Annotated in this window: 52 protein-coding genes, 1 tRNA gene and 1 pseudogene (1 of these 54 running past the window's edge); 10 read left to right on the forward strand and 44 right to left on the reverse strand. The window is 45.3% G+C overall.

The genetic code is table 11. From position 1 onward, the window contains the following. From BLV66_RS04335 to BLV66_RS04415, 17 genes are all read right to left on the reverse strand, one after another. A partial coding sequence (locus tag BLV66_RS04335; protein ID WP_143033098.1) for a carbamoyl phosphate synthase preATP-grasp domain-containing protein occupies positions 1-793 on the reverse strand: 793 nt, incomplete at its 3' end. Next, on the reverse strand, positions 786-1,886 hold the full coding sequence (gene carA / locus BLV66_RS04340) for a glutamine-hydrolyzing carbamoyl-phosphate synthase small subunit (protein ID WP_086987640.1): 1,101 nt from the start codon (positions 1,884-1,886) through the stop codon (positions 786-788). The genes carA and BLV66_RS04335, both read right to left, overlap by 8 nt. 342 nt (positions 1,887-2,228) lie before the next feature. Further along, the gene (locus BLV66_RS04345) at positions 2,229-2,954 is read right to left on the reverse strand and encodes a histidine phosphatase family protein (RefSeq protein WP_342746292.1); all 726 of its coding nucleotides are present in this window, start codon (positions 2,952-2,954) and stop codon (positions 2,229-2,231) included. A 127-nt stretch (positions 2,955-3,081) separates the two neighbouring features. After that, positions 3,082-5,067 carry a fructose-1,6-bisphosphatase gene (locus BLV66_RS04350; RefSeq protein WP_086987638.1) on the reverse strand — a complete coding sequence of 662 codons (1,986 nt, stop codon included), beginning with the start codon at positions 5,065-5,067 and terminating at the stop codon, positions 3,082-3,084. 461 nt (positions 5,068-5,528) lie between these two features. Next, the gene (smpB, locus tag BLV66_RS04355) at positions 5,529-5,987 is read right to left on the reverse strand and encodes an SsrA-binding protein SmpB (RefSeq protein ID WP_068561084.1); all 459 of its coding nucleotides are present in this window, start codon (positions 5,985-5,987) and stop codon (positions 5,529-5,531) included. A 25-nt stretch (positions 5,988-6,012) separates the two neighbouring features. Continuing rightward, on the reverse strand, positions 6,013-8,379 hold the full coding sequence (gene rnr, locus BLV66_RS04360; protein ID WP_086987637.1) for a ribonuclease R: 2,367 nt from the start codon (positions 8,377-8,379) through the stop codon (positions 6,013-6,015). A 2-nt stretch (positions 8,380-8,381) separates the two neighbouring features. Next, complete coding sequence (locus BLV66_RS04365) at positions 8,382-9,140, reverse strand: alpha/beta hydrolase (protein WP_086987636.1); 759 nt, start codon at positions 9,138-9,140, stop codon at positions 8,382-8,384. Positions 9,141-9,321: 181 nt separating this feature from the next. After that, positions 9,322-9,561, reverse strand: coding sequence for a preprotein translocase subunit SecG (secG, locus tag BLV66_RS04370; protein WP_068561081.1), 240 nt, complete (start codon positions 9,559-9,561; stop codon positions 9,322-9,324). 359 nt (positions 9,562-9,920) lie between these two features. Next, on the reverse strand, positions 9,921-11,090 hold the full coding sequence (locus tag BLV66_RS04375) for a phosphoglycerate dehydrogenase (protein WP_093114548.1): 1,170 nt from the start codon (positions 11,088-11,090) through the stop codon (positions 9,921-9,923). Beyond that, entirely contained in the window at positions 11,090-12,175 is a 1,086-nt protein-coding gene (gene serC / locus BLV66_RS04380) for a 3-phosphoserine/phosphohydroxythreonine transaminase (RefSeq protein ID WP_086987634.1), read from the reverse strand. The genes BLV66_RS04375 and serC overlap by 1 nt, the downstream gene beginning before the upstream one ends. 324 nt (positions 12,176-12,499) lie before the next feature. Continuing rightward, positions 12,500-13,801 (reverse strand): phosphopyruvate hydratase, encoded by a 1,302-nt coding sequence (gene eno / locus BLV66_RS04385; RefSeq protein WP_086987633.1) that lies wholly within the window; start codon positions 13,799-13,801, stop codon positions 12,500-12,502. Positions 13,802-13,895: 94 nt separating this feature from the next. Further along, the gene (gene gpmI, locus BLV66_RS04390) at positions 13,896-15,428 is read right to left on the reverse strand and encodes a 2,3-bisphosphoglycerate-independent phosphoglycerate mutase (RefSeq protein ID WP_086987632.1); all 1,533 of its coding nucleotides are present in this window, start codon (positions 15,426-15,428) and stop codon (positions 13,896-13,898) included. Continuing rightward, positions 15,428-16,183, reverse strand: a complete 756-nt coding sequence (tpiA, locus tag BLV66_RS04395; RefSeq protein WP_086987631.1) for a triose-phosphate isomerase — start codon at positions 16,181-16,183, stop codon at positions 15,428-15,430. Before tpiA ends, gpmI begins: the two co-directional genes overlap by 1 nt. A 26-nt stretch (positions 16,184-16,209) precedes the next feature. After that, positions 16,210-17,400: a phosphoglycerate kinase gene (locus tag BLV66_RS04400; protein ID WP_086987630.1), complete on the reverse strand. Its 1,191-nt coding sequence runs from the start codon at positions 17,398-17,400 to the stop codon at positions 16,210-16,212. 110 nt (positions 17,401-17,510) lie between these two features. Beyond that, positions 17,511-18,512, reverse strand: a complete 1,002-nt coding sequence (gap, locus tag BLV66_RS04405; protein ID WP_086987629.1) for a type I glyceraldehyde-3-phosphate dehydrogenase — start codon at positions 18,510-18,512, stop codon at positions 17,511-17,513. Positions 18,513-18,551: 39 nt separating this feature from the next. Next, complete coding sequence (locus BLV66_RS04410) at positions 18,552-19,589, reverse strand: sugar-binding transcriptional regulator (protein WP_086987628.1); 1,038 nt, start codon at positions 19,587-19,589, stop codon at positions 18,552-18,554. 368 nt (positions 19,590-19,957) lie between these two features. Then, positions 19,958-21,052, reverse strand: coding sequence for an RNA polymerase factor sigma-54 (locus tag BLV66_RS04415; protein WP_143033099.1), 1,095 nt, complete (start codon positions 21,050-21,052; stop codon positions 19,958-19,960). A 224-nt stretch (positions 21,053-21,276) separates the two neighbouring features. On the opposite strand from BLV66_RS04415, the gene BLV66_RS04420 reads away from it, so the two are divergent. Together BLV66_RS04420 and clpP are read left to right on the forward strand one after the other, a co-directional pair. Then, a tRNA-Arg gene (locus BLV66_RS04420) sits at positions 21,277-21,348 on the forward strand. A 269-nt stretch (positions 21,349-21,617) separates the two neighbouring features. Beyond that, positions 21,618-22,238: an ATP-dependent Clp endopeptidase proteolytic subunit ClpP gene (gene clpP / locus BLV66_RS04425; protein ID WP_256327826.1), complete on the forward strand. Its 621-nt coding sequence runs from the start codon at positions 21,618-21,620 to the stop codon at positions 22,236-22,238. Between the two features lie 379 nt (positions 22,239-22,617). Here clpP and BLV66_RS04430 read toward each other — a convergent pair whose 3' ends face one another. From BLV66_RS04430 to BLV66_RS04515, 18 genes and pseudogenes are all read right to left on the reverse strand, one after another. Beyond that, positions 22,618-22,806: a DNA-directed RNA polymerase subunit beta gene (locus BLV66_RS04430; protein ID WP_233436832.1), complete on the reverse strand. Its 189-nt coding sequence runs from the start codon at positions 22,804-22,806 to the stop codon at positions 22,618-22,620. Positions 22,807-22,887: 81 nt separating this feature from the next. Beyond that, a pseudogene (locus BLV66_RS04435) lies at positions 22,888-23,859 on the reverse strand (rod shape-determining protein); the annotation flags it as partial. Positions 23,860-23,923: 64 nt separating this feature from the next. Continuing rightward, entirely contained in the window at positions 23,924-25,237 is a 1,314-nt protein-coding gene (murA, locus tag BLV66_RS04440) for a UDP-N-acetylglucosamine 1-carboxyvinyltransferase (protein ID WP_086987624.1), read from the reverse strand. 120 nt (positions 25,238-25,357) lie between these two features. Continuing rightward, positions 25,358-25,594 carry a DUF1146 family protein gene (locus tag BLV66_RS04445; RefSeq protein ID WP_233436831.1) on the reverse strand — a complete coding sequence of 79 codons (237 nt, stop codon included), beginning with the start codon at positions 25,592-25,594 and terminating at the stop codon, positions 25,358-25,360. Positions 25,595-25,871: 277 nt separating this feature from the next. After that, on the reverse strand, positions 25,872-26,297 hold the full coding sequence (locus tag BLV66_RS04450) for a F0F1 ATP synthase subunit epsilon (protein WP_086987623.1): 426 nt from the start codon (positions 26,295-26,297) through the stop codon (positions 25,872-25,874). A 1-nt stretch (position 26,298) separates the two neighbouring features. Further along, entirely contained in the window at positions 26,299-27,732 is a 1,434-nt protein-coding gene (atpD, locus tag BLV66_RS04455) for a F0F1 ATP synthase subunit beta (RefSeq protein ID WP_086987701.1), read from the reverse strand. Between the two features lie 18 nt (positions 27,733-27,750). Continuing rightward, positions 27,751-28,671, reverse strand: a complete 921-nt coding sequence (locus BLV66_RS04460) for a F0F1 ATP synthase subunit gamma (protein ID WP_086987622.1) — start codon at positions 28,669-28,671, stop codon at positions 27,751-27,753. 37 nt (positions 28,672-28,708) lie between these two features. After that, positions 28,709-30,220 carry a F0F1 ATP synthase subunit alpha gene (gene atpA / locus BLV66_RS04465; RefSeq protein ID WP_086987621.1) on the reverse strand — a complete coding sequence of 504 codons (1,512 nt, stop codon included), beginning with the start codon at positions 30,218-30,220 and terminating at the stop codon, positions 28,709-28,711. Between the two features lie 22 nt (positions 30,221-30,242). Continuing rightward, positions 30,243-30,770, reverse strand: a complete 528-nt coding sequence (locus BLV66_RS04470; protein WP_086987620.1) for a F0F1 ATP synthase subunit delta — start codon at positions 30,768-30,770, stop codon at positions 30,243-30,245. Further along, the gene (atpF, locus tag BLV66_RS04475) at positions 30,763-31,266 is read right to left on the reverse strand and encodes a F0F1 ATP synthase subunit B (RefSeq protein WP_176974138.1); all 504 of its coding nucleotides are present in this window, start codon (positions 31,264-31,266) and stop codon (positions 30,763-30,765) included. Before atpF ends, BLV66_RS04470 begins: the two co-directional genes overlap by 8 nt. A gap of 39 nt (positions 31,267-31,305) precedes the next feature. Next, entirely contained in the window at positions 31,306-31,518 is a 213-nt protein-coding gene (atpE, locus tag BLV66_RS04480) for a F0F1 ATP synthase subunit C (protein ID WP_086627433.1), read from the reverse strand. 61 nt (positions 31,519-31,579) lie between these two features. After that, positions 31,580-32,296 carry a F0F1 ATP synthase subunit A gene (gene atpB / locus BLV66_RS04485; protein WP_086987618.1) on the reverse strand — a complete coding sequence of 239 codons (717 nt, stop codon included), beginning with the start codon at positions 32,294-32,296 and terminating at the stop codon, positions 31,580-31,582. 602 nt (positions 32,297-32,898) lie between these two features. Then, on the reverse strand, positions 32,899-33,534 hold the full coding sequence (gene upp, locus BLV66_RS04490) for a uracil phosphoribosyltransferase (protein ID WP_086627427.1): 636 nt from the start codon (positions 33,532-33,534) through the stop codon (positions 32,899-32,901). 133 nt (positions 33,535-33,667) lie between these two features. Further along, positions 33,668-34,906 (reverse strand): serine hydroxymethyltransferase, encoded by a 1,239-nt coding sequence (glyA, locus tag BLV66_RS04495; RefSeq protein ID WP_086987617.1) that lies wholly within the window; start codon positions 34,904-34,906, stop codon positions 33,668-33,670. A gap of 149 nt (positions 34,907-35,055) precedes the next feature. Further along, positions 35,056-36,084, reverse strand: coding sequence for an L-threonylcarbamoyladenylate synthase (locus BLV66_RS04500; RefSeq protein WP_086987616.1), 1,029 nt, complete (start codon positions 36,082-36,084; stop codon positions 35,056-35,058). A 115-nt stretch (positions 36,085-36,199) separates the two neighbouring features. Next, positions 36,200-37,048 (reverse strand): peptide chain release factor N(5)-glutamine methyltransferase, encoded by an 849-nt coding sequence (gene prmC, locus BLV66_RS04505; RefSeq protein WP_086987615.1) that lies wholly within the window; start codon positions 37,046-37,048, stop codon positions 36,200-36,202. Next, the gene (gene prfA, locus BLV66_RS04510) at positions 37,035-38,114 is read right to left on the reverse strand and encodes a peptide chain release factor 1 (RefSeq protein ID WP_086987614.1); all 1,080 of its coding nucleotides are present in this window, start codon (positions 38,112-38,114) and stop codon (positions 37,035-37,037) included. The genes prmC and prfA overlap by 14 nt, the downstream gene beginning before the upstream one ends. Before the next feature lie 33 nt (positions 38,115-38,147). Next, positions 38,148-38,729 carry a thymidine kinase gene (locus BLV66_RS04515; RefSeq protein ID WP_086987613.1) on the reverse strand — a complete coding sequence of 194 codons (582 nt, stop codon included), beginning with the start codon at positions 38,727-38,729 and terminating at the stop codon, positions 38,148-38,150. 374 nt (positions 38,730-39,103) lie between these two features. Here BLV66_RS04515 and BLV66_RS04520 point away from each other — a divergent pair, with 374 nt between their 5' ends. Together BLV66_RS04520 and BLV66_RS04525 are read left to right on the forward strand one after the other, a co-directional pair. Further along, positions 39,104-40,456: a Mur ligase family protein gene (locus tag BLV66_RS04520; protein ID WP_093114549.1), complete on the forward strand. Its 1,353-nt coding sequence runs from the start codon at positions 39,104-39,106 to the stop codon at positions 40,454-40,456. Further along, a complete protein-coding gene (locus BLV66_RS04525; RefSeq protein WP_093114550.1) occupies positions 40,457-41,119 on the forward strand; it encodes a type 1 glutamine amidotransferase in 663 nt (220 codons plus the stop codon). A gap of 179 nt (positions 41,120-41,298) precedes the next feature. Here the strand turns inward: BLV66_RS04525 and BLV66_RS04530 are convergent, their stop codons facing one another. The 6 genes from BLV66_RS04530 to BLV66_RS04555 all read right to left on the reverse strand — a co-directional run bounded on the left by BLV66_RS04530 (position 41,299) and on the right by BLV66_RS04555 (position 46,344). After that, the gene (locus BLV66_RS04530) at positions 41,299-42,435 is read right to left on the reverse strand and encodes a DUF1648 domain-containing protein (RefSeq protein ID WP_086987612.1); all 1,137 of its coding nucleotides are present in this window, start codon (positions 42,433-42,435) and stop codon (positions 41,299-41,301) included. Beyond that, the gene (locus BLV66_RS04535) at positions 42,422-42,823 is read right to left on the reverse strand and encodes a GntR family transcriptional regulator (protein WP_086987611.1); all 402 of its coding nucleotides are present in this window, start codon (positions 42,821-42,823) and stop codon (positions 42,422-42,424) included. The genes BLV66_RS04530 and BLV66_RS04535 overlap by 14 nt, the downstream gene beginning before the upstream one ends. A 318-nt stretch (positions 42,824-43,141) precedes the next feature. Continuing rightward, entirely contained in the window at positions 43,142-43,708 is a 567-nt protein-coding gene (locus BLV66_RS04540) for an RDD family protein (protein WP_245826755.1), read from the reverse strand. Continuing rightward, positions 43,708-44,748, reverse strand: coding sequence for a signal peptide peptidase SppA (gene sppA / locus BLV66_RS04545; protein WP_086987610.1), 1,041 nt, complete (start codon positions 44,746-44,748; stop codon positions 43,708-43,710). The genes BLV66_RS04540 and sppA overlap by 1 nt, the downstream gene beginning before the upstream one ends. Positions 44,749-44,773: 25 nt before the next feature. Further along, on the reverse strand, positions 44,774-45,973 hold the full coding sequence (locus BLV66_RS04550) for an AI-2E family transporter (RefSeq protein WP_086987609.1): 1,200 nt from the start codon (positions 45,971-45,973) through the stop codon (positions 44,774-44,776). 11 nt (positions 45,974-45,984) lie between these two features. After that, entirely contained in the window at positions 45,985-46,344 is a 360-nt protein-coding gene (locus tag BLV66_RS04555) for a PTS glucitol/sorbitol transporter subunit IIA (protein WP_176974139.1), read from the reverse strand. Positions 46,345-46,518: 174 nt separating this feature from the next. On the opposite strand from BLV66_RS04555, the gene BLV66_RS04560 reads away from it, so the two are divergent. The 3 genes from BLV66_RS04560 (at position 46,519) to BLV66_RS04570 (ending at position 49,250) form a co-directional block, all read left to right on the forward strand. Further along, positions 46,519-47,550, forward strand: a complete 1,032-nt coding sequence (locus BLV66_RS04560; RefSeq protein WP_086987607.1) for a lactonase family protein — start codon at positions 46,519-46,521, stop codon at positions 47,548-47,550. A gap of 175 nt (positions 47,551-47,725) precedes the next feature. Further along, the gene (locus tag BLV66_RS04565) at positions 47,726-48,628 is read left to right on the forward strand and encodes a VOC family protein (RefSeq protein ID WP_086987606.1); all 903 of its coding nucleotides are present in this window, start codon (positions 47,726-47,728) and stop codon (positions 48,626-48,628) included. A 4-nt stretch (positions 48,629-48,632) separates the two neighbouring features. Then, positions 48,633-49,250, forward strand: a complete 618-nt coding sequence (locus tag BLV66_RS04570) for a flavin reductase family protein (RefSeq protein ID WP_086987605.1) — start codon at positions 48,633-48,635, stop codon at positions 49,248-49,250. A gap of 103 nt (positions 49,251-49,353) precedes the next feature. Here the strand turns inward: BLV66_RS04570 and BLV66_RS04575 are convergent, their stop codons facing one another. Beyond that, positions 49,354-49,863: a PTS sugar transporter subunit IIA gene (locus tag BLV66_RS04575; protein WP_086987604.1), complete on the reverse strand. Its 510-nt coding sequence runs from the start codon at positions 49,861-49,863 to the stop codon at positions 49,354-49,356. A 217-nt stretch (positions 49,864-50,080) separates the two neighbouring features. Here BLV66_RS04575 and BLV66_RS04580 point away from each other — a divergent pair, with 217 nt between their 5' ends. Together BLV66_RS04580 and BLV66_RS04585 are read left to right on the forward strand one after the other, a co-directional pair. After that, positions 50,081-50,902 (forward strand): undecaprenyl-diphosphate phosphatase, encoded by an 822-nt coding sequence (locus tag BLV66_RS04580; protein ID WP_086987698.1) that lies wholly within the window; start codon positions 50,081-50,083, stop codon positions 50,900-50,902. Positions 50,903-51,160: 258 nt separating this feature from the next. Continuing rightward, positions 51,161-53,110, forward strand: a complete 1,950-nt coding sequence (locus BLV66_RS04585) for a heavy metal translocating P-type ATPase (RefSeq protein ID WP_086987603.1) — start codon at positions 51,161-51,163, stop codon at positions 53,108-53,110. 151 nt (positions 53,111-53,261) lie between these two features. On the opposite strand, the gene BLV66_RS04590 is transcribed toward BLV66_RS04585, so the two are convergent. Beyond that, a complete protein-coding gene (locus tag BLV66_RS04590; protein ID WP_086987602.1) occupies positions 53,262-54,623 on the reverse strand; it encodes an aspartate kinase in 1,362 nt (453 codons plus the stop codon). 212 nt (positions 54,624-54,835) lie between these two features. Between BLV66_RS04590 and BLV66_RS04595 the strand changes: the two genes are divergently transcribed. Continuing rightward, positions 54,836-55,198, forward strand: coding sequence for a DUF4828 domain-containing protein (locus BLV66_RS04595; RefSeq protein WP_168173136.1), 363 nt, complete (start codon positions 54,836-54,838; stop codon positions 55,196-55,198). 162 nt (positions 55,199-55,360) lie between these two features. Here BLV66_RS04595 and BLV66_RS04600 read toward each other — a convergent pair whose 3' ends face one another. Next, positions 55,361-57,671: the 3' portion of a glycogen/starch/alpha-glucan phosphorylase gene (locus BLV66_RS04600; RefSeq protein ID WP_086987601.1), read on the reverse strand. Its footprint extends 104 nt past the window's final position; the window shows 2,311 of its 2,415 coding nt (coding positions 105-2,415); its start codon lies off the right edge, out of view — the gene reads right to left on this strand; the stop codon is at positions 55,361-55,363.

Consider the following 57,671-nt stretch of genomic DNA (forward strand, 5'->3'; position numbering starts at 1 on the left):
GCAGCATTTGGTACTCTTTGTCGGACAAGGTTTGGGAAGGCGCCACGACGATGGAATCGCCTGTGTGGACGCCGACCGGATCGATGTTTTCCATGTTGCAGACAACGATGGCGTTATCATTGCTGTCGCGCATCACTTCATATTCGATTTCCTTGAAGCCGGCGATTGATTTTTCCAACAGACATTGCGTCACGGGTGAGTAACGCAAACCGTTGGCCACGATTTCGCGCAAGTCAGCTTCATTGTGGCAGATACCGCCGCCTGTGCCGCCCATTGTGAAGGCCGGACGAACGATCAGGGGATACCCGATTTCTGCTGCGAAGCGAAGCGCTTCGTCTACAGTATGGACGATGTCGCTTTCCGGAACCGACTGATTCAATTCCGCCATCAATTGACGGAACAAATCACGGTCTTCGGCTTGTTGGATGGAACTCAATTTTGTTCCCAACAATTCGACATTGAATTCTTCCAATACCCCTGCTTTATCCAATTCCACGGCCATGTTCAATCCGGTTTGGCCGCCCAATGTCGGCAACAAGGCATCCGGGCGCTCTTTGCGGATGATGTTCGTGATGAATTCTACAGAAAGTGGCTCCATGTAGACTTTATCAGCGATCTCAACGTCCGTCATGATCGTGGCAGGGTTGGAGTTGACCAAAATGACTTTGTATCCTTCTTCTCTTAAAGCTAAGCATGCTTGCGTTCCGGCATAGTCAAATTCAGCGGCTTGGCCGATGATGATGGGGCCTGAGCCGATTACTAAAATGGATTGAATGTCGGTACGTTTAGGCATGTTGTTTTCCTCCTTGGACTGCTTTCATCATATCTACAAAATGGTCGAACAAGTAATTTGCATCGTGCGGTCCCGGAGCTGCTTCCGGATGATATTGAACCGAGAAGACCGGTTTGATTTTGTGTTTGACGCCTTCGTTCGTACCGTCATTCAAGGCGCGGTGGGTTGCGACCAAGTCTGTTTGGTTCAAGCTGTCCTCATCCACGGCATAGCCATGATTTTGGCTCGTCAGGCTGATTTTTCCGGTTGCAAGATCCTTCACCGGATGATTTGCTCCGCGGTGACCGAATTTCATTTTGTAGGTTGTCGCACCACCGGCTAATGAAATCAGCTGGTGGCCTAAGCAAATACCGAACATAGGCAGATTGTCCTGCGCAATCAATTGCTTGATTGTTTCGATTGCTTCTGGAACGGATGTCGGATCTCCAGGTCCGTTGCTCAACATGATACCGTCCGGATTAAAAGCTAAAATTTCGTCCGCGCTTGTGTTCCAAGGAGCCAGAATGACTTCACAGCCCCTTTTCAATAATTCTGCAAGGATATTGTCTTTGAAGCCGAAGTCAAGCAAGACAACGCGTGGGCCTTCACCCGCAAATTTTTTGATTTCTTTTGTTGAATTCAATTGGATTTCGTCAACCGGTAATACGTAGGCTTTCAACGATGCGACAATCGCATCCAAGTTGTCCGCATTGCTTACCATTGTGCCGCGCATAACGCCGGCATTGCGGATTTTTTTGGTGATGCTGCGCGTGTCCACGCCGTAGATTCCTGGTACATCAAAGTCCTTCAAAGCTTCATCCAATGTTTTGGTGGAGCGGAAATTACTTGGATGTTCAGCCACTTCATGTACAACCATCCCTTTCAAGCCCGGAAGCACGCCTTCATAGTCGTCTACGTTGATGCCGTAGTTTCCGATCAAAGGATACGTGAAAGTGATGATCTGGCCGGTGTAGGAAGGATCGGACAAAGTTTCTTGGTAACCTGTCATCCCTGTGTTGAATACGATCTCCCCGATTGCATCCTTTTCTGATCCGAAAGCATATCCTGGATAGCAGCTGCCATCTTCTAAAACTAAAAATCTACGTTGTTTCATGTTGTTCCTCCTGATTTCTGATTGACAAGGTACGTACCTCTCTTGCATGAAAAATAGGAAAATGTAAAAAAAACACACCTATTATTGGGCGTGTTTCAACGGTTGTTTACATTAATCGTTTCACATGCCTTGTTAGCCTCTCTGTGCTAATTTAAAGACGTTCTAGCCACGCTGTATCCCGTACAGTATTGTGGATTACGTTAATTTTAGACTATTTGGATAAGATTTTCAATTGATTTTTCCCAAAAAGGAAAAAAAGATGTGAATTCTTAATGTTCATTGACTTGAAAACACAGAAATACCCTTGGAAACAAAGGTTTTTCCAAGGGCACTGTTCTTAATTTATTTGACATCCTCTTCGACTTTATCGGCAGGCGTCACTTTATGGACTTCCGGTTCCTGCTCATCGCCAGGCGTAAAGTCATCCACAAAATGGTCGGTGCCGTTGTAGAGGTCCAGGTGATAGAAGCCATCCTCATAGCGGACGACCGAAATGCTGGCATTATCCAGATGGCGGTCGATCGAGAAATCAGGAATGACGGCGTGGATCATGTTGCGGATCGTCATCCCGTGGGAAACAATCAGAATGTTTCTTTCGGAATCACGGTGCTCGCTGATCAGTTTAATCAAGCCGCGTTCGACGCGCAGCCAGAAAGTCATGTAATCCTCGGCTTCGTGGTAAGGATCCATTTCTTTCAATCCGTTCAGCTCTTCGATAACCGAGCGGTGGGCATCATAGTTCGGCTCACCATCTGCGCTTCCCAGAAATTTATTCAGGTTTCCCCAGGTTTCACTCGCATCCAGTCCTTCAAAAGAGCCAAAGAATATCTCTCTGAATTCGGGCATCGCTACAACTTTCAATTGATCGGCATGCTGGTTTTCTTTCAAAATGATCTGTGCTGTTTCAAATGTCCGTCTCAAGTCGCTGCAGTAGACCGCATCGAACTTGACATCGCCCAAGCCTGCTCCGCTTCTCATGACGTCGCGTCTGCCTCTGGGCGTCAGTGGTGTGTCGGACCAGCCTTGCATCCGATTGTATTTATTAAGATAAGTTTCTCCGTGTCGCATAAAATAAAACGTTACTCCCTTTTTCAAGGTTAACCCGCCTCTCTCAAGCTACTTTCGCATTAGGATACTTGCTTTCCTTCTCTTATCTTAACAATTCCGGCGGCTGATTGCATCTATTTTCATGCAACTATTTGTCGCTGAGCAGATCTTCGATGATTTCACCGGATTTGTAGGCGCGCAGCAGCTGTTGCAGGTCGATGACTTGTTGGGTCAGCTTCTTGCCGACATCCGTCTGCCTTACCGTTTTGCGCTCTAATTCCTTATCGACAATGCGTCGTGTCGAAACGATATCTTTTTCATTTTCGATGGCATCCTGACGGGAAGTGAACGGCTGATGCGAAACCAGCTGCATTCCGAATGAGTTGTAAAGTAGCGTATAGCCTGCAAGCCCTGTCGTATTTTGGTAGGCTTTCGAGAAGCCGCCATCGATGACGATCAGTTTTCCATCCGCCTTCAATGGATTTTCGCCGATTTTTTCTTTGACAGGCGTATGGCCATTGATGATATGGCCTTTCTTTGGATCCAGCCCGAATTCCTTCAGTATTTTATAGGACAGTTCCACGTTGTCGCGCTGCTCGTAATACAGGTTTTTCTTCTCGACGTGGGTTTCTTTATCAGCGACGTAAAGGCGCTCGAAAGTCGTCATCTTATCCTTCCCGAACAAGGACGAAGCTTTTCCTTCCCACAGATACCAAATCAGGTCCAAGCTGCGGATGTTGTGTTTGGTTGACTCGCGATTCAGGTAACCTCTGCGCAACACTTCCTCGTATTTGTCCAAGAGAGCTTTACCGCTGTACTTAACGTTAGCGATTGCCATCTCCATGAAGCTGCCGTCCGGATTCAGCGGTACGCAGCCGTGGAACAGCAGATTGTCGTTGTAGCTCAAATACATGCTGCCTTTGCTGAAAAGGAACTGGACGTGCTTCTGCAGCCTTTCCGAATTCAGGAATCCGGTCCGGAGCCTTTCGACAACCAGTATCTCCTCTTCAGTCAAGCGGTACGGATCGGCTGGATCGACTGTCGGGAAATAGTCGCACAGTACCGGATATTCCTTCCCGTCCAACTGCACGGTTCCTTTTTCGTAGTCGATAAAATCCAGAACCATCCGATCGGCCATGTCGAATTCAGGGTGGCGTTTGATGATTTCACCTTCAAGCTTGAACTGGATGATTGAAATGGCTTGATTCATTTTGGCGATCTGCCGGAGCTCTTCCGGGAAGATTTTACTTTCGTCTTCGGTGTTGATTTTCGGCATGAACGGTTCGTAGCGGTCCTCTTTGTAGACCATTTCCGCGAACGTGATCAGCGGACGCAAGGAGATCCCATAAGCATCCTCGATGATCTCAAGGTTGTTGTAGCGGGCGGAAATGCGGATCACGTTGGCCATACAGGCGGCTGACCCGCTCGCGGCACCCATCCAGAGGACATCATGGTTGCCCCATTGAATATCCAGCTCGTGGCCATCCATGAAGGTATCGATGATTTCCCCCGGGAAGGGACCTCTGTCGTAGATGTCCCCGACGACATGCAGGTGGTCGACCACCAGACGTTGGATGACATGCGAGATGGCAGCTATGAGCTCGGTGGCGCGGTCCAAGGAGATTACGGTCTTGATGATTTTTTCGTAATAATCCTCTTTGTTCGTCATGATTGTGTCTTTGAAAAGCAGCTCCTCGATGATATAGGCATAGTCGGCCGGGATCGCCTTTCTGACTTTCGAGCGCGTGTATTTCGAAACAGTGAACGCGCAAAGTTCCGTGATGCGCAGCAAGGTCAACGAGTAAAACTCATTGATTTCCTCTTCGGAGTCTAGACTTTCCACGATTAGATTGATCTTGTCTTCCGGGTAGTAGACAATCGTCGCAAGCTGATTCATCTCCCGGGTGCTCAGTCTCCCTTGAAAAATTTCCCGGATTTTTTCTTTGACGTTCCCGGATCCATTCCTGAGTACATGCTGCACGGCGTCGTATTCCCCGTGCAGATCGCTGATGAAGTGCTCGGTTGCTTTCGGCAAGTTCATGATGGCTTCCAAGTTGATGATTTCGGTTACTGTTTTTGCTGCTGTCGGATATTCTTTTGCCAGCAATCGAAGATACTTGTCTTTCGTTATCATTACAATTACACCCCTACTTTTTTCATTTCACTTAGAACGGAACCCCGCAAGGCAAACGTTGCTTACAGGATTATCTTAATTTTTCGTGACAAGATGATTACTTCTATCATAGCTTGAATTAAAAAAAAATGATAGACAAGATACAAAAATTACACAATTGGTCACAATTTCGACAGTGTACCTGTCCGGGGCGGGTTATTTGGATAAAGCCAGCTCCGTTCTGGCTGCCAACTCCGGCGAGGATTGCCTCGTCGGAGTTGAGTACGGATTTCACCGCTCTCCTCCGGCGAAACCTACCTCGTCGGAGTTGGTGGCGTAATCAGCTGCCCTCCTCCGGCGAAGGGCGGCTTCGCCGTAGCTGGCGTTATCCTACCTCCTACTGCCACATAGACTCCAAAAACGCAAAAAACGCGCCTGCACTCCATCAGGAATACGGGCGCGTTCGTTCTGCAAATCTATTCTTATCTTTCCTTCATCGCTCTGTCGATTTCGCGCTTCATATCTTTTTGTTTCAGTGCGTCACGCTTGTCGTAGCTCTTCTTGCCCTTTGCGAGTCCGATGAGCACTTTCGCAACGCCATTCTTGAGATAAACCTTCAACGGCACCAACGTAACGCCGGTTGTTTTCGTCTCCTCAATCAGGTACTTGATCTGTTTCTTGTGCAGCAATAATTTCCTTGTGCGCAGCGGATCATGGTTGAAGATATTGCCCTGTTCGAAAGGGCTGATGTGCACATTCTGCAAGAATACTTCCCCGTTCCGGATGCTTGCGTAGCCGTCCTTCAGGTTGATTTTCGCTTTGCGGACGGATTTGATTTCCGTTCCTGTCAGCACCATACCGGCTTCTATCGTGTCGAGGATGATATAATCATGGCTGGCTTTTCTGTTCTGCGCTAAAACTTTTCCTTCGCCTTTTGGCATAGTCCGGCACCTTCATTTCGTTAGCTTACTTCTTTTTGCCTCTTTCTTTTTTCCCTTTGGCTTTTTTGCCTGGACGGGAATAAAACGGCTCTTTTCCTTTTTCGGTCTTTTTGCGCGGTCCGTTGTCGCGATCGGATTGACCCGGTCTCCGTTTTTTGCCTTTCGGAATCTTCGCGCGAATCTGTTTGACCAGATCTTGGTCGCTCTGGCTCTGGGTCTTTTCCTTGTCGATGACTAAGGAGAAATCGATTGCGCGTGTGACCGGATCCGAATTTTCTACTTTGATTTTGACTTTTTGTCCGATTCGGTAAATGACACCGGTGCGTTCACCCATCAAAAGCAGGTGGCTTTCGATGTAGTTGAAATAATCTTCAGACATTTTCGAGATGTGCACGAGGCCTTCCACCGTATTAGGTAACTGCACAAAGATGCCGAATTTCGTGACAGAGCTGATGACGCCTTCGAACTCTTGGCCGATTTTGTCCATCATGAACTCTGCCTTCTTGAGCGATTCGGTTTCGCGTTCTGCATCAACCGAGCGACGTTCCATCTGCGAGCTCTGAACTGCTATATCAGGCAATTGTCCTTTCCATTTTTCAACCAACTTCGGATCGACAACGCCTTTTCCGTATGCGCGGATCAAGCGGTGGACGATCAGGTCGGGGTACCTTCTGATTGGAGAAGTGAAATGGGTATAATCTTTCGCAGCCAGACCATAGTGTCCGACCGGTACAGCGTCATATTTCGCTTGTTGCATGCTGCGCAACAGTGTAGTCGAAACAACGGCTTCATATGGTTCGTCCTTGACTTTCGCCAAAACGGCCTGCAGTTGTTTCGGCTTCACGTTTTCATGCGTGCCACTCACCAAGATGCCGAATGTCGTCACGAATTCCAGGAAGCGCATCATTTTGGTCGGATCCGGCTGTTCGTGAATTCGATAGATGAACGGCAGATTCGCCTTCGTGAAATGATGGGCGATTGTTTCATTCGCGCTCAACATGAAAGATTCGATGAGGCGCTCACCGACACCGCGATCTTGCACATAGATATCCAAGGGGTGGCCATTTTCGTCCACGATGATTTTTGCTTCATCGGATTCGAAATCGATGGCGCCGCGTTTTTGACGTTTCTTCAAGAGGATCTCATGAAGGATGCCCATTTCTTCGAACATCGACACAAAATCGCTGTATTTTTCACGCAATTTCTTGTCGTGGTCCGTCAAAATCGCATTGACATCGGAATAAGTCATCCGTTGTTTGGACTCGATGATGCTCGGGAAAATATCATAGGCGACCACTTCTCCATCAGCATCCACTTCCATTTCACAAGACATTGTCAAACGGTCTTCATGCGGCAACAAAGAACAGATGCCGTTCGATAATTTCTGAGGCAACATCGGTACGACCCGGTCCGTCAAATAAACGCTGGTGCCGCGTTCATATGCTTCACGATCAATCGGGGAATTCTCTGTCACATAGAAGGAAACATCCGCAATGTGCACGCCCAACAGATAATTGCCATTTTCGAGTTTCTTCAAGGAAATCGCATCATCCAAGTCTTTGGCATCGGCGCCATCAATCGTAACAATCTGTTCCGAACGCAAGTCCCGTCTGCCTTCCAACGCCTCGGCTGGAATCTCCAATGGAATGCTTTCAGCCTGGGCCAAAACATCTTCCGGGAATTCCGAAGGGATACCGAACTTGTAAAGAATTGCCAGGATATCAACGCCTGGTGCATCCTTATGGCCGATTTCTTTCGTGACCAACCCTTCCATCTTGACCGGATTCTCCGGTGTCGGATAGCTGGTGATTTCCACCAGACAGACACTGCCTTCAACAGGATGGATGCCTTCTGGTTTGATGTAGACAACGATACTGTTGATTTTAGTATCCTGTGGAACAACAAATCCCAAAAAGCCGGTTTCTTCCCGGCGATCAGAATCGTAAGGAACAAATTCGCCTACTACCTGATTCGATTTGCGCGTCAGAACAGCCGTTACCTCAGCTTCGACTCCTTTGTCATTCCAAGGCTCCGCCTCGCGGGTGATCTTCAACTCGACCGTATCTCCGTCCATCGCGCTGCCTGTTTTGCCGCGCGGAACAAAGAGGTCACTTTCATTCGGATCGACCGTAACAAAACCGAAGCCGCGATCATTGCTACGGAAAGTACCTGTCAAAGTGGCGCCTTGCACCTTAAGACGGAATTGCCCGGTCTTGTTCAGCAACAGGATACCTCTTTCTTCCAATTGCGCAAAAACTTTGACCAAGGCTTTGAATTCTTCGGATTCCGTGTAGCCTAACGCTTCACTTACTTCCTTCAAGGTCATGCTCTTTCCGACATGCTCCTGAAAATAGGCTAGAACGTCAATTTGGATCTGATCTATCTTTCTCATACTTATCCCTCATTCCAATTTAGTCGGTTCAAAAATGCCAATACTGTTTCTTCAAATACGTTTCTGTCTTTCCCAACGGTGATGACATGCGTTGCTTCCGGGAAAAAATGATAATCCACTTCAGCACCTAAGAGGCTATCCGCCAACAATTTCCCACAATCAGCGCTAATCATTTCATCTTTGCCGGATTGCGCGATGTAATAAGGAACGACGATATCAGCCAGATTCGCTTTGATCAGTTCCGTAAACTCGTCCAATTGGGCAAGCTGGGCATTCAATTTAGGCTTCATCAATGCCAATTCATGCTCGATTTCAAGATTTGCCATGCCGAGTTTCTTTTTCGACAGCTTGGCGAAATGCACGAAACTGATCGGCACCCGTGATTCCCCAAAACTAATGATTGGTGAATTGAATGAGCCCCCGCCGATAAATCCGCCTGTTTCGATGGCCCTTGTAGCCATAATGCCGCCCATTGACAATCCGAATACGGTTAGCTGATTGTAGCCCTTTTCCAGCAGCTCTGCTTTTGCGCGCATAGCATCAGCGAACCATACAGCTGGGCCACCCAATTCAAGAATATCTTCAAAACGGCCGGTCGCATGTCCCGTAAAATTCGGTGCATATACAGTATACCCGTTCCGTTCCAAAAAGCGTCCCAACAAGCGCACATCATTTGCGCTACCGGTATAGGCATGCAGCAAAAGGACGGCGCGTGGGCCAGCTTCGAAGAAAAAGGGTTCTGGTAAATTGATTGCTTTCATAAAATTCCTCCCAACTCGTTCATCTTCATTTTACTGTATTTACAGCTTTTTTCCTAATATATCAGATATTTGCGGTCGAATTTTTTTAGCAAGACATACGCAGCCCTCATGGGTTTTGTCCAGCATACTTTTCAGGCGAAAAAAAAGCAGAACCCGGTAATGTGGTTTCTGCCTACAATAGTTAATTTGAGGATAGATAGGTTAAAGCCAGGGCAATCAAGATGAAAAGTGCTCCCAAAACGACTGTGATCTGACGCAAAACCGCTTCAAAGCCTCTTGCTTTTTGTTTGCCGAATAATTGCTCCGCTCCACCTGTAAGTGTGCTGGCTGCGTTTGTTTTTGATGGCTGCATCAGCACAACAATGATCAACAGCACAGAAACAACCAACAGGGCCGTTAATAGTACATCGTATAATGACAAAGGATGGACCTCCCAATAATAATTTTCTACTACTAACTTTAGCACAAACTATAGGGTTTTGCTAGCAATTTCAGAAAAGAAAAGCGCCCGGACACACTCACTTCAAATGAAGGGAACTGCCCGAACGCTTTTGACTTGCTTTTTATTGAGGTATCGCACTCTTTAAACGTGTTCTGGATCCCAGAAATCTGTACCTAAGCTGACTACCACACACGGACAAAAAGCGTCCGCTTTGTGTTAGTCCTCTTAGTGCTCGATTTCTGACCCGGGATCCATCACACTCTTTTAGAAACGTGTTCTGATTCGCAGACACCACTACCGTTTCGAAACCAGGTGTCTAAACGCGCATCATCACACTCTTATCTTCTGATGATGCGGACGTTTACGATGCCGTCGATTGTTTTGAAATTTTCAACGACTTCATCCAGAACTGCTTGATCTGTTTCGGCGATATCAATGACAGTGTAGGCATAGTTGCCACGGCTGCGGTTCAAGATATCTTCGATGTTGATGAAGTACTTAGCCAAGCCGGAAGAAATCTGGCCGACCATGTTTGGAATATTCTTGTTGATGATCGTCAAACGAATCGGTGATTGCATCGCGATGTCGATTGAAGGGAAGTTCACGGAATTGACGATATTCCCTGTTTCCAGGAAGTATTTCAATGTTTGAGCTGCCATGATTGCGCAGTTCACTTCAGCTTCCTCTGTAGAAGCTCCCAAGTGAGGCAATACAATGATAGCATCATTGTGAAGCAAAGTTTCATCAGCGAAATCCGTAACGTATTTGCGGATGCTCTTTTCTCTCAATGCTGCTAGCATATCAGCCGTGTTGACCAATTCGCCGCGGGCAAAGTTCAAAAGAACAGCGTTGTCCTTCATTTGAGCCAAGAAGGCAGCGTCAACCATGCCTTTTGTTTCGGCATTGACTGGTACGTGAATGGAAATGTAGTCCGCTTTAGCCAATACTTCAGCGATTGAAGCAGCTTTTTGGACACGACGGTTGATGTTCCATGCTGTTTCCACGGAAACATATGGGTCATAACCGATGACTTCCATACCTAAACGGAATCCGTCATTGGCCAACATCGCGCCGATAGCACCAAGGCCGATGACACCCAATGTTTTTCCGGAGATTTCTGTCCCCGCAAATTGGCTTTTGCCTTTTTCGACTTGCTTCTCGACATCATCACCGCTTAATGTTTGGACCCATTCCATTCCTTCTTTGATTGGACGGGCAGCCATAATCATAGCAGCTAAAACAAGTTCTTTAACCGCATTGGCATTCGCACCAGGCGTATTGAATACTACCACACCTGCTTCGGAACATTCTTCGACCGGTACATTGTTGACTCCGGCGCCGGCACGAGCGATACCTTTCAAGCTTTCAGGGAATTCCATGCCATGCAGTTTTTCGCTGCGCAGGATGATGCCGTCAGGATTTGCACCTGAGTTAAGGACAAATTGATCTGCATCAAGTAAATTTAAGCCTTCTGGGGCAATCGCATTATAAGTTTTAATCTCGAACATTATTTGAATTTCCCTTCCTTAGCTTCAAAAGCTTTCATAAATTCTGTTAATTCTTTTACGCCTTCATACGGGAACGCATTATAGATACTTGCGCGCATGCCGCCTACGGAACGGTGGCCTTTCAAGTTCAGGAAGCCTAAAGATGTTGCTTCTTTGACGAACTTCGCATCCAAGTCTTTGTTGCCGGTAACGAATGGAATATTCGTCAGTGAACGGGAATTGACTGCAACTGGAGAAGAGAACAAGTCTGATTCTTCGATTGTGCGGTACAGTAAGCCCGCTTTTTCTTCGTTCATTTTCACCATAGCTTCAACGCCGCCCAAGTCCTTCAACCATTCGAAGACTAATTTAGCTACATAGATGGAGAAGCTTGGTGGTGTATTGTATAACGAATCATTTTTGATGTGTGTACGGTAATCAAGCATGCTTGGCAATTTATTCTCGGTCTGGATCAGATCTTCTTTCACGATCACGATTGTCAATCCTGCAGGCCCGATATTTTTTTGTGCACCAGCATAGATCAAGCCGAAGTCATTGACATCGTAACGGTTGGACAAAATGTTGGAAGACATATCGGCAACAATTGGTGCATTCACGAAACGAGGGATTGTTTGGAAAGCTGTACCTTCGATTGTGTTGTTTGTTGTGATGTGGATGTAATCGTAGGCTTCGTCTGTTTCCGGAATTTCAGGAATGTAAGTGAAATTATCCTCTTCGGAACTAGCCAATACTTCCATATTCGGTACTTTTAAGATTTTAGCTTCAGAGATGGCTTTCTTAGCCCATGATCCCGAGTTGATGTAACCGACTTTGCCGCCTTTTCCAAGATTCATCGGAATCATGGAGAACTGCAGGCTAGCACCACCTTGCAAGAACAAGACTTTATAGCCTTCAGGGATATTCATTAATTCCCTTAATAATTGCTCTGCGTCTGAAATGATCTCTTCGAACAAGGAGGAGCGGTGACTCATCTCCATAACTGACATGCCACTATCTCTGTAGGATAGCATTTCACTCTGTACTTTCTCTAAGACTGATTCTGGTAGTATTGCTGGACCAGCGGAAAAATTTCTTGCTCTTTTCATCCTTTTGTCTCCCCCTTATCAATTGTCCTCATTAATTATTAATAATAATTTAATCTTATTATAGCAGATTACGCGCCGAATGAAAGCGAAAATGCCCATTTCCCAAAAATAATTACATACGGATGTTAGGAACAAACCTCCAAAATATGATTATATCGGAACTCAAAACAATATTTTTGACCAAAAGACGAACATTAGGGCTTTAAAGTGCAAAAAAAGTCCGGCGTTCCAAGCGCCGGACTTTCTCTCGCGTCTGGTTTTACCAGACGTTAATTATGTGAAGACAGTGTTCCAAGCAGCTGTCTTCCTGTTAATCAATTAAAATTATTTGTTTTTTAGGTTGTAGAAAGATTTCAAACCATCATAAACAGCCAATTCGCCTAATTGATCTTCGATGCGTAACAATTGGTTGTATTTAGCGATACGGTCAGTACGGCTTAATGAACCAGTTTTGATTTGTCCAGCGTTTGTTGCAACAGAGATGTCAGCGATTGTAGCATCTTCTGTTTCGCCTGAACGGTGAGAAATAACTGCAGTGTAACCAGCTTTTTTAGCCATTTCGATAGCTTCAAAAGTTTCAGTCAATGAACCGATTTGGTTAACTTTGATCAGGATCGAGTTACCGATTCCTTTTTCGATACCACGAGCCAAGATTTCAGTGTTGGTAACGAACAAGTCATCCCCAACTAATTGAACGCGTTCGCCCAGACGTTCTGTCAAAAGCTTCCAGCCATCCCAGTCATTTTCATCCATACCATCTTCAATTGAGATGATTGGGTATTTGTTGACTAATTCTTCCAAGAAATCTACTTGTTCTGCGGCAGTGCGTTTTGCTCCGCCTTCGCCTTCAAATTTAGCATAGTTGTAAACGCCGTTTTCGTAGAATTCAGATGCTGCACAGTCAAATCCTAAGTATACATCTTTGCCTGGTTCCAAACCGACTGATTTGATTGCTTCCAAAATAGTTTCAACGCCATCTTCAGTCCCTTTGAAGCGAGGCGCAAATCCGCCTTCATCCCCTACAGAAGTTTCCAATCCGCGTTTTTTCAGGATTGATTTCAATTCGTGGAAGATTTCAGCACCCCAACGCAATGCTTCTTTGAAAGAAGGAGCGCCGACTGGCAAGATCATGAACTCTTGGAAAGCGATAGGAGCATCTGAGTGAGATCCGCCGTTGATGATGTTCATCATTGGAGTTGGCAATGTTTTAGCGTTGAATCCGCCTAGGTATTGGTACAATGGGATATCCAAGTAATCTGCTGCAGCGTGAGCTACTGCGATAGATACTGCCAAGATTGCGTTAGCGCCCAATTTTTCTTTGTTAGGAGTGCCATCTAAGTCGATCATAGTTTTGTCGATAGCTAATTGGTCACGTACGTCGAAACCTAAGATAGCGTCAGCAATGATGTCGTTTACGTTTTCTACAGCTTTCAAAACACCTCTTCCAAGGTAACGCGCTTTGTCGCCATCACGTAATTCGATTGCTTCGTGTTCGCCAGTAGAAGCTCCTGATGGAACCATTCCGCGTCCGAAAGCGCCGCTCTCTGTGTAAACTTCAACTTCGATAGTTGGGTTTCCGCGTGAATCTAATACTTCTCTAGCTAAAATATCTGTAATGTATGGCATGGTTTTCTCTCCTTTGAGTTGGCTGAATTACTTGTCTTACCAAGTATCATTTTAGACAATTTTCTTACTTTATGCAATAGCTGAAGCGTTTTGCTTATGCTTTAACGATCAGCGATTCGCCTGTCATTTCTGCTGGTTTTTCTACGTTCAATAAATCAAGCATAGTTGGAGCAACATCGGCCAATTTGCCGTCTGTGCGCAACGTGACGCCTTTTTTCGTTACAATTACTGGAACTGGTACAGTTGTGTGCGCAGTATGCGGTTGTCCGTCTTCAGTGGACATAGTATCCGCATTACCATGGTCAGCAAAAATGATGGCATACCCATCTTTTGCAAGGATTGCGTCCACGACTGCTCCAAGGTTCTCGTCAACTGCTTCGATTGCTTTGATTGTAGGTTCCAACATACCTGAATGGCCGACCATGTCAGGGTTCGCAAAGTTAAGGATGATGGCGTCGTATTTGTCGTCATTGATCTCTTTCACTAATGCTTCGCCCACTTCATAAGCGCTCATTTCAGGTTTCAAATCATAGGTTGCAACTTTCGGTGAAGGGATCAGGATGCGTCCTTCGCCTTCGAAAGGCTCGTGACGTCCACCATTCATGAAGAAAGTTACGTGTGGATATTTTTCGGTTTCCGCGATACGCAATTGTGTAAGTTTATGTTGCGCCAGAACTTCACCCAAAACGTTTGTCATCGGAATCGGCTTGAAGGCGATATCCGCGATTACAGTATCTTGGTAAGAAGTCATCGTCACAAATTTCACATTTTTAGCACGTTCCCCGCGCTCGAAATTCGTCCACTCTTCGTTAGTGAAGGCATTCGATAACTGGATTGCACGGTCCGGACGGAAGTTGAAGAAGATGATGGCATCATTATCTTTCAAAGTTCCGATTGGTTCGCCATCTTTGACGATGACTGTCGGCAATACAAACTCATCCGTTTTGCCCTCTGCATAGCTTGCTTTAACGACATCCTGTGCAGATTCAAACTTTTCGCCTTCGCCGTGTGCGATGGCATTGTATGCCAATTCCACACGTTCCCAACGGTTGTCACGGTCCATAGCGTAGTAACGACCTGAAACAGTCGCGATTTCACCCAGTCCGATCTCTTTCATCGCTTTTTCCACTGTTTCGATGTAGCCTGGTGCAGCGTGAGGATCCACGTCGCGACCATCAAGGAAAGCATGCAGATAAAGTTTTTTGACACCTTTTTCTTTTGCGCTCTTAATCAAGGCAATGATATGGTTGATATGACTGTGCACACCACCGTCAGAAAGCAGACCGAAAAGGTGCAAAGCAGAATCGTTATTGTTGGCGTGATCGTAAGCACCAACCAGCGCTTCGTTCGTCAAAAATTCGCCATCGATGATAGCTTTGTCGATTCTGGTCAAACTTTGGTAGACAACTCGTCCGGCACCAATGTTTGTATGCCCTACTTCGGAATTGCCCATTTGACCTTCAGGCAGTCCAACAGCAAATCCGGAAGCTAGCATCGTTGCATGCGGAAAATTGTTCCAATAACGGTCAAAGTTCGGTTTCTTTGCTAGCTTAACCGCATTGCCCATCATTTCGTTTCTCCAGCCGAAACCGTCTAAAATAATTATTGCTACCGGTTTTTTACTCATTATTTAATAGCCTCCAATAATGCTAAGAATGAATCAGGAACTAAACTAGCACCACCGACCAACGCGCCATCAATATGTTCTTCAGCCATGTATTCTGCAATGTTTTCAGGTTTAACGCTGCCGCCGTATTGAATGCGGACTTTGTCAGCCACTTCTTGTCCGAAGATTGTAGCAACAGTTGCGCGCACTACACCGCAAGTGTCGTTCGCATCTTTTGCAGTAGAAGATTTGCCAGTACCGATTGCCCAGATTGGCTCATAAGCGAGAACAAGGTTAGCCACTTGGTCTGCAGTCAAATCTTTCAAAGCAGCCGTGATTTGTCCTGATACCCACTCGTTTGTTACGCCTGCTTCACGTTGCTCCAACGTTTCGCCACAGCAAACGATAGGAGTCATACCATTACGCAGAATAGCATGTGCTTTTTTATTGATATCTTCATCTGTTTCGTGGAAGTACTCACGTCTTTCAGAGTGTCCGATAATGACGTAGTCGACGCCTAAGTCCCCTAAAGCTTTCGGGCTGATTTCACCAGTAAAGGCGCCCTCTTCTTCAAAGTAACAGTTTTGCGCGGCAACTTTCAAATCAGTTCCCTCTGTAGCTTCTACCATTTTTTCTAAAAATAAAGCCGGTGATCCAATAACAGCTTCTACTTTATCAAAAGCAGGAACCTTAGTTTTTACAGCCTCGATAAATGCTTGTGCTTCCTTAGCTGTTTTGTTCATTTTCCAGTTACCGGCAATAATCGGTTTACGCAATATAATCACTCCTTAAGATAGGTTGCTTATTTGTCAGAAATTGATGCTACACCTGGTAATTCTTTGCCTTCAAGGTATTCCAAAGATGCTCCGCCACCAGTTGAGATGTGCGTGAAATCATCAGCAAAGCCTAATTGCATAGCAGCTGCAGCAGAATCTCCGCCGCCGATGATTGTTACAGCATCGTCTAATTTAGCGATTGCTTCGCAGACGCCGATTGTGCCTTGAGCAAAGTTAGATAATTCGAACACACCCATAGGTCCGTTCCATACAACAGTTTTCGCGCCTTCAAGCTCTTTAGTGAACAACTCAATGGAAGCAGGTCCGATATCCAATGCCATTTGGTCAGCAGGGAATGCTTCATTTTTAGCGATTGTGATTTCTCCATCGTTGCCGAACTCGTGAGCCATTTTAGCATCGATAGGCAAAATCAATTTGTCGCCAGCGCTCTCCAATAATTCTTTAGCTAATTCAACTTTATCAGCTTCCAGTAAGGATTTACCGATTTCCAAGCCTTGTGCTTTCATGAATGTGTAAGCCATACCGCCACCGATAAGTACTTTGTCAGCTTTGTTCAATAAGTGTTTGATAACACCGATTTTATCGCTTACTTTCGCTCCGCCTAAGATAGCTACGAATGGGCGAACAGGCTCGTCAACCGCTCCGCCGATGAACTTGATTTCTTTCTCCATCAAGAATCCAGCTGCGCTTTCAAGATTAGAAGCGATTCCGACGTTGGAAGCATGTGCACGGTGAGCCGTACCGAATGCATCGTTAACGAATAGGTCGCCTAGGCTAGCCCAGTATTTGCCCAATTCAGGATCGTTTTTGCTTTCTTTTTTGCCGTCAACATCTTCGAAACGAGTGTTTTCGAATACCAAAACATCTCCGTCTTTCAAAGCTGCAACTGCTGCTTCCAAAGCTTCGCCGCGTGTTTCAGGAACGAAAGTGACTTCTTTGCCCAACAATTCAGCCAAACGGTCAGCTACAGGCTTCAAGCTCAACTTCGCTTTGTCTTCTTCAGTTTTTACTTTTCCTAAGTGAGAGAAAAGGATGACTTTTGCGTTATTTTCGATCAAGTAGTTGATTGTAGGAAGAGCTTGTACGATACGGTTGTCGTTAGTGATTGCTCCATCTTTCATCGGAACATTGAAATCAGCACGAACCAACACTTTTTTTCCAGCTACATCTAAATCTGTTACAACTTTCTTTGTCATTACGTCGCCTCCTGATATGTGTATCTACATAAGAAAAGCGAGGAAGCGCGTTGCCTCCCCGCTTTTGTTATCTTCTACGATTCAGCTTTCATTAGATGAAAGACTTGATCTTATAAGCTAGCAAATTCTACTAAAGTACGTACTAATTGTGAAGCGTAAGACATTTCATTGTCGTACCAAGAAACAGTTTTAACTAATTGCTTGTCTCCAACTGTCATTACTTTAGTTTGTGTAGCATCGAATAAAGAACCGAAGTTGATGCCTACGATGTCGCTTGAAACGATTTCGTCTTCAGTGTAGCCGTAAGACTCGTTAGAAGCAGCTTTCATAGCAGCATTGATTTCTTCAACAGTTACAGTTTTTTCCAATACAGTAACTAATTCAGTCAATGAACCGGTAGGAACTGGAACTCGTTGAGCAGCTCCATCTAATTTGCCTTTCAATTCAGGCAATACATCGCCGATAGCTTTAGCAGCACCAGTTGTGTTAGGAACGATGTTTGCTGCAGCAGCACGTGCACGACGGAAGTCACCTTTAGGATGTGGAGCATCCAAAGTGTTTTGGTCGCCAGTGTAAGCGTGGATTGTAGTCATTAAGCCTTCAATGATTCCGTATTCGTCGTTCAATACTTTAGCCATTGGAGCCAAGCAGTTAGTTGTGCAAGATGCACCTGAAACGATAACATCTTCAGCGTTTAATTCGTTGTGGTTAACGTTATAAACGATTGTTTTAACGTCGCTGCCTGCTGGAGCAGATAAAAGAACACGTTTAGCGCCTGCATCAACGTGAGCTTGAGCTCCTGCTTTGCTCATGAAGAAACCAGTACATTCTAATACGAACTCTACGCCAAGTTCTGCCCATGGAAGATCTGCTGGGTTACGTTGTGATAACACTTTGATGTCTTTTCCGTTTACAGTGAAGAATCCGTCATTAACTTCTACATCACCATTGAATCTGCCTTGAGTTGTATCATATTTCAATAAGTGAGCTAACATTTTAGCGTCAGTCAAGTCATTGATTGCTACAACTTCGATTCCTTCTACTTCTTGAATACGGCGGAATGCTAAACGTCCAATACGTCCAAAACCGTTAATACCAACTTTTACTGTCATACTGAGATTTCCTCCTTAGGATAAGTCAAAATTTTTATTTTAAAGGGTTACCCCTTTTAAAATCAGATTAGCTGCGCCCTCATCCGTAATCAGCCATGTTTGATGCGGGGCATATTTCATGAACGCTTTAATAGCCTTGGCTTTCGTGCTTCCCCCTGCAATGGCCATTGCGTACGGGATCTTTTCGATTTCTTCAATCTGAAGCCCAAAGCGGGACAATCGATAGACGATTTCTCCATTTTCATTGAAGTAACAACCAAAGGCTTCACCTACCGCATTATGCGCTTCTAGGGACGAAATCAACCCATGCGACATCCTGCGTCTTTCCATCATTACTTTAGCATTACCGATGCTATATAACAAGCAGTTTGCCTTTTTCATGACGGATAAAGTATGTTTTATCGATGGCTCGGATTTCATTGATGCATAAGCTTTTTCGCTCAAATTATCGGGAACGAAAAGTGCCATGTTCTCACCGCCGACCAATTGCGCCATACGATCGCTGACACTGTTGGCTTGTATCGACATGGATTCGCCTAAACCGCCTCGTGTCGGGACAAAAATGAAATCCCTGTTCTGTGACAATTCAGGTGAAAAATGTTCGGCAGCCTGTGCCATTGTACTTCCGCCAGCAACAGCAACGATAAATTCGCCTGCCGGCAATAACGCATTCAATTCTTTGGCGGCAGTTTTTCCGATTTCATCCAGAACGGATGCATCTTCATCACTATCACCACGAACAATCCTACAAAACTGAATGTTCAAATAATCTGCTAACGCCTTTTCTTTCGCATTCATATTCAGCAATAACCGCATGAACCTTTCCAGTTGACGAAAGATGTCTTCGCCTTCCTCAGTCAATTCCATCCCGTTCTTTGAACTGGAAAGAAGACCTTGTTTCCGCAAAAAATCTGTCTCAGTCCGTAAAGTCCTTTCTGACAAGGAAACTTTATCGGCCAGGACGCGTCTCCCGACTGGCGCATACATTTGGATATTACGCATGATATGGTAACGATTTTGAAGGACTGACATAATGTCCGGAACTATTTGCTGCAAGACTGAAATAGACTCTTCCATAACAACCCTCTTCATTTGCACGTGGACGCTTTTCGCCCCGCTGCAATCTTAGGCGGTCCTCGTTTATTTCATATCAGGAGAGATGGAATAGGACTGCAAATACTTTTTTGCATCCGTCTATTCTCCCTCGTCTTTACTTGATTATTTTAACAGTAAACACTAGACGTTTCAAGCGTTTTGGCAAATAAATTCGATTTCCTTCAAAATAGATTCGTTCAATATATCACGATTAAGCTATAATCCAATTGCCTTTTAGATGTACGCTTTCAGAAAACCTTGATACAGCAACTTTTTCATGATGGTCGATATTCGTCCCGTTATTGTTTAGCGTTTCTCATCTTTTTTATTTATTATCGTCGATTCACGACCTATTCACCGCATACCTGGTGCAACAAAAATGTCCCGCGGTCCGTTTCGATTGTCTTCTCCAATATTTGTTCGCGCATGACACTGACAGGGACCGCCAAATCTTCAGCCAAACTGGTCACATCTAACGGCTCCAATTCCCGACCCTCCAGGAAAAAGCCTTTCTGCAAATTACAGATCAATTCTCCAGCCGCAAGCAACAACTCTCTTCTGAATGCAACTGCTGACCGAAGCTGCTCCCATTCCGTTTTCTTCTCTGCCAGAAATTGTTGCACATCCTCATCTTCGTGCTGCATCATCTCTTCATAATAATCTTTTTGGAAAACAACAACCGGAGAAGCCAACTCATTGTATTTTACAGTCAGATGTCCATCCACGAGTTGCAGATAAAGATCCGGTCTGAGCAATGAGAGACTGTCCTCGCCGAATGCTGATCCCGGGGTAGGATCCAAAGTTTGGGCATACTCGAATACCGCCTTCACGTCGGACAGCTCTACCCCCATCTCATCCGCTATAGCTTGCCAGTTTTTATCACTGAAAGCCATAAAGTAATTCTCAAATATATAATAGGCGATTTCCGGTGCATATTCATCACGCTCCGTCTGCAGCATCAGACATTCTTGCAGATTTCGGGCTCCGACACCCGGAGGATCCAATTGATGCAGCAGCGTCAATGCGTCCAGCATCATAATTGGTTCGACACCCTTCTGTTCAGCGGCCTCATTCAGATCGATGGTGATGTATCCTTCTGGATTGATGAATGCCACGAGAAATAATACCAACTCGCGCAAGGGCGTGTCCCGCATATTTGCATAAATTTGTTCCAATAAGAACGTATCCAACGCAGGCACTTCTTCAAAGACTTGATCCATAGCGGAAACTGTATCCATCGGATCGTCTTTATCCGGCTTATACACTACCGATTTTTCTTTTACCGCGCGTTCATCGAATTCTTTATTGATTTTCACTTCGATTAAAGGGTTGCCTAACGCTTTTTGCTGAAGGTAAGCGAACAATTCTTCATTATCGTATCCAACGAGTCTTAGCGATTCCTCCAAGCCTTCCTTATTCATATGCATACTTGATATAACCGACACATTAACCCCTCCTCACCTGTTCACAATCATTTTATCACACACTACCTTTTATTGAAATCGTTTTCAATGAATGGGAGCTAATTTCCATTGCGATAGGACGGCTGATTCTGGAGATTAACGGGCGTTCTGTTGATCCGGTTCTGCCTTAGAACTATCGTGCGGTTTGATATAAATTTCCTACTTGCTATCTTTCACGCTATAGGTTATAATTTTTGATGTTGCTTGTCTCCTTGGTGTAATGGATATCACGTAAGATTCCGGTTCTTGAGATGGGGGTTCGATTCCCTCAGGAGACGTATTATTTTATTTATACATCTACGTTTTCAGGTTTAGAATGAAAAAAAATCTCCTTTCCCAAGCGGAAGCGGAGATTTTTTTATTTGCTTCTCGCTTCACCCTGAATTCAATCTGTAGTTTCAAAATCTATTTTTGGACATTTGCTGACTGAAACGATATGATTGACTAAGGTATATTTCATCAGAAAACGCGAGGTTAAAGGCCAAACATTACAATTGACCTTTTCTGACCAATGAGTTAAAATAAACCATGTAAAGAAAAACTGTTCATTCAAACGAACGAGGAGGAAACATATATGAATTTAATCCCTACAGTAATTGAACAATCATCCCGTGGCGAACGTGCGTATGACATTTATTCCCGCCTTCTGAAGGATCGCATCATCATGTTGAGTGGCCCGATCGATGATAACACGGCAAACTCCGTCATCGCGCAATTACTATTTCTGGATGCACAAGATTCAGAAAAAGATATCTATATCTACATCAACTCTCCAGGCGGCAGCGTCTCAGCTGGGTTGGCCATCTTTGATACGATGAACTTCATCAAAGCCGATGTTCAAACTATCGCAATGGGTATGGCAGCTTCCATGGGCAGCTTCTTATTGACTGCCGGCGAGAAAGGCAAACGTTTTGCATTACCGAATGCTGAAATCATGATCCATCAACCACTTGGCGGCGCACAAGGTCAAGCAACCGAAATTGAAATTGCAGCCCGTCATATCCTGCAAACCCGCGAACGCCTGAATAAAATTTTGGCGGAACGCACAGGACAACCGATGGAAGTCATCGAACGCGATACTGACCGCGACAACTACATGACCGCACAACAAGCGAGAGAATACGGTTTGATCGACGAAGTTATGGTCAACTCAAAATCATTGAAATAAAAATCATACGACAAAAGCGAAGACGAACAGCAGAATGATGCTGATTATCTTCGCTTTTTTGTTTTGTAGCGATTTTATGATGCTTAGGCATCAAGTGTGTGGTCGTTTCAGCTTTTTCCCTGAACACACTAAGACAAGGCGGTCGCTTGCCTTAGGAGACCGGTGAATGCCGGTGCTAACTCCTGCCAGGATAGACTCGCAGGAGTTAGCTCGTCAAATTGCGTCTGTGTTCCGGCGAAGCCTTCGTCCACCGGAACACAGCAAAATAACAAACCATAACATAATCCGAAACCCCAACCGCTCACACCTATCCAGGCAAAATAAATCCACAAAAAAAGGCAGACCGGAACGCAAGCGTTCCGGCTGCCTTTCTTGTTTCTTAACGGATATAATTGAAGATATGTTCCCAGGTCTGTTTACTGAAAACAAGCATCGGATTGCCATCACCAAGGACGCCATACCCGACCATCAGACCGGCTCCGAACAGAATGAAGGCCATCAACATGAAAATCAAAACCCACATCACCGTTGACAGTACAGGTTTGAAATCAAATTTCACAGCAATCACCTATCTTCCTTTTTTGATTTTGGTTTTTTGGATTAATCGTGCCAACAATCCGAAAATCCCACTGGATGGACGATTCTTTTGGTCGATGTTATTCAATAGGATACCCGTCCCCAAAGCTACAGCATCCAAAGGTTTTTCCGCTGCGAAAACAGGAACCTTCAACTCGCTCGAGAAAAGTTTCTCGATTCCACTGATCAAGGCACCCCCGCCCGTCAATACGATTCCGGTATTAATGATGTCCGCAGCCAATTCAGGAGGCGTCATTTCCAACACTTCCTTCGCTTGCTCCACAACGAGCACCAAGGTTTCGTGCATTGCTTCGTAGACTTCTTTGGAAGTGATGTAGATGGTGCGTGGAAGTCCCGTCACCATGTCACGGCCGCGGATCTCCATTTTTTCTTCCTTTTCAGGCTCCAAAGCAGTCCCAATTGTAATTTTGATCTTTTCAGCTGTCCGCTCACCGATCAATAATTTGTGTTCTCTTTTTACAAAGTTCATGATATCGGCGTCCAGTTTATCGCCCGCTGTTTTGATTGAGCTACTCGTTACGATGCCGCCCAATGACAAGACTGCGATATCACTCGTTCCGCCACCCATATCGATGACCATATTTCCGTTCGGCTGAAAAATGTCAAGGCCAGCACCGACAGCCGCAACTTTCGGTTCTTCCTCCAGATACACATTCTTGCCGCCGCTCTTTTCTGCGGCTTGGATAATTGCTTTTTGTTCGATTGTTGTGATGTTCGTCGGACAACAGATCAAAATATTCGGCTTGGTCAAAAAGCCCTTTACATTCAAGCGATCAATAAAGTGGGTCAACATTGCTTCTGTGATGTCAAAGTCTGCGATAACGCCGCCTTTCAACGGACGGATCACTCTGATGTTTGCCGGCGTACGCCCGACCATCATATAGGCTTCTTCCCCAACTGCTAAAACTTTTCCGGTTTTTGTGTCTACTGCTACGACGGAAGGCTCATTCAAAACGATACCTTTCCCTTTAACGTGAATCAGTACGTTCGCTGTACCTAAATCGATTCCTATATCTCTGGCCACGTTGTTCCCCTCTCAAACATTCATCATTTAGCGATAGCTATCTTGCGGACGACAGTTGTCCGACTTATTTTGAAAAAAGTGCTTCCACATCTGAATCGCTGAAGGCCTTCTGTTCATCTTCCGTTACACGTTCGACGTCAGCGCCTAATAACTGTAGCTTTTTATCGAATTCATAATAACCACGATCCAAATGCGATAGGTTTGTGACGCGCGTATAGCCTTTGGATACAAGACCAGCGATGATCAGAGCAGCTGCTGCACGTAAATCTGATGCAGCTACTTCTGCCCCTTGCAAGTCTGTATTGCCATGAATAAGGACCGTCTGCCCTTCAACTTTAAAATCAGCATTCATACGGCGCATCTCTTCCAAGTGCATGAAGCGATTTTCGAATACCGTTTCGGTCATCGTGCTGGTACCTTGGGAAACCAATTGCGCAATCGTCATTTGTGCTTGCATATCTGTAGGGAATCCTGGATGTGGCATCGTTTTGACGTCAGTCGCCTTCAAAGTACGCGGACCGATTACGCGCAGTCCATTTTCTTCTTCCTGAAAGGCAACGTGCATTTCCTTCAGTTTTGAAATCAGTGGTTTGTTGTGTTCGGCAATCGCATCTTCAATGAGCACATTTCCGTTCGTGACTGCAGCCGCAATCATGAATGTTCCTGCCTCAATACGGTCCGGGATGATCGAATGTTCTGTTGCTTTCATGGATGAAACACCTTCGATACGAATTGTTTCTGTTCCGGCTCCGACAACTTTAGCGCCCATGCGGTTCAAGAAATTCGCCAAATCAACGATTTCAGGCTCGCGTGCGACGTTTTCGATAATAGTGGTTCCTTCGGCCAAAGTAGCGCCCATCATGATGTTTTGAGTAGCACCGACACTTGGGAAGTCCAAGTAAATGCGTGCGCCGACTAATCTGTCGACTTTTGCTTCAACAAAACCATTTTCGATTTTGATGTCAGCACCCATCGCTTCAAACCCTTTCAGATGAAGGTCGATAGGTCGTGTCCCGATGGCACAGCCACCCGGCAAGGCGATGCGTGCATGCCCCAGACGTGCCAAAAGCGGACCCATTACGACGATCGATGCACGCATTTTGCTGACATAAGCAAATGGTGCTTCAAAATTAATGTCGTTTGATGCATCCGCTAAGATGGTGTTGTTGTTTTCTTGAAATTCAACGCCGACATTCAGATGTTTCAGAACGTTATTCATTGTGAAAACATCAGACAGTATCGGAACGTTCGTCAATACAGATTGCCCTTCGCTTGCCAATAGTGTAGCAGCTAAAATCGGCAAAACTGCGTTTTTTGCGCCTTCAACTTTAACTGTTCCTTCAAGACGGTTACCGCCGCGAACAATTATTTTTTCCATAAAAAAATCCCTCCGAAAGTCAATTGTGATCTCATTTGTATGTTTGTATGCAACTATTTGATAAAACTGGAACCCCGAACTGCCCTTACAGCAACAATCTGTTGCGCAACCGCGAGCAGCTCATGAGAACAATAAGTAGCTGATGTTCCGCGAAGTCGTCACCAACTCAAGCAGAAATGTACTTACTGTGTAGCCTAAAGCAATCGACAGAAAGAAATAGAGCACCCGTGCTTCGCGTATGTGCCCCTTCCTTATCCATTTCTCCAATCTGATGGCTTTCATCGACCAGAAAGAAATGAAAATGAATATCATATGGGATAGCAATACTATTATACCGTTAAACATCGTTATGTCCAAGCGACGCACTCCTCCCATATTCTCAAACTATACTAACATAAATATTGTGAAAAAAAAACAAGGAAGCTCGTTTTTATCCAGCCATCTGCTAAGAATTTACTAAGAAAATCGTTTACATTTGTTTTCCTGTTAAGGTATAATAATATGTTACAACACATCGAAATGAAATTGTGGGCTATTTACGTAAATGATTTGTGCATATTATCTACTCCACTAAATTAATTGCCAGAGAATAATTGGCTCAAAAAAAAAGAGGCCATCTCTGGCCTCTTTTTTCTCAGTTGGATCTGTTCTTTGAAACGCCGATACGGTTGATGGCTTTCGATAGCGAAATCTTCGCGCGTTGGAATTCTTTTTCATTTTTGATGTCACGCGCCTCTGCCATTCGTCTTTCGGCGCGTTCTTTCGCGACTTCAGCACGGTCGATGTCGATATCTTTTTCACGTTCCGCACTGTTCGCAATGATGTTGACGATATTGTCACGCACTTCCATGATACCGCCGTTGACGGCAATATGGTTCTGCGCCAACTCATCGGTCACACGCGTTACGATCAGATCAGCAATCGCCAAAGGCACAATGATTGGGGTATGGTTTGGCATGATGGTAATGCCGCCGTCCGTTGTCTTGGCGGTCACCGCTTTAGCGCGATGTTGAAAGGCGATGCCATCCGGCGTCACCACATTGACTTGCAAGTATGCCATCTCATTCCCCTCCTTTATAGCCTAATTCTTTCGCTTTATTCAGAACTTCTTCAATTGTACCGACGTTACGGAAAGCTTCTTCCGGTACTCCGTCGTATTTACCTTCCACGATTCCTTTGAAGCCGCGAACGGTTTCAGCTACAGGAACATATGATCCGGGAACACCGGTAAAGGCTTCGGCCACATGGAAGTTTTGGGACAGGAAGAATTGGATTCTTCTTGCGCGGTTAACAGTAATTTTTTCTGAATCGGAAAGTTCGTCCATACCAAGGATAGCAATGATATCCTGCAGTTCACGATAACGTTGCAGAATGCGTTGCACTTTCGTTGCAACGTCGTAATGCTCATCCCCGACGATTTCCGGAGATAACGCACTGGAAGAGGAAGCCAACGGATCTACAGCGGGATAAATCCCTTGTTCCGTCAGTTTACGCTCCAAGTTGGTCGTTGCATCCAGATGGGCAAAGGTTGTTGCCGGTGCTGGATCGGTATAGTCATCCGCTGGTACATAGATTGCTTGAATGGAAGTGATCGAACCATCTTTTGTGGAACTGATCCGTTCCTGCAGTTGGCCCATTTCTGTCGCTAATGTCGGCTGATACCCTACCGCTGAAGGCATACGGCCTAATAGCGCGGATACTTCGGAACCAGCTTGGGTAAACCGGTAAATATTATCGATGAACAACAGAACATCCTGTTTTTCTTCATCGCGGAAATGTTCCGCCATTGTCAAACCGGACAAAGCGACTCGCATACGCGCACCAGGTGGCTCATTCATTTGACCGAAAACCATGGCTGTTTTTTCACCGACGCCTGATTCCTGCATTTCGTGGTAAAGGTCGTTTCCTTCACGCGTACGCTCACCGACACCCGTGAATACCGAGATGCCGCCATGCTGTTCGGCTACGTTATGGATCAATTCTTGGATAAGTACCGTCTTACCAACACCAGCTCCACCGAAGAGCCCGATTTTTCCGCCTTTTAGATAAGGCGCCAGTAAGTCAATGACTTTGATTCCTGTTTCCAGGATTTCAAAGTTACTGCTCAACTGATCAAAAGTCGGTGCTTTTCTGTGAATTGATTCACGACGGAAATCATCAGGAATATCGCCCTTCAAATCAATCGCATCACCCAACACGTTGAAAACACGGCCTAGCGTGCCTAAACCAACCGGAACTTTGATGGGTGCGCCAGTATCGACGACAGTCAAGCCTCTTTGCAGGCCATCCGTCGATTCCATTGCGATTGCGCGGACCACGCCATTCCCGAGTTCAATCGAAACCTCCAATACGATGGTTTCTCCTTCTTCATTACTCCCAGCTTTGGGTGCCTTGTGTACAATCAGCGCATTGCGGATGTCCGGGACACCTTCTTCCAATGGGAAGCCAACGTCGACTACCGGCCCGATTACTTGTACAATATGACCTTTTTTCATGCCTTTTCCTCCCATTTTCTAATCTTCCAGAGCAGAAGCTCCACCGACGATTTCGGTGATTTCTTGCGTGATTGCAGTCTGTCTCACACGGTTATATTGAATCGTCATATCATTGATCATATTGTTCGCATTATCGGTGGCACTCTTCATGGCCGTCATGCGGGAAGCATGCTCGGATGATTTAGCATCGATAATGGCACCGTAAATCAAACTTTCTGCGTATTGCGGAAGTAAAATTTCCAAAATTTCTTCTTTGTTTGGTTCAAAAAGATAATCGACTTCGTAACCGACTGCTTCCTGGGAATCCAAATCCGTCAGCGGCAGCATTTTTTCAGCCCGATACTCGGAGATCAGAGCGTTGACATGATGTTTGTAGCAAACGTACAACGCATCAAAAGCACCATCACGATAGAGTTGGATCGCCTTCACTACGATATCGCTGACCTCAGTAAAGCTGGGTTGGTCGTTCAGATCCCTGATTTCGAACGCGACTTCGATGCCGCTCTTCCGCAGATCATCAGCGACCGCGCCGCCGACCGACAGGACAACAAACTCATCGTTTGAAGCGTGGTCGATTGCAAGCATATCTTTTGTCGCTTTCAGAATCGAACTGTTGTATCCTCCTGCCAAGCCTTTATCTGAGGAAATGATCAGATAGCCAGTTTTGCGGACCGGACGTTCGATCAACATATCATGAAAATCGACCATAACTTGGTCGTTCGCTGATACATGACCATGTTCTTCAAGCAAAGATAATTGTGTGCTGGCTATATGTGTTACGATTTCGCGTATTTTTGCTGCATAAAGCTGATATCCCCGCACCTTTTGTTCGGCGCGGATCAGTTTGGAGGCAGATACCATTTGCATGGCGCTTGTTATTTGACTTGTCTTCTTTGTGGAAGCAATGCGTTTCCGGATGTCTATTAAAGACTCTGCCATATTATCACCTCAATATTATCTGTTCATGCTGACCAATCTACTCGACATGCGGAATAAAGATGCCTGCGAATGCACTCAGGGCTTCATCTAAGTCTTCTGCAGGTGGCAAGTCTTTTGTCTCCGAAATGATGGAGAACAGATTTGGATAGGACATTTTGACGAATTTGAAGAGTTCAGACTCATATCGTTCGATGTCCTGGACCGGAATGGAATCAATATATCCATGCGTTAATGCATAAAGAATGAGAACTTGTTTTTCGACATCCAAAGTCTTGTGCAAGTCCTGCTTCAGTATTTCCACGGTTCTGCGGCCGCGACTAAGGCGTTTCTGTGTGGAAACATCCAAGTCCGAACCGAACTGAGTGAATGCTTCCAGTTCACGATAGCTGGCCAAATCGATACGCAGCGTACCGGATACTTTTTTCATTGCTTTGATTTGAGCAGATCCGCCGACACGGGAAACGGACAGACCGGCAGATAGAGCTGGACGGATTCCCGAGAAGAAGAGATCGCTTTCCAGAAAAATCTGACCATCCGTGATGGAGATGACGTTCGTCGGAATATATGCGGAGATATCCCCAGCTTGCGTTTCAACGATTGGTAGGGAGGTTATGGAACCGCCGCCCAATTCATCATTCAATTTTGCTGAGCGTTCCAACAGACGGGAGTGCAAGTAGAAGACATCCCCAGGGTACGCTTCACGACCTGGCGGACGACGCAACAGCAAGGACATTTCACGGTAAGCAGCCGCCTGTTTAGAAAGATCATCATAAACGATAAGGACATGTTTGCCTTTGTGCATGAACTCTTCTGCCATCGCTGTAGCAGCGTAAGGCGCGATATAGAGCATCGGCGCGGATTGCGAAGCACTAGCAGTCACGACAATCGTATAATCCATTGCATGATATTTCTTCAACGTTTCCGTCATATTACGAACTGTCGATTCTTTTTGTCCGATTGCGACGTAGATGCAGATAACATCTTTTCCGCGCTGGTTGATGATAGTATCGATCGCAATGCTTGTTTTCCCGGTTTTGCGGTCACCAATGATCAACTCCCGTTGGCCTCGACCAATCGGCACCAAAGCATCCAATGCTTTTAGGCCAGTCTGAAGAGGTTCTCTGACGGATTGATGATCCATAACGCCCGGCGCTGTATTTTCAACCGGTCTTGTGCCCGTCGTTTCTATGCTGCCTAAACCGTCCACTGGGCTGCCTAAAGCATCCACAACACGCCCGATCAAAGCATCTCCGACCGGAACTTCCATGATTTTGCCTGTACGTTTGACGATATCGCCCTCATGGATATTTTCATAAGCTCCAAAAATGATGATACCGACATCGTTCATCTCCAGGTTTTGGGCCATGCCGATGGAACCGTTGGAGAACTCCAACAATTCACCGGACATAACGTTCTCCAACCCTTTTGCGCGTGCGATTCCGTCACCTATGTAAGTAAGTTTTCCAATTTCTTCAAACTCTGATACAGATTGAAAAGTGTTGATCCTATTTTTGATCAATGAACTCAAATCTTCGTTTTCAGTAGCCACATTATTCACCTCTTCAACCCTATTAATCTTTCAGGATATGTCTCTTCATTTCTTTCAACTTCGTAACGATGGTATTGTCGAAATAGTGGTTTTCCGACTCCAACCGGACGCCGCCCATAACCGTGGGATCGACCACTTCAGTCACAAAGAAGGTCGCTTCGCCAATTCTTTTTTCCATTTTGTCCATGATGCGTTTTTTTTGTTCCGCCGTTAAAGGAACCGCAGAAATTAATTTCATATTCACGAACTCTTTTTTATTCTCATACAGCGCATTGAACGCATTGATGGAAGCCAAGATACCTTCGTTATCAAGATTATCTTGGAGTCCCTCGAGAAACTGAAGCGTCTCGGGAGCGAGATACTTCACAGCCAAATCAAGATTTGGCTTCTCGCCCGCAACTGCATCTGCATGATTGAAGGCATCCTTTAACTGCGATAGATCGAGATAGAGTCTATCCGCAGTCTTCGAATCTGTCAGGCGGTTATAGTAGGCTTGCACATAGGCTTCTACAGTAGCGATTGCTTTACCGTCCCTATCCATATCAATCATCCAGCCCTTCAATGAAAGCCTCGATCAAAGTTTGTTGTTCTGCTTGATTGATCTCTTTGCCAAGGATTTTCTCAGCGATTTCCAATGATATGACTCCGATTTCGGCGCGTAATCCTTCAAGAGCTTGTTTTCTTTCGAGTTCAAGCTCTTTTTGGGTCACTAGTTTGATTCGTAATGCATCTTCTTTTGCTTCTTTGATGATGCTCTTTTGTATCTCATTGCCTTCTGCTTGAGCTCTGTTTAAAATATCGCTCGCTGTTGTTCTGACTTCTATCAACTGCGCATCGACTTCCGCGTGTTTCTTCTCAGCATTCTCGCGCGCTGTTGCTGCTTTATCAATATTTGCGTGTATCATTTCTTCCCGATCCGTTAAGATCTTCATCAAAGGCTTCCATGCGAATTTTTTGATAAGAGCCATCAATATCAGAAATGACAACAGCGTGACAATCGTATCACCTAATGCGGTAATCTCTCCCAATACGAGATTGGCTGTCATTCTCATCCCTCCTGTAGTTATCGGTCTTGCTGGTCCCTATTATTGGAAAATCAGTAAGAAAGCTATAACTACCGCCATGATGGGAACAGCTTCAATTAAGCCGACACCGATAAACATCAAAGTTTGTAATTTGCTTTGTAATTCCGGTTGTCTTGCGATCGCTTCGATTGTAGTAGAAATAACCTTTCCGTTTCCTAATGATGCTCCGATCGCCGCACCGGCAACCGCAATAGCAGCTCCTATAAAGTTCATAATAATAATCTCCTTTTTCTCATATAATAATGCATACTTATTAAGCTCATGGATCAGCAGTTTATTCCGCTTCGATCTTATGGGCGAGGTAAACCATAGTCAACGTAGTGAAGACGAAAGCTTGGATGGATCCGATGAAGATGGAGAATCCTTGCCAAACCATTTGGAGTGGAATTCCAACCACCCAAGTCAACAAGCCGTAAGAATTCGCTAATGAAGCAATCAAGCCCAACAAAATTTCACCGGCATAAATATTTCCGTAAAGACGTAACGCCAATGTCAATGTGTTCGTGAATTCCTCCAATATTTTGATTGGCATGAGAGGTGCGACTGGGCGAACATAGCTGTTCATGAAATATTCCTTAAAACCATTTTCTTTAATACCAAAGTAATGAGTCAGCAAAATCACCATCAAGGCCAAGCCTAATGTGACGATTGGACTGGCTGTAGGACTCTTCCAGTAGGAATAGCCATCAATGTTCAAAATGAACACTAGCCCTAACATATTCGCTACCCATACAAATAGGAACAAAGTGAATCCCAACAAGTGGAATTGTTGCCCCACTTTCCAGTGAAGCGAGCTGGAAATCATGTTTCGGATAAAATCAACCAAATATTCAATTGCATTTTGACTTTTGGTTGTTGGTCTTATCGACAGTTTCCGGGTAGCAATAAAACAAAATAAAAAAACGATGATGCAGGTCGCCAATACGCTAATGATGATATTCAAACTGAAACCCAATCCCATAAAATGGATGACTTTAGATTCAGCTTCCAATAATTTCACCTCTTTTCAATACAAATAAAAAAACAGCTATGCCAAACCTAGTCCACGCTACACTATTTTTAAAAGACATTCGTAAAAGTAGACAACTAATTCAGCTGGACCTCCCATACTCTAGTCACAATAAGTGGCTATTTCATAAGTTTCTTTGCACATCTGTTCAACATCGCTAATCATAACACCAACTTTATCGAAATTCAAAGCAAATATACGGATTATAAGGATATTTCCGACCTTTTCATGAAAATGATGAAAAGATACCGCCTTCATAATCAAAGATACTCAATACATAAATATACTTATAGGATTATGAAAATCCGAAGGTTGACTAAAAAGTGTTTCGAACTGGGGAAATAAAAGCAAATTTATTGTCTTTCATGCTACCCTCCAAACTGTTCGGCACTGTAACCTTAAGCGATTGAAGTATAACTAACTTAACTTGCACAAAAAAAACTGAGCCAGAAATACCCATAGGATTTCTGGCTCAGCCCATCATTTTCACTTTTCAAGATTATGTAAATTGGAAGACCGTTCTCATGATAATATTGACTGTTTGACAATTATGGACACAATTGCCTCAATGCCGTTTTGAACGCTTATTTTGTGCCGAACAGTCGGTCACCAGCGTCACCTAACCCAGGCAGGATGTAGCTGTTTTCGTCCAATCTTTCATCCAAAGAAGCTGCATAGATATCCACATCAGGATAAGCAGCGTGCAAAGCTTCTACTCCTTCAGGTGCTGCCACAAGGCAAATGAATTTCATGGATGATGGTGAAGCGCCTCTCTTTTCCAATGCTTCGATAGCTGCGATAGCTGATCCGCCTGTTGCCAACATTGGGTCAACGATGAACAATTGACGTTCTTGGATGTCTGTCGGTAATTTAACGAAATACTCGACAGGTTCCAATGTTTCGTGATCACGGTACATGCCGATATGGCCAACTTTTGCAGCTGGCAACATCGCTAAGAAACCATCGACCATCCCTAACCCTGCACGCAAGATCGGAATGATGGCAACCTTTTTACCGGACAATGTTTTTTGAGTCGTTTTCACCAATGGCGTTTCGATCTCGATGTCTTCCAAAGGCATGTCCCTTGTTACTTCATAAGCCATCAACATGGCGATTTCGCTTACTACTTCACGAAATACTTTTGTTCCACACTCTTTCTCGCGGATGATTGTTAATTTGTGTTGAATCAACGGGTGATTCATTACATGGAATTCTCCCATATACTTTTGCCCCACTTTCCTATTTTTGCTCAACCTATTGTAATTGAAAATCGCTACAAATACCAGAAATAAAACAATGAGAAAACAGCAAAAGAGCTGACTCGTTGTGTGAGACAGCTCTTTTGCAATCTATTTAAGCTTCAGTAGCAGCTAATTTTTTGTGCAATGGGAAAGCTTTTGTGATGGCATGGATTGCCGCGCGGACTTCATCCAATTTCGCTTCATCTGTGTGGTTTTGGATAGTTTCCACGATCAATTCAGCAACCTTGCGTGCTTCCGCTTCCTTCAAGCCTCTAGTTGTGATGGCAGGTGTGCCGATACGGATGCCGCTGGCTTTATTTGCGCCAAGCGTTTCAAAAGGAATCGTATTTTTATTGACAGTGATTTCAACGGTATCCAACAGTTTTTCTACTTGTTTTCCGTTCAAACCGCTGCTTGTAACATCCAACAGCAATAAGTGATTGTCTGTTCCGCCACTGATGACGCGCAAGTCGGATGCATTGAAAACATCAGCCATTGCTTGAGCATTTTTGATTACTTGTCCGATATATTCAGTGTACTCCGGTGTTGCAACTTCAAAGAATGATACAGCTTTAGCAGCGATGACGTGCTCTAAAGGACCGCCTTGGATTCCTGGGAACACAGCGCTGTTCAACTTTTTGCCGAATTCTTCTTTGGCTAAAATGACGCCGCCGCGCGGGCCGCGAAGTGTTTTATGTGTAGTCGTAGTTACGATGTGGGCGTATTCAACCGGATTTTGGTGATATCCAGTTGCGCATAGTCCTGCGATATGAGCCATGTCCACCATCAAATAAGCACCGACTTCATCAGCGATTTCTCTAAAACGTTTGAAATCGATTGCGCGTGGGTAAGCGCTGGCGCCGGCAACAATCAATTTTGGTTGTTCTTTCAAAGCAATCTCTCTGACTTTATCATAGTTGATCGTTTCGGAATCTTTTTCTACACCGTAAGCCACGAACTCATAAGTCTGGCCGCTGAAATTCACGGATGCGCCATGGGTCAAATGTCCCCCATGACTCAAGTCCATTCCCAAAATTTTATCGCCGGGTTGAACCAAAACACGATAAGCAGCCATATTCGCTTGTGAACCGGAATGTGGTTGTACATTGGCATATTCCGCACCGAAGATTGCTTTGATGCGATCGATCGCCAAGTTTTCGATGATATCGATAAATTCACAACCACCATAGTAACGACGACCAGGGTAGCCTTCAGCATATTTATTGGTCAAGATGCTGCCTTGCGCTCTCATAACATCTTCAGATACAAAGTTTTCGGAAGCAATCAGCTCGATTCCGTTCTCTTGTCTTTCGCGTTCTTTTTCAATTGCTGCAAATAATTCTTTATCCATGTTTGCACCCTTCCATCACATTATTCCAAAATTTTAAATATATAAAAAATGTAAGTTGAGTATAGCATAAATTTTCAGAAATAAAACATATAAGCTCCTGAATTTGAATGATTTGTGTAAAAAGTAAGCTAAAGACGGATATTAGGCGATTATTCCGCGTTTTTTTTCGGGTATTTTGAAGAAGCCGCTTTTTCCAAACGATTCATGAATGCCTTCCCGAGGCCGGCAAGGTCATAAGCTTCCGCCAAAATTACATCGACCGGCTGTTCGTCGAGATAACGCAATCCAGCATATAGACGCTGCGATGCAGCTGCCACATCATTCTTCAATCCCAATGAATAGATAGCCACCGCTGCATCCTTATGAATATCCAGTTGTTCTTCCGATGCCAGAATGCCGATTCGCTTGCCTTCGCCGCGATACGCTTCAATGATGGCTACCCAATCAGCGGGCGTTCCATCAATCAGGATGACCGGTTGCGCGGGAGCATAATGTTGGTACTTCATCCCTGGTGCTTTCGGAGCATCTGCTTCATTTGTTGATTGCGCACTGCCTGCCAGTTTGCCGATGATCGGTTCCAGCTGCACTTCCGTGATGGCCCCCGGGCGCAAAATGACAGGGCCAGTAGCATTAGTTAAATCAAGTACAGTTGATTCCAAACCGATCTGCGTCTCCCCTCCATCAAGGATGCCCGCAATTTTTCCCGAAAGATCGTGCATCACGTGTTGGGCTGTCGTTGGGCTCGGTTTGCCTGATGTATTCGCACTAGGCCCTACCAAAGGAAAGCCGGTTTTTTTGATCAATTCCAGCGTTTGTTCTTGAGCGGGCATGCGCAACGCGACAGTTTTGTGGCCTGCAGTGACGGTAGGTGCAAAAACCCCTTCTTTCATAGGGAAAATCAAAGTCAACGGACCCGGCCAAAAGGCCTCCATCAAGGCTTCTGCTTGGGGCGGCACAAAGGCTACATATTGCGCAATCTCCCGATCCGCAACATGAACAATCAACGGATTATCGCTAGGTCTTCCTTTTACTTTATATACATTTTTTACGGCTTCATCATTTGATGCGATAGCGCCCAAGCCATAGACAGTCTCTGTTGGGAAGGCGATCAATTGTCCGGTTCTCAGCAATTCGGCTGCCTCATCTATTGTTGCTGTTTCGTATATTTTTGTTTCCATAATAAATGCTCCTTTCTTTATGGTTTAGCACTCAGCGCCGTCGGTCAGGTAAAAAAATAGCCGGGGCAATTGCCCGCAGCCAGTTTTTGCCCATGGATAACAGGCAACTCTTTTCTTATTTGACTATGAGCATGCGATCGAGGCCGGACAGATCTTTTTCGATCATGACCGTTTTATCCGGGAAAGCTTTTTTGTAGAGTTCCAATAATTTTTCGCCTTGGCTGAACCCGATTTCCATGAACAGACATCCGTCCGTTTTCAAGTGGAACGGCAGCGTGAAGGCCATCTTTTGGTATAGGTCCAACCCGTCGTGGTCGGCGAACAAAGCCGAATGCGGTTCGTACTCCAAAACGGAGCGGTCCATCAAACCGATCTCATCTTCGCTGATGTAAGGCGGATTGCTGAGAATGCAGTCGAACGTCTCCAACTGTACGGGTTCCAGCAGATCCCCTTGCAGGAAACGGATGTCGGCATCCAGTTGCTCCGCGTTCTCTTTCGCAACGGCCAAAGCTTCTTCAGAAATGTCGGTAGCTGTCACATCATCCTGCGGACGTTCCTTTTTCATCGCAATGGCAATGGCGCCGGACCCTGTCCCGATATCGAGGACCTTTTGCGGCCCTTTCCCTTCCAAGCATTTTAGCGCCCGTTGCACGAGCTCTTCGGTTTCCGGCCGCGGAATCAAGGTAGCTTCCGTGACTTTCAAGGGATAGCCATAGAACCATTCGACGCCTACGATGTACTGGATCGGTTTGCCCGCGACATACTCATTTATGTCGCTGAAATACTGCTTGTATTCCTGCTCCATTATTGGCTCGGAAAAACGCATCAACAGATCCGTTTTCGTCCAACCCAGGCGATCCAAAAGCAGCCTTTCAGCAGCCAACGGACTTTTCTCGTTTTGTTCCAAAAAAAGCGCGCCGTTCTGTAATGCTTGCTGGTAAGTGAGCTCCTTAGATTGACCCATTGTTTAAGGACTCCAATTTTTGCGTTTGATCTGCCATGATCAACGCATCGATGACTTCATCCAATTTTCCGCTCAAAATCGTATCCAACTTTTGCAGGGTCAAGCCGATACGGTGATCCGTAACACGGTTTTGCGGGAAGTTGTAGGTGCGGATCCGTTCGGAACGATCGCCTGTACCGATTGCGGATTTACGCGTCGCATCGTATTCTGATTGTGCATCTGAAGAGATTTTGTCGTATACACGCGTGCGCAAAATTTTCATCGCTTTCTCGCGGTTTTTGATCTGGGAACGCTCATCCTGCATCGCAACGGCGATTCCGGTCGGTAAGTGGGTCAACCGGACCGCTGATGCCGTCTTGTTGACGTGCTGTCCGCCGGCACCGCTGGCATGATAGATGTCTGTACGGATGTCTTTGTCTTCGATGTTCAACTCGACCTCTTCCGCTTCAGGCAAGACGACAACGGTGGCTGTGGAGGTATGCACACGCCCTTGTGATTCTGTTTCCGGGACACGTTGGACACGGTGGGCGCCGCTCTCATATTTCAGTTTGGAGTAGGCACCGTTTCCGCTGATCATAAGGATGATCTCTTTGTAGCCACCGATGCCGGTAATGTTCGCATCCATGACCTCAACACGCCAACCTTGGTTTTCAGCGAATTTACTGTACATCCCAAACAGCTTTCCGGCGAATAAAGCAGCTTCATCTCCGCCGGCAGCCCCGCGGATCTCCATGATGATGTTTTTGTCATCGTTCGGATCGGTAGGGAGCAATAAAACTCTGATGCGCTCTTCAAGCTCGGTCTTCTCCTTCTTTAAGTCGCTCAATTCCTCTTTAGCCATAACAGCCATGTCATCATCCAAATTTTCTGACAACATTTCTTCTGTGTCGGCGATTTCTCCTTCGACCTCTTTATAACGATTGAAGGTCGCGACTTTCTCGCGCAGCCCTGCTTCTTCTTTGGTCAATCCCAAGAACCGTTTTGTGTCAGCCTGGACTTCCGGATCACTTAATAATTCGGAAAGCTCTTCATAACGGATAATGAATGCATCTAATTGATCATACATAACTATTTCAAACTCCTCTTTTTTTGTTTCTGATTATCTGTTCTTGGCTAATGGCGGGTGGTGGTAATGGTTACGGCAGACGGGAAGGTAGGATTCGTTTCCGCCAATCTGGATTTGTTCACCGGCATATACTGGTTTTCCGTCCACGACACGCATATTCATGATCGCTTTTTTATGACAGTACCAGCAGATGGTTTTAATTTCTTCTATCTTATCCGCATACAGCAACAGATATTTTGAGCCTTCGAACAATTCGTTCTGGAAATCATTCTTCAATCCGAATGCCATCACGGGGATAGACAATTCGTCCACAATGCGTGCTAGTTGGATGACATGCGCTTTGGATAGGAATTGCGATTCATCTATCAAAATGCAGGCCGGCTTTTTCGTATTTTTGCTGACTTCCAAAAATACATCCGTGTCATTCGCAATCGGAGTGGCTTCGCGCTTCAATCCGATCCGACTCGAAACATAGCCTACGCCATCACGGTCATCGATCGCGCTCGTAAAGATCATCACTGATTTGTTCTGCTCTTCATAATTGTAGGCAACCTTCAGGATCTCGATTGATTTCCCGCTGTTCATCGCCCCATATTTAAAAAATAACTGTGCCATTATGTCCACCTTTCCAACAGCGTCTTGCCTATTTTTCATAAATCGGTCGGAATTTCCTGCAAAAAGAAAGGATGCCCTTGTGTCATCCTGCTTCCGACCCGCTATTATCTCACCTTCATCATTCCGCTCCAGCAAGGTTGGTGAATGATAAAAAAACTGAATAACATCCCGTATAATGATAGTAGGAAATGGCTGTAAAGTCAATAAAATTCACGCTCACCAGCTGTCATCCGGCAATCGGAACAACCTTTCCTGACACGATAAGGCATCTTAAAATATTAAATCCGGGCAAATTCTGCTATACTAACGCTATCGAAAAAAGCCTTGTTATATGCTATGATGGCAAGAGATACATAAGTAAGGAGCGAATTTATTTGACTATCCGCGGTTCACTAGCAATCAATATCGGCAAAATCGCCCAGTGGGGTCTTCAAACATTTACCAAAGGCGGAACCAGTCTCCCCGGCAAACTGGCCGTGAAATTGGATCCCGACGTATTGCAACATCTTTCTGAAAATTTTGATGTCGTCATCATCACCGGCACAAACGGCAAGACGCTGACGACATCGTTGACTTATCATGTCCTGCAACAAAAATTCCCGCATATTTTGACGAATCCGACCGGCGCAAACATGGAGCAAGGCATCATCTCTTCATTCCTGGAAGGCTATTCACGTAAAGTAAAAAAGGAAAGAGCCTTTGCTGTTCTTGAGGTCGATGAAGCCAGCCTCGTTAAAGTGACGAAGTTCATTAAGCCAAAAGTCATCGTGAACACGAATGTTTTCCGCGATCAGATGGATCGATTCGGCGAAATCTATACAATCTACCAAAAAATGGTCGATGGCGCTGCACTCGCACCGGATGCGGTTATCCTGGCGAATGGGGACAGCCCAATTTTCAACTCCAAAGAGTTGGTCAACAAACAAATCTATTTCGGTTTCAATCACGAGCCGGATGGCGACACCTTGGCACATTACAATACGGACGGCGTGCTGTGTCCGAAATGCCAGCACATTTTGCGCTATAAATTCAATACATACAGCAACCTTGGGAAATACTATTGTGCCCATTGTGATTTCAAACGTCCAGAATTGGCTTATGCGGTCACCAAAGTGGACAAATTAACTCACAAGAGTTCTTCCTTTGAAATCGATGGTCATCCGTTCCACACGAATGTTGCCGGTCTCTACAACGTCTATAATGCCTTGGCTGCCTATTCCGTCGGCAAGCATTTCGGCTTGACCCCTGAAGAGATCCAAGCCGGCTTTTCAGCTGCCCAGCAAAAATTTGGTCGTCAAGAAACGATCACCGTCGACGACAAGGAAATCATCCTGAACCTCATCAAAAATCCGGTCGGTCTGAATCAGGTCATCGACCTTCTGAATTATGAAGAGGAGCCATTCAGCGTCGTCTCGATCCTGAATGATCGCCCGGCAGACGGAACCGATGTCAGCTGGATCTGGGACGGAAACTACGAGAAGTTTTTAGATTTTGATATCCCGAAAGTAACCGTCAGTGGCATCCGCCAAAAAGAGCTGACCTTACGTATGAAGGTTGCCGGCATTCCGGAAGAAAAGCTGGAAGTATTACCGGAAATCACTGATGTCATCAAAGCTTTCAAAAAGGCTCCTACAAAAAAAATCTATGTGATGGCAACTTACACCGCTGTGCTGCAACTCCGTAAAGAGCTAGCGAACCAAGGCTATATAGCGGAAAGGATGAAATAAATGCAACTACGTATTTGCCACTTGTATGGCAACCTACTGAACACATACGGCGACAACGGGAATCTGTTGATGCTCCAGTACTGTGCCCGTGAAAAAGGTATCGATTTCGAAACGGAGATCATCAGTTTGGACCAGCCTTTCGATCCCTCCAAATATGACCTCGTCTTTTTTGGAGGCGGCCAGGATTACGAACAGTTCATCGTTTCCAAAGACATTCAGGACAAAGCAGCAGGAATCAAGGAATATATCGAAAACGATGGCGTAGTATTGGCCATCTGTGGTGGTTACCAATTATTGGGCCACTACTACATGGATGCATCCGGCAACAAAATCCCCGGTATAAGCGCCTTGGATCATTATACTTTGAGCCAGGACAACAACCGGTTCATCGGCGATATCACGATCCGCAGCGAGGAATTCAATGAGACCTACGAGGGATTCGAAAACCATAACGGACGGACTTTCCTTGGCGAAAACATGCGCCCGCTCGGGAAAGTCGAAAAAGGCATGGGTAATAACGGTGAAGATAAGACCGAAGGCGCTCGCTACAAAAATGTCTTCTGTTCTTATTTCCATGGGCCTCTGTTAGTCCGCAACATCCACCTGGCAAACCGCATCGTCGATATGGCCATTGCCCAACACAAAAAAAAGATCGCGAAATAAAACAAAGAAGAAGAAGAGGAGCTGCCCTGCGATGGGACAACTCCTCTTTTTTGGTTGTAGCGCCCTCGTGGTCCGATTCTTCCGGATTTTGGGACAATTCCCTGCATTCCTCTAGGTGTGACATCAAAAAGGCTGCACCATAAATGATGCAACCCTCTGCTCTTTGCTGATACAGATCACTATTCCATCATGAATGAAAGCACAATCGTCAGCACTACAAATGCCAAAAGTCCGGCAACGAACGCCCATGCTTGCCATCTCGCCATATTCAGCGTGCTTCCGATACCGAACCGTTTTTCGACAAATATCGATGGATCTTCTGGATTGTAATACCATACGCCCCACTTCCAGTAACGCTCTTCATCCACTTCAGTCACTTCATCCGGCAATTCACCCGCTTCATTCAGGAACAGTTTTTCGCCGCCTTGGCCGTATTTCCAGGTCAAATAAATGCTGTACCCAACTATGATGACCACGAACGGTATCGTCATACCGATTATCCACTGGGCACCCTTGTCCGCGAAGAACAAGGAAAAGAAATGGATGCCGCTCAACAAGAGCTGTGTCAGTACGGTCACGACAAGGAAGTAATAGGACCAAGCCTGGCGGAACAATTTGCTCTGCTTGCTGGAGAGGTCTGACAAATAGGGCGAAATCTTCTGTTTCGATTTGATGAAGGAATAGTGACTGAAAAACATCATTGGAATCATCAACAATTGAATCGCCGGGAGCATGAATACATTCACATAGGTTTTATCGACGATCCGATCCGGCTCATTCGAACTGTTCCAGTGGACAGGGAAGCGCTCGGGGATCAAGTCATAAAAGTAAAGCGTCACCGCTACGGTCACCAACAGGATGAACAATTGTGCTGAAACGAAGACCGAATGGGAAACCACCTTCAAATCTTTTTGATAGGCCGTATCAATGACGATTTTGGCTTTTTTCGGCTCAACCCGGATGCCGTTCACTTCTTTCCAACTGCGGAGTTGTTTCCGTTTCTGTAGGTAAAGCAGGAAGGAAAGGAAGATGAAAATGAACATCGCAACCGTCACATAAATGCTGGTGAACATTTCCACTTTCTCCTCATCATCCCAGAGAAGAAAGAAAAAAATTGGCGCAGCGAGCAGTATACTCCCGCATATATTTTGATAAAGGTAGGCTTTTTTAAGCTTCAAAACATAGGGATCCTTCTGATGCGATGTCGGAACCGTCACTCCAAACGGGGTCCCTAACCGGCTATAATATGGCGTAATGCCGTTGACCACCCCAATAATCAAAAACATGATCACCATGAACCAACTAAATATCAGCATCTGCTTTCCCTTCCCCTTCCAACTCTTTCTCGAGTTCGTTCAGCCATCCGTTGAACGTTGCTTCATTGACCTCAAAAATCTGTTTGTCGATTAGGATTTCTTTGAGCTTATCCTGCATCGCCGCTTTCGTACGTTCATTGGATGCCATCGTCGCGCGTTCGCTGACGAAATAGCCTTTCTGGTTTTTTTCCAGCACGCCTTCATCGGCCAATAGATTATACGCTTTATTCACGGTATGCATATTGATGCCCAATTCGCTGGCCAGGCTTCTGACGCTTGGTAATCCATCCCCATATGACCATTCCCGTTTGAGGATACCAATTTTTATCTGATACATCAGTTGCGTGTAGATTGGCGTATCACTGTTCGGAAGAATTTCGATGAACATATTTAGCCCTCCTGTTCGTTATATAACAAGTATAACACTAGCGGCGGAATATGCAAGCAGAAAGCGGTGCGCTACCACCTCGTCCGGTTAAAGCAAGCTTCCCCGGAGGAGAGGGAAGCGTGATATATGTTCTCCGATGAGCAGGTTCTCACCGGAGGACATTCTGTTTTATACCGCCATTCTCCTGCGAACGACGGCATTGCCGTAGTTCAACACTATTATTCACGGTTTCCTCCGGCCAGCCTACAAAAAAAATTTAGCACAACACAAAAAACGGCATGCGGCCGATCACTACCGGTCGCATGCCGTTCTATTTCTTTAGTAGCCTTCCTGCAAAGCCCTGATGCTGTTTTCCGTCACGACCGACGTGTCACAAAGCATGTCGATCGGATGTTGTTTCTTGTTTTGGAAGGCAGCGACCAGATAGATCACAGCCACGATTTTACCGATATATCGGCCGACGCCTTCGCGAATCAGGACGGTCTGCCAACTGAGTTTTTCTTCTTTAAAGCAGACGACACGGATGCCGAAAATCATTTTCCCAACTGTTTGGCCGTTTGTATATTTTGTTGTCAGTATGAAATATCCGACAAGGATCAACAACTGAAGAAATCCGAACAAGGTCAAGGGATTGTTCCCTAGCATACTGATGCCGCCCAAAGCGAAAATCGGCTTGATCAAAATCCCCACCAACGCCTGCACAATCAGCAAGTCGACGAGGTAGGCAAAAAATCTGATCCAAAAACCGGCGAATACGTAATCCGGATAGCGGTGAAACGGTCGTTCCTGCTGATCGGAATAGCGCTCGGCTTCCTCCCAGGCTATTTTCTTTTTGCGGATTTCTTCCAAACGTTCTTCATGCGTAGTGGTTTGCTCTTCCATCATCACTCACCTCCGTAGAGATAAAGCAATCTCGGAGCGGCGGTTGTCCCGAAAGTGTCACGTAGCAGCTGCAGTTCAGAAAGCGTCTGATTATCCTGACCAGTCAGTTTGGTAGCCGCCTGAGCGAACAACCAAGAAAAATCGGAAAACAGGCTCGGTGTCGAAGTGTAGTCGAATACTTCCGCATCCTCGAGGTCATAGGCGGTTTTCATCGCTTTCAATGCATCATCCGTGTAGGCTATCTCATCCACCAACCCTAACGCTTGCGCTTGGGTTCCCGAATAAATCATGCCGTTCGCAACAGCGCGGACCTCTTCTTCCGGCATGTTCCTTCCCGTCGATACGACAGTGACGAAGCGCTGATAAGCCTCATCGACGTATGCCTGAAGCAAAGCACGCTCTTCTTCCGTCATATCCCGATCCGGCGACCCAATGTCCTTGAGGCTGCCTGACTTGATCGTATTGTATTCGATACCCAATTTTTCAAGAAGGCCCGAGTATTCGATTGCTTGCATGATGACGCCGATCGAACCGGTAGTCGTTTCAGCTGTAGCATAAATTTTATCCGCACCAGCAGAAATGTAGTAGCCACCGCTTGCGGCCGTTCCTTGCATCGAAGCATAGACCGGAAGTTCCTTTTCAGCAGCAATGCGGTACAATTTATCGTGCGCCTCCGCACTTTCATATACTCCACCACCCGGGCTGTCCACTATCAGAAAAATACCCTTGATCGTGTCATCCTCTTCGATGGCTTTCAATTGCTCCAGGAAAAGGTCGTGATCATAACTGGAGCCATCAGTCAGCATACTGCCTGTACCTGATTGAATCGTACCTTCGATATGCAGAACCGCAATCCGATTGCTGGCATCGCCACTTTCCATAACATTTTCCTGCAGGCTCGTTCCTGGTATCAGATTGCCGGTAAGCTGGCTGAGGGAGTCTTCCGTTTGGTCAGCCAACCGGGTCGACAGAAATTGTGAGCCGATTGATGCCATGAAAAGCACAAGCGCGATTGCCACCGCAATCCATCTCTTTTTGTTCATCAAGCATTACCCCTTTTCGTTTCGATTATTCTTGAACATAATCCTCGTCTGGTTCTTCTTCGACTTCAGGTTCATCCAAATACAATCCGGAAATTTCCTTGTACCAATCGAAGATGTGCATGAACAGCACTTTAAGGACCGCATAACCGGGAATGCCTAAGATGAAACCGCTCAGGCCGAACAGTTTTCCTGCCGTAAGCAACACGAAGATAATTGTGACGGGATGGACCTCGAGATTGCTGCCGAGTACCTGCGGCGAAATCACGCGCCCCTCGATGAATTGCTCAATCGAGAAAACCAGCAGTACCTTTGCCAACATCAGCGGAGAATCCACTATTGCAACAATCACAGCGGGAACCATCGCAATGAAGGAACCCATATACGGGATGATATTCAAGAAGCCTGCGAGTATCCCCAAGACGATGCCGAATTTCATTCCGATAATGGCATAGCCTATGACGAACATCAACCCGACAAAGAAGGCGACCGTTATCTGACCGCGGACATATTGGCTGATCTGCGTGTTGATTTTCTTCAAAAGTTCACCGATCGATTCCCGTAGATTTGTCGGAAAGAATTGCAGAAAAGTCAGTGGCAACTTATCCCCTTCCTTCAGTAAATAATACAAGATGATAGGCATCGTGACGATTCCCACAAACGCATTCGTCAAAATCCCTACCACACTGCCTAACCCGCTTACCGTATTCGATAAGACCTCGTTCAATTTCGCAGAAATACTGTTAAAGATGTCTGCATTGATTTGGTTAATCTGATCCTGAAGGGAAGTAAACCAATCATAATTGACCAATTCAATCGTCATGGTCTCGATTGCCTGCCAATAAGCCGGAAATTCGCGGACAATGCCTATCGTCTGATCGCGGATGATTGGGATCAGAATCGCAAATCCCCAAATCATCATCAGCAACACCAGTACAAAGGCGATCCAAGTGCCTACAAAACGTTTGATTCCTTTTTTCTCCATAAGTGTGACCAACGGATTCAACATGTAATAAAAAATACCCGCCATTATCAGCGGAAAGCCGATGACACTGAAGAAGCTGCCTACCGGTCCCAAAAGATGGGAAATTTTTGAGAATACCAAAACGATTAGGAGAATCAATAAGATAATTAGAAGAACAGTTACGAACTTATTGTTCAGAAACCATTTTTCGAACCACGACAATCGATTCCCGGATTTCGTCCCTCTACGTGGAGCTCTTTCCATTGGACTCACCTTCAATCTTTCTTCTTATAAGTAATGGTGGTACCGTCCGTTATTGTGGGCAAAATGTAAGGAGTCAAATAAATACTTGTTTCCAGGCGTTCGTCATCCCAATTTTTGAAAAACATAGTTGTGTGGCCGAGCGACTGCAGATTTTTCAGGACATGCGTACCTATATAGGATATGCGGTATTCCTGGTCGTCAAACAATATCTTGTCCCCATCTGACAGTTCGAACCATTCCTGCGGCTCCAAAAAACGATGGATGACGGAAACCTCCTGCAATGTTGCCGTTGCGCTGTCATCGAACAAGATGATCATCGGTTCCTTTATATCTATTGCTTTTTCTCCAATTTGAATTACTTTGCTTTGCATTGACATATCCCCTTTTCAGACACTTTTTACAACTTCTATTCTATCACAGTTTATTTGGCAAACCATTGATTATGCCATTGAAACCAACTTTATTTGCTTTGGAAGCTTTTTCCCCTGTAATTGTGAAGGGCATTTGTTATAATGGAATTATCATAATATATAGGAGGTCTTTGGATGGAACAAGTTTTATATCTTGGCTCTTACACGAAAAGAGAAAGTAAAGGGGTTCATCAAATCATTTTGGACACCGATAAAAAAGAATTGCGTGATTATCGCTTGATTGCGGAAGTCGACAGCCCTACTTACCTGGATTTATCTGCAGACAAAGAAACACTGTACGCGATTTCCAAAACGGACGAAGGCGGCGGCATCACTTCTTTTAAGAAAAATGAAAACGGAACCTATGACAAGGTAGCTGAAATTTCTGCCGAAGGATCTGCGCCTTGCTATATCTACTTCGACGAAGACAAAAAATTGATCTTCACTGCCAATTACCACGGCGGATACTTGACTGTCTACAAAGAGAACGCTGATGGTTCCTTTACGATGACTGACCGTGCGCAACATGAAGGTTCAAGCATCCATGAAAACCAAAACATTCCGCATGTGCATTACAGCGCTCTTTCTCCGGATAAAAAATACTTGCTGTCATGCGATTTGGGAACCGATGAAGTATATACCTACACAGTTTCCGATGAAGGCAAACTGACCGAAGTTGCCCGCTATAAAGCGACTCCGGGCACTGGCCCGCGTCACTTGGTTTTCCATCCGAACGGAAAAGTGGCTTACTTGTTCGGCGAATTGAGCAGCGATGTCGAAGTATTGGCTTATGATGCAGCAGCAGGCACTTTCTCATTATTGCAAGTCATCACGACTATCCCTGAAGAGCATACCGGTTTCAATGGCGGCGCGGCTATCCGCATTTCCGCTGATGGCAAGTTCGTTTATGCTTCCAACCGAGGTCATGATTCATTGGTTGTCTATGCGGTATCCGAAGACGGCGAAACATTGTCATTGGTGGAATATGTACCGACTGAAGGAAATATCCCCCGTGACTTCAACTTGGATCCAAGCGGCCAATTCGTGATCGTGGCTCATCAGGATTCCGATAACCTGACTTTATTCGAACGCGATACAGAAACAGGCAAATTAACGTTGCTGCAAAAAGACGTCTACGCGCCAGAGTGCGTCTGCGTGTTCTACTAAAATAAACAAGAGAAGCATTTTCCTTCACGTTCGGATGAACGTGGAGGATTTTTGTTTTCGCTTTGTGTATCCCGTCGCATTCAACGCACAAATCGCTGAGCAGAATAGTTACCTCGCTGAGCCACTCTCCTGTATACTCGACTTATGGATTATTTGAACGGAGGTTGGAGCTTACATGATTACCGGTTTTCACCATCTCACCGCCATCACCAAAGATGCGGAGAAGAACAAGACATTCTATACAGATATCCTAGGGTTACGCCTCGTAAAACGGACGGTCAATCAGGATAACTTGACCGATCCCCATCTTTTTTATGGGGACTACAAGGGAACTCCTGGTACGATTTTGACCTTTTTCGAGTTGCCCAAAGTCGGCCATCGTCACGAAGAAGACAGTTTCATCCACGAAGTGCTATTGAAGATTCCTCAAGGCAGTCTTCTATTCTGGGAAAAACGCCTGACCGCGAGGGCCGTTCGTTTGATTGAAAACGATGATGAAGGATGTACCTTTCTGGACCCTGACGATATGAAAATCAGTTTGGTCGAAGTAGCCGAAATGATTGCAGCCAATCAGGCGACGAACCACAGCGAGGTGCCAGCCGAATACCAGATCATCGGAATCCAAGGCATTCATTATACCGTGTCAGATGTAAAAAAAACCGAGGCCTTTTTCCACGATGTGCTGGGCATGCTGCTGACAGATCATATTGCCCATCCGAGGTCTTCCCCGGATGAGAAAAGTCGGCTGATTCAGTCCACAAGCCAGAAGCCTTCCCGTCTCGGCAGAGGAGCCATCGACCATATTGCTTACAACGTTCCGGACCGCAAAGATCTGGAGCAAATACTTGAAAAGGCAAAAGAAAATAACATTACCGTAGAAAAAATCATCAATCGCGGTTACTTCCAAAGCCTTTATCTGCGCGAGCCGAGCGGATTGCGCATCGAGATTGCAACCGACAAACCTGGCTTCACATTGGATGAACCATTGGCGGAACTCGGGGAAACATTCGCTCTCCCTGATTTCCTGCAACCAAAACGAAAAGCGATCGAATCAACTATTCTGAACAGAAAGAAGTGATCTCATGCAGCATTTCAATAGCGAAGAACTCAACACAAAACAGATGTACAAATTTTTGACCGGGAGCATCATTCCCCGTCCAATTGCTTGGATTACCACTCAGAATCCGGAAACACAGATCGTCAATGCCGCACCCTTCAGTTTTTTTAGCGTCGCCTCGAATGTGCTGCCGCTGATCAGCGTAGCCATTCTGAGGAATGACGGAAAAATCAAGGATTCTGCCAAAAACCTACTGGCTTTGGGACAAGGCGTCGTCCATATCGTCAGCGAAGACTTGGTTGAGGAGATGAACAAGACGGCCGCTCAACTGCCCGACACCGAGAGCGAAATCGATCTGACGGATTTGACAATGACTGCCAGCAACACTATCACTGTACCTGCCATCAAAGAGGCGAAAGTACGGATGGAGACAACTGTCCACCAATATGTTCCTCTGACGGATGCGGATGGCAACGTGCTTACGGATCTTTTCATCCTGCGCGTCGTAGATTTCTTTTTCGATGAATCGGTGTTCGATCAGGAAAAACAGTATGTTTTGGCCGACAAATTGGAGCCGGTCGCAAGGCTGGCTGGCAACGACTATACAAAGCTCGGAGAGATTTTTTCGCTGCAACGTCCTTAACGGATTTTCGGTTTGCAAAAGTCGACTCTCAGGGATCTTTTCCGCTTAACTAAAAAGCTTCATCCGGCAAATCTCCGGATGAAGCTTTTTTAGATAGATGAAATTATTCCTTTGGCAGGACGCTTCCTATTTCTGCTTTAACGGCAGCATCGCCAGTCACATCCAGGCTGAAGTTTTTAACTTTATCCATATTTGTGATGACAACGACCATCGCGGAATCTTTGCCGGCTTCCTGCAGTTGTACTAAATCCACTTTGGCTATCAGAGTGTCCGCAGTCACAGCTTGGCCTTCCTTCACGAAGATCTCGAAGGGTTTCCCGTTTAACTCAACCGTATCCAACCCCATGTGCAACAAAAGTTCCAAACCGCTGTCCAATAAAATGCCCACAGCATGCTTTGTCGGAAATACGCTCAATACTTTACCTTTTGCTGGTGAATAGATGTTTCCGTCTGCAGGAATGACTGCGAAACCGTCACCCATCATTTTTTGGGAAAATACTGGGTCTGCAACATCAGAAACAGGTACCACTATCCCGTTGGCAGGTGCATACAAAATTTCCTTCTCAACCGGCAGTTTTCCCTTTTTTTCATCCTTTTTAAAAAAGCCAAACATGCTATCGCCTCTTCCTTGTTTAAGTGAGCTTATGTGAAAATTGGTATACTTCATTTTAACATAAACAGACAAGCATTGTGAATTTTTTTAGCACCGCTTACATTCAAAAACGCTCTTTCATTCCTTAAGAATCCATGAAAAGGATTGGCTAATCTTTTTCATTTCGCTATACTAGATGATGGAGTATCAAAAAAATGCACAACAGAAAGGATATTATATGGAATTTATGGAAATACTGAAAGCAATTATCCTCGGCATTGTAGAGGGTATCACTGAATGGTTGCCAATCAGCAGCACGGGCCACATGATCTTGGTTGACGAGTTCATCCAATTGGATCTTTCGCAGGCATTCAAGGAGATGTTCTTCTATGTTATTCAGCTAGGTGCCATCCTAGCGGTCGTCGTCATTTATTTTCACAAACTGAATCCCTTCTCTCCAAGAAAAACGAAGGAAGAGAAGACACAGACTTGGGATATCTGGAAAAAAGTAGTCATCGGTTGTATTCCAGCAGCAGTCATCGGCTTGCCATTGAACGATTGGGCGGACGAAAATCTCCTGAACGCAACTGTTGTGGCTATGGCGCTGATCATCTACGGGATTTTGTTCATCGTTATCGAAAACAAGCATAAGGATCGCGAACCAAGCATCACTGAATTCAGCGAGTTGACTTATATGAAAGCTTTCCAGATCGGTTTGTTCCAAGCTCTATCAATCATTCCGGGAACCTCTCGCTCTGGTTCCTCCATCCTAGGGAGCATGGTTTTGGGCACTTCGCGTTTCATCGCGACGGAATTTTCTTTCTTCATGAGCATTCCGATCATGTTCGGGATTAGCTTTTTGAAGATCATCAAATTCGGTTTTGACTTCAGCGGACTTGAATTTGCCGTTCTCTTGTCAGGCATGCTCACAGCTTTCCTCGTTTCGATTGTTGCTATCAAGTTTCTGATCGGATATCTGAAGCGCAATGATTTCAAAGCGTTCGGTTGGTACAGGATTATCCTTGGTGCCATCGTTCTGATTTATTTCCTGTTTGTCTAAAAATAATTTTGGCCATCCTTTTGGGGTGGCTTTTTATTTTCTCTCCCAGAACATTATTAAAGCTTATCGATAATCATTATAATCTAGCGCCGTTCATTCCCTTTCTGATTTTATTGCTGTATGCAATTTTTCGCCTCTTAAAATTGTGTCTGATTTATGGACAATGAGAATGAGATTCATTTCTGTTTGATTATAATGATTATAATCTAGGCTTCTTTAGTGCTATCATGAAGGCATATAAGGAAGGAGTGTCAAATAATGAAAGACTTATTCAAGAATAAAGCGATGATCGCAACCACGATCAGTGGCATTCTCATCATTCTTGGCATTGTGTTGCAATGGCAAAACTTTGATACAACTGCAGCCATCATTTTCGTGCTATCGTTCATCATAGGCGGCTATAAACAAGCAAAAGAAGGATTCATCGATACAGTAGAAAATAAGCACCTGAACGTCGACATACTGATGGTGCTTGCCGCAGTTGGCGCCTCGCTTATCGGCTACTGGATGGAAGGTGCACTGCTCATCTTTATCTTCTCGTTATCCGGTTCACTTGAGGAATACGCGACCGATAAAAGTACGCAAGCGATCACTGCATTGATGAACATTGTCCCTGACACTGCAAAGCGAATCAACCCGGACGGATCGATCGAAGACGTTGCAGTCAAAGATCTGAAAGTCGGCGATAGATTAATGGTTTCTAAAGGTGCTAGCATCCCAATCGACGGAACGATCGCATCGGGCCAAGGCTTGATTGATGAAGCCGCCATTTCCGGCGAATCCGTACCTGTCGAAAAGACTGTTGGCGATGATATCTTCGGAAGCACGATCAACTTGAGCGAAGCGTTGACGATGACTGTCTCGAAAGAATCCAAGGATACCTTGTTCGCCAAAATTATCCGTATGGTCGAAGAAGCGCAAAAGACCCCTTCGAAAACAGCAAGCTTCATCAACCGCATCGAAAACACCTATGTCAAAATCGTCCTTGTTTTTGTTCCGGTAATGATCGCTGTGTTTTACTTCATCCTGGATTGGGGCTGGAATGAATCATTCTATCGCGGTATGGTGCTGTTGACGGTCGCCTCCCCTTGCGCATTGGTGGCTTCGGCTACTCCGGCTGTCCTTTCCGCCATTTCCAATGCAGCCAAGCACGGTATACTGTTCAAAGGCGGTATTGCGATCGAGAACTTCTCCGCGATGGACTGTATCGCATTCGACAAAACAGGAACGCTGACGGAAGGCAAACCTGTAGTGACAGAAGCTAGCTATTTGGCAGGCACGGATGAAAAACACATCATGTCCGTTGTATATGCTTTGGAACATTCCTCCACCCATCCGATTGCTTCAGCGTTGGTCAAATATCTTGACACGAAAGACTATGAGAAGTCGCAGATGGATACTATCCAGGATCTTACCGGTTTCGGATTGGCCGGCGAAGCATTCGGAAGCCAATGGAAAATTGGCAAAAAGTCCTTCGTCGTTAAAGATGACTTGAACGATCCTCCGTTTGTAAAAGAGGCTTTTGCGCTCCAGAACGAAGGAAAGACCGTCATTTATGTTTCGCAGGATGATACGGTCGTGGCTTATTACGCTTTATTGGATACGCCCAAGTCAGAGGCAAAAGACATGATCGCCTTTTTCAAAGCCAATGGTGTCCATACGATCATGATCACTGGCGACAATGAAGCAACTGGGCAAACGATTGGCAAGCAATTGGGTGTGGATGAGATCCGAGCAAACTGTCTTCCCGAAGATAAGACAACCATCCTGAAAGATCTTCAGTCGAAATATAAATTAGTCGCGATGGTCGGAGACGGCGTGAATGACGCCCCCGCACTGGCAAATGCCGACATCGGCATCGCTATGGGCGAAGGAACGGACATCGCAATGGAAACGGCAGACGTGGTGCTGATGAAGAATGAACTGGACAAATTAGAATATAGCTATGGGTTGTCGAAGAAGCTGAAAAAAATCACTATGCAGAACATCATCTTCTCAATCACCGTCATCCTCATTCTGATCTTGTCAAACCTGTTCCAACTCATCAACCTTCCGCTCGGCGTGGTCGGACACGAAGGCAGCGCAATACTGGTCATCATGAACAGTCTGAGACTCCTGGCAAAAATCCCTACCCATCACTTTCAAGGTACTTCAAAACCTGATGGAAAGACTCCCAATCCAACACAGGTACCGTGCCCGGAAAAATAAACTTACTGATGTAACCTAACAAAAAAAAGAAAGCGTTCGGGCCCCGAACGCTTTCTTTTTTTTGTTAGGTGAAGCCTCTTCGATAACTTACCGGAAATTTTAAAAACAGGCATCGATGAATTTTACATCAATGCCTGTTTCTGCTTTTAATTTAGTCTTTTTTTGCTGGAAAGAATGCATCGTACAGAACTTTGACTGCTCTAGCTTCGTCCTTTTCGTCAATTCCAAACATGATGCTGACTTCTGACGAACCTTGGTTGATCATTTCCAGGTTGATGTCCGCTTCAGCAAGTGCGGTACAAGCTTTCGCTACTGTCCCGACGGAATTGACCATGCCTTCGCCAACGATCATCAATAAGCAAATGCCGCCCTTGACTTGAACATCGTCCGCTTCCAACTCGTTCTTCAAGCGATACAATAATTCTTGTTCCTGCTGCATCGTCATTTGATTGGCGCGCAAGATGATCGACAAATCGTCGATACCGGATGGCATGTGCTCGAAGTTCAGATTGAAATCTTCGAAGATCTGCAGCACTCTGCGACCGAAGCCGACCTCTCTGTTCATCAGGTATTTGCCGATGTAGATACTCATGAAGCCAGTCGAACTCGCGATACCGGAAACGATCTGCTTGTTTTCAGGCTTCGTTCTTGTGATGCTGGTACCTGGAGCAGACGGATTATTTGTATTTTTGACGACTACCGGGATTCCGGCACTGAAAGCAGGCTGCAAAGCTTCATCATGGAAGACTGAAAATCCGCTGTAGGATAATTCACGCATTTCTCGGTAAGTGAGTTGCTTGATTTTTTTCGGATGTTTGACCATCTTAGGGTTTGCAACATAGATGGCATCCACGTCCGTAAAGTTCTCATAAAGGCTGGCTTTAACACCGTTGGCGACGATTGCGCCGGAGATGTCGGATCCCCCTCTTGAGAAGGTAAGCAATTGTCCATCCTTCGTGTAACCGAAGAATCCCGGGAACACGATGATTTCTTTCGAATCCCGCAACGCATAGAGATTCTTGAAGGATTCCGGTAATACGCGTGCATTCCCTGGGTTATCGGTTACCAATAGGCCGGCATCCTTCGGGTTTACGTATTTGGCTGGTACGCCCTCTTTATTGAAAAATGCAGCTACAAGAATGGCGCTATTGTCTTCACCGCTTGCTTTGTACGCGTCCAGCGCATACAATTCGTTGTAGAATTTCGTCTGGATCAATTTATCATAGTTTTTGGAAATGATGTCCATAACGCTCGGATCGATCTCCAATTCATCGACGATATCTTGATATCTTTTCAGAATCGTCTTCAGGGTTTTTTGATGATCTTCTTTATTTTGTACCTCATCGGCTAGCTTGATCAGCAGATCCGTAACCTTCTCATCGGAGTCATTGCGCTTTCCGGGTGCTGAAACGACCACAATCCTTCTGTCTGCGTCATCTTTCACAATCTGCAAAACTTTTTTCAATTGAGTTCCATTCGCAAGAGAACTCCCGCCAAATTTGATAACCTTCAAACCAAACACTTCCTCACTTGATTTCTTTAATCTTTTTTTAATTTTGTAATTGTATTTTCATTTATGCTTTAGAATATCATCATATCATGGCTATGGCAATTACCTTTTCAAACTTTACATCATTTGTAACATATTTGTATTGTTAATGCTATGGCCATTTGCAAAAAAAGGAATATACTATGAGTTAACTTAATGTGGGAGGTTTCAAATCAGTGAAAAAAAATAATCCTTGGAGGATCGTAGTCGGATTATCCGTAATCGCAAGCATCAGCTCTGCTTTGTTCAAATCAAATCGCAATGCCGGTAAGAGCCAATCAACATCGTACACTCCTTACATCGGCACATGGAAAAACGACGCACAGTCCTTGAAGGTTGAAATTACTGATAATCTGGAGATTCTCCTTAACAACAAAAAATTAAAAGCAACCCTTGAGGAAGCCAAACCCAACGAATTGGTCTTCCGCGACCACTTCGGCTATTATCTGATCCTGAAAAAAGATACGTCCCCTACGCTGACCATCTACGATGAGGCAGAAGAACAGGAATTCTACTTCAAACGTGAAACCGATAAATAACGAATCGCTTATGTAACACCGCCCCTAATCAGGGGCTTTTTTTTTTTTGGAAAGGGGCGACTGTGAACGGATGTATAACATGAGCATGGATAAATTTTATTTATTCATGTTCATAAACGCAAGCAAGGGCTGCCTCTAAAATGAGGCAGCCCTTGCTTGCGTTTAGTTAAATTTTGACCCGGACTGTGGTTTGATCTTCCAGATTTCATCCGCGTAACGCAGAATCGTGTAATCTGATGAAAACGGCCCTGAGCTTGCAATATTCATCAGTGCCATCCGGTTCCACCTGTCTCTGTCGGAAAAGGCCACATCCGCCTCATATTGCGCTTGCAAGTATCCATCAAAGTCCTTCAGTAGGAAATACTCGTCGTTGTACATGACCAACGAATCGAAAATATCCCGACCTTCCGTCTCGACACCTGGAATCGTGCCATCAATAAGCAGATTCAGGATACGTTTCAAACGCGGATTCTTGTCGTATACATCTCTGGAATTGTATACGCCATTGCGATAGTACTCTTGTACTTCATCACTCTTCAGCCCAAAGATGAAGATATTGTCATCACCAACATTATCTCTGATTTCAACATTGGCACCGTCCAACGTTGCCATCGTGATGGCACCATTCGACATAAGCTTCATATTGCTGGTACCGGAAGCTTCCTTACCGGCAAGAGAAATCTGCTCACTGATATCGGCTGCCGGGATGATCAGTTCTGCCAATGAAACGCCATAGTTCTCAACGAAAACAATCTTGATTTTATCTTTGATGGAAGGGTCATTGTTAATCAGATATGCAATCGAATTAATCAACTTGATGATTTGTTTTGCATAATAATAACTAGGCGCAGCCTTTGCACCGAAAATGAAGACACGCTTCTGAAGATTAGCATTGGGATTATCCTTCAGTTGCAGATATCTGTCCAAGATATGCAGCACGTTCAATAGTTGGCGTTTATAAGCATGCAATCGTTTGATCTGCACGTCGAACAATGCAGTCGGATCGATTTCGATGCCCATCTCTTGCTCCACATATGCCGCAAAACGTTTTTTGTTTGCCAGCTTGACTTGCTCCAGCTTGTCTAAGACCATTTTATTGTCGCGGTGCGCTTTCAGGATTTTTATCTCTTCCGGATCGCTTTTCCACTCCGTACCAATTGTCTCATCAAGCATCGCAGTAAGATTTTCATTCGCGATTTGGACCCAGCGTCTTTGCGTGATTCCATTGGTTTTATTGTTGAATTTTTGCGGATACATCACATAGAAGTCATGCAGTGTATCAGCCATCAGGATGTCAGTATGCAATCTAGCGACGCCATTGACGCTATGACTGCCGATGATCGCAAGGTTAGCCATTTTGATCTGTCCATTAGCGATTATGGCAGTGCGCTGGGATAATTCTTCCCCATATAAAGGCGTTTTCTTATCGATATGACGGCGATTGATTTCCTGAATGATCTGGTAGATACGCGGCAACAGATCCGAAATCATCGTTTCCGGCCAACGCTCCATTGCTTCCTGAAGAATCGTATGGTTGGTATAGCTGACTGTTTTCTTCGTGATTTCCCACGCTTGGTCCCAAGTCAACCCTTCCTCATCCAACAGAATCCGCATCAATTCAGGGATTGCCAAAGTTGGGTGCGTATCGTTGATGTGGATGGCAATTTTATCCGGGAAAAGGCTCCAATCCAGATTTAATCGCTTGAAATAGCGGACGATACTTTGGATGCCAGCAGAGGAGAAAAAATATTCCTGCTGAACGCGCAAGAGACGACCTTCATAGTTGGAATCATCCGGATACAATACTTCGGTGATGCGTTTGACTTCTTCACGTTGCTCTTCCGTCGAAAAACGCGCTTCATCACCATAAGGTATTTCTGCCGACCAAAGCCGCAGATTATTTACGATGCCATTATTGTAGCCGACTTGCGCCGTATCGTAAGGAACCGCGAGGATATCACGAGTATTTTCGTGACGCACACGCAATCTGCCGTCCCCATCCTCCTGCGTAAAGCTGACATCTCCGCCGAAACGGACGATGACGGCTTTGTTCTCTTTTCTGACTTCCCATACGTTCCTGTTACGGAGCCAATTCTCAGGCAATTCAATCTGATAGCCATTGATAAATTTTTGTTTGAAAAGACCATAACGGTAGCGGATTCCGTTGCCGTTTCCGGCAAGGCCGGTCGACGCGATCGAATCCATGAAGCAGGAAGCCAATCTGCCAAGTCCACCGTTCCCTAAGGCCGGATCGACTTCAGCACGCGCTACTTCATCCAAGTCCAAGCCCATATCCTCCATGCCTTGTTTGACACAGTCCAGTATCCCCATATTCAGGAGATTACTTTTCAACATTCTTCCTGGCAGGAACTCCATCGAAAAGTAATAGACTTGCTTTTCCTTTTTCTTGTTGTACTCCGTGATTGTTTGAATCCAATCCTCGGAGTAAAGTCCGCGGACCAAGTCACCCAAA

It is taken from the genome of Trichococcus collinsii, from assembly GCF_900107505.1.
GTDB classification, from domain to species: Bacteria; Bacillota; Bacilli; order Lactobacillales; family Aerococcaceae; genus Trichococcus; species Trichococcus collinsii.

Coding starts and splice junctions, on each gene's coding strand:
- carA (WP_086987640.1), bottom strand. CDS start 1,886: ATGAAACAACGTAGATTTTTAGTTTTAGAAGATGGCAGCTGCTATCCA.
- BLV66_RS04345 (WP_342746292.1), bottom strand. CDS start 2,954: ATGCGACACGGAGAAACTTATCTTAATAAATACAATCGGATGCAAGGC.
- BLV66_RS04350 (WP_086987638.1), bottom strand. CDS start 5,067: ATGATAACGAAAGACAAGTATCTTCGATTGCTGGCAAAAGAATATCCG.
- smpB (WP_068561084.1), bottom strand. CDS start 5,987: ATGCCAAAAGGCGAAGGAAAAGTTTTAGCGCAGAACAGAAAAGCCAGC.
- rnr (WP_086987637.1), bottom strand. CDS start 8,379: ATGAGAAAGATAGATCAGATCCAAATTGACGTTCTAGCCTATTTTCAG.
- BLV66_RS04365 (WP_086987636.1), bottom strand. CDS start 9,140: ATGAAAGCAATCAATTTACCAGAACCCTTTTTCTTCGAAGCTGGCCCA.
- BLV66_RS04375 (WP_093114548.1), bottom strand. CDS start 11,090: ATGTTCGAGATTAAAACTTATAATGCGATTGCCCCAGAAGGCTTAAAT.
- serC (WP_086987634.1), bottom strand. CDS start 12,175: ATGAAAAGAGCAAGAAATTTTTCCGCTGGTCCAGCAATACTACCAGAA.
- eno (WP_086987633.1), bottom strand. CDS start 13,801: ATGCCATACATTACAGATATTTTAGCTAGAGAAGTATTAGATTCACGC.
- gpmI (WP_086987632.1), bottom strand. CDS start 15,428: ATGAGTAAAAAACCGGTAGCAATAATTATTTTAGACGGTTTCGGCTGG.
- BLV66_RS04400 (WP_086987630.1), bottom strand. CDS start 17,400: ATGACAAAGAAAGTTGTAACAGATTTAGATGTAGCTGGAAAAAAAGTG.
- gap (WP_086987629.1), bottom strand. CDS start 18,512: ATGACAGTAAAAGTTGGTATTAACGGTTTTGGACGTATTGGACGTTTA.
- BLV66_RS04410 (WP_086987628.1), bottom strand. CDS start 19,589: ATGGAAGAGTCTATTTCAGTCTTGCAGCAAATAGTTCCGGACATTATG.
- murA (WP_086987624.1), bottom strand. CDS start 25,237: ATGGAAAAAATAATTGTTCGCGGCGGTAACCGTCTTGAAGGAACAGTT.
- BLV66_RS04450 (WP_086987623.1), bottom strand. CDS start 26,297: ATGGCATACTTGCAAGTCAATGTGGTGACGCCGGATGGCATCGCCTTT.
- atpD (WP_086987701.1), bottom strand. CDS start 27,732: ATGAAAAAAGGTCATATTGTACAAGTAATCGGGCCGGTAGTCGACGTT.
- BLV66_RS04460 (WP_086987622.1), bottom strand. CDS start 28,671: ATGGCAGAGTCTTTAATAGACATCCGGAAACGCATTGCTTCCACAAAG.
- BLV66_RS04470 (WP_086987620.1), bottom strand. CDS start 30,770: ATGATTGATATGGATAGGGACGGTAAAGCAATCGCTACTGTAGAAGCC.
- atpF (WP_176974138.1), bottom strand. CDS start 31,266: ATGACAGCCAATCTCGTATTGGGAGAGATTACCGCATTAGGTGATACG.
- atpE (WP_086627433.1), bottom strand. CDS start 31,518: ATGAACTTTATAGGAGCTGCTATTGCGGTTGCCGGTGCGGCGATCGGA.
- upp (WP_086627427.1), bottom strand. CDS start 33,534: ATGGGAGAATTCCATGTAATGAATCACCCGTTGATTCAACACAAATTA.
- glyA (WP_086987617.1), bottom strand. CDS start 34,906: ATGGATAAAGAATTATTTGCAGCAATTGAAAAAGAACGCGAAAGACAA.
- BLV66_RS04500 (WP_086987616.1), bottom strand. CDS start 36,084: ATGGAAACAAAAATATACGAAACAGCAACAATAGATGAGGCAGCCGAA.
- prmC (WP_086987615.1), bottom strand. CDS start 37,048: ATGGGTCAATCTAAGGAGCTCACTTACCAGCAAGCATTACAGAACGGC.
- prfA (WP_086987614.1), bottom strand. CDS start 38,114: ATGTATGATCAATTAGATGCATTCATTATCCGTTATGAAGAGCTTTCC.
- BLV66_RS04515 (WP_086987613.1), bottom strand. CDS start 38,729: ATGGCACAGTTATTTTTTAAATATGGGGCGATGAACAGCGGGAAATCA.
- BLV66_RS04525 (WP_093114550.1), top strand. CDS start 40,457: ATGCAACTACGTATTTGCCACTTGTATGGCAACCTACTGAACACATAC.
- BLV66_RS04530 (WP_086987612.1), bottom strand. CDS start 42,435: ATGCTGATATTTAGTTGGTTCATGGTGATCATGTTTTTGATTATTGGG.
- BLV66_RS04535 (WP_086987611.1), bottom strand. CDS start 42,823: ATGTTCATCGAAATTCTTCCGAACAGTGATACGCCAATCTACACGCAA.
- BLV66_RS04540 (WP_245826755.1), bottom strand. CDS start 43,708: ATGATGGAAGAGCAAACCACTACGCATGAAGAACGTTTGGAAGAAATC.
- sppA (WP_086987610.1), bottom strand. CDS start 44,748: ATGAACAAAAAGAGATGGATTGCGGTGGCAATCGCGCTTGTGCTTTTC.
- BLV66_RS04550 (WP_086987609.1), bottom strand. CDS start 45,973: ATGGAAAGAGCTCCACGTAGAGGGACGAAATCCGGGAATCGATTGTCG.
- BLV66_RS04555 (WP_176974139.1), bottom strand. CDS start 46,344: ATGCAAAGCAAAGTAATTCAAATTGGAGAAAAAGCAATAGATATAAAG.
- BLV66_RS04560 (WP_086987607.1), top strand. CDS start 46,519: ATGGAACAAGTTTTATATCTTGGCTCTTACACGAAAAGAGAAAGTAAA.
- BLV66_RS04565 (WP_086987606.1), top strand. CDS start 47,726: ATGATTACCGGTTTTCACCATCTCACCGCCATCACCAAAGATGCGGAG.
- BLV66_RS04570 (WP_086987605.1), top strand. CDS start 48,633: ATGCAGCATTTCAATAGCGAAGAACTCAACACAAAACAGATGTACAAA.
- BLV66_RS04575 (WP_086987604.1), bottom strand. CDS start 49,863: ATGTTTGGCTTTTTTAAAAAGGATGAAAAAAAGGGAAAACTGCCGGTT.
- BLV66_RS04580 (WP_086987698.1), top strand. CDS start 50,081: ATGGAATTTATGGAAATACTGAAAGCAATTATCCTCGGCATTGTAGAG.
- BLV66_RS04585 (WP_086987603.1), top strand. CDS start 51,161: ATGAAAGACTTATTCAAGAATAAAGCGATGATCGCAACCACGATCAGT.